This window comes from Bradyrhizobium genosp. A (assembly GCF_049949275.1).
Lineage (GTDB): Bacteria > Pseudomonadota > Alphaproteobacteria > Rhizobiales > Xanthobacteraceae > Bradyrhizobium.
This window is the reverse complement of sequence record NZ_CP188196.1, coordinates 1-57,262: the sequence shown is the minus strand read 5'-3', so window position 1 is coordinate 57,262 and position 57,262 is coordinate 1. Positions and strand designations below refer to the sequence as shown.

Below are 57,262 nucleotides of genomic sequence, written 5' to 3'. Positions count from 1 at the left end.
ATCGAGATGCTGCACAAGAATTCCGGCCTCTCCGATCCGATGGGCGAGGCGTTCGACTACGCCAAGGAGTTCAAGACGCTCGACCTGAACGCGGTCATCAAGGACCTGACCGCTCTGATGACGGATTCGCAGGAATGGTGGCCGGCGGACTTCGGTCACTACGGCGGTCTCATGATCCGCATGGCCTGGCACAGCGCGGGCACCTACCGCATCACCGACGGCCGCGGTGGCGCCGGCGCCGGTCAGCAGCGTTTCGCTCCACTCAACAGCTGGCCCGACAACGCCAACCTCGACAAGGCGCGCCGGCTGCTCTGGCCGATCAAGCAGAAATACGGCCGCAAGATTTCCTGGGCCGATCTGATGGTGCTCGCCGGCAACGTCGCACTGGAGTCGATGGGCTTCAAGACCTTCGGCTTTGCCGGTGGTCGCGCCGACGTCTGGGAGCCGGAAGAGCTCTATTGGGGTCCCGAAGGCACGTGGCTGGGCGATGAGCGCTACAGCGGCGAACGCCAGCTCGCCGAGCCGCTCGGCGCGGTGCAGATGGGCCTCATCTATGTCAATCCGGAAGGCCCGAACGGCAAGCCGGATCCGGTCGCCGCGGCCAAGGACATCCGCGAGACCTTCTTCCGCATGGCGATGAACGACGAAGAGACCGTCGCGCTGATCGCGGGCGGTCATTCTTTTGGCAAGACCCATGGCGCCGGCGATCCGTCGCTGGTCGGACCGGAGCCGGAAGCGGGCGCGCCGGAAGATCAGGGCCTGGGCTGGAAGAGCAAGTACGGCACGGGCCTGGCGGGGGATTCGATCACCAGCGGTCTCGAGGTGACCTGGACGACGACGCCGACGAAGTGGAGCAACAATTTCTTCGAGAACCTGTTCAACTACGAATGGGAACTGACGAAGAGCCCGGGCGGTGCGAACCAGTGGACCGCCAAGGGCGCCGACGCGATCATTCCGGATCCGTTCGACAAGTCGAAGAAGCATCGGCCGACGATGCTGACGACCGACCTCTCGCTGCGCATGGATCCGGCCTATGAGAAGATCTCGCGGCGCTTCTACGAGCATCCCGATCAGTTCGCGGACGCGTTTGCCCGCGCCTGGTTCAAGCTCACCCACCGCGACATGGGTCCGATCGTGCGCTACCTCGGCCCGCTGGTGCCGAAGGAGACGTTGATCTGGCAGGATCCGATTCCGAAGGTCGACCACGAGCTGGTCAACGATCAGGACGCGGCTGCGCTGAAGACCAAGATCCTGGCTTCGGGTCTCTCGGTGTCGGAGCTGGTCTCGACCGCCTGGGCGTCGGCCTCGACGTTCCGCGGCTCGGACAAGCGCGGCGGCGCCAACGGCGCGCGCATCCGTCTTGCCCCGCAGAAGGACTGGGAGGTGAACCAGCCGGCCCAGCTCTCCAAGGTGCTCGGCAAGCTCGAAGCGATCCAGAAGGACTTCAACGCGTCGGCAGGCGCCAAGAGGGTCTCGCTCGCCGATTTGATCGTGCTCGGCGGTTCTGCCGCGGTCGAGAAGGCCGCGAAGGATTCCGGCGTCGACGTCAAGGTCGCGTTCACGCCGGGCCGCATGGATGCTTCGCAGGAGCAGACCGATGCTGCCTCTTTCGCACCGCTGGAGCCGCGGGCCGATGGTTTCCGCAACTACGTCGGCAAGCGGCAGCAGTTCCTGCAGCAGGAGGAAGCCCTCGTCGATCGCGCGCAGCTTCTGAAGCTTACGGGGCCCGAGATGACGGTGCTCGTCGGTGGCCTGCGTGTGCTCGGTGCCAATGCGAACGGTTCGAAGCACGGCGTCTTCACCGCCAAGGTGGGCACTCTGAGCAACGACTTCTTCGTCAACCTGCTCGACATGAGCACGCAGTGGGCGCCGGCTGCTGACGGCTCCTACGAGGGCCGTGACCGCAAGACCAATGCGGTGAAGTGGACCGGCACACGCGCCGATCTGATCTTCGGCTCGCACTCGCAGCTCCGCGCCTTCGCCGAGGTCTATGCCTTGTCGGACGCGAAGGAGAAGTTCGTCAAGGACTTCGCCAGGGCCTGGACCAAGGTGATGAACCTCGACCGGTTCGACCTCGCGGCCTGAGGTCTTGCTTCACCTCTCCCGCTCGCGGGAGAGGTCGAAGGCGCGGGTGAGGGCTCTCGCCTCGTTGGGAGTCTCTCTGAGGAAGCACCCTCTCCCCAGCCCTCTCCCGCAAGCGGGAGAGGGAGCGCAGCTCTCCCGGAGCCAACACACAAACAAAAAGGGCGGCCGCGAGGCCGCCCTTCGTGTTTCTGATGTGGTGCGGAGCGATTACTCGCCGGCCGCTTCGCGCGGAGCCTTCTCGCCCTCGCCGCCCTTGCCTTCGAGGTCTTCGCCGGTGGTCTGGTCGACAACCTTCATCGAGAGGCGGGTCTTGCCGCGATCGTCGAAGCCGAGCAGCTTGACCTTGACCTTGTCGCCTTCCTTGACGACGTCGGAGGTCTTCTGCACGCGCGCCGAAGCGAGCTGGCTGATGTGGACGAGACCGTCCTTGGAGCCGAAGAAGTTCACGAAGGCGCCGAACTCCATCACCTTGACGACGGTACCGTCATAGATCTGGCCGACTTCCGGATCGGAAGCGATCGACTTGATCCACTTGATCGCGGCCTTCATCGCCTCGCCGTCCGAGGAGGCGACCTTCACGGTGCCGTCGTCCTCGATGTTGACCTTGGCGCCGGTCTTCTCGACGATCTCGCGGATCACCTTGCCGCCGGTGCCGATCACTTCGCGGATCTTGTCGGTGGCGATCTTGAAGGTCTCGATGCGCGGCGCGTATTCGCCGAGCTCGGCGCGGGCGTTGGTGAGCGCCTTGGCCATTTCGCCGAGGATGTGGATACGACCATCCTTGGCCTGGGCCAGCGCCACCTTCATGATTTCTTCGGTGATGCCCTCGATCTTGATGTCCATCTGGAGCGAGGTGATGCCCGCTTCCGTACCGGCGACCTTGAAGTCCATGTCGCCGAGATGGTCTTCGTCACCGAGGATGTCCGAGAGAACCGCGAAGCGCTTGTCTTCGAGGATCAGGCCCATCGCGATGCCCGCGGTCGGCCGCTTCAACGGCACGCCGGCATCCATCAGCGCGAGTGAAGCACCGCAGACCGAAGCCATCGAGGACGAACCGTTCGATTCGGTGATCTCCGACACCACGCGCGTGGTGTAGGGGAACTCGTGATGCGGCGGCAGCACCGGGTGGATCGCGCGCCAGGCAAGCTTGCCGTGGCCGATCTCGCGGCGCTTGGTGCCGCCGAGGCGACCGGTCTCACCGACCGAGTAGGGAGGGAAGTTGTAGTGCAGCAGGAACGTCTCTTTGTACGTTCCCGACAGCGCGTCGATATACTGCTCGTCCTCGCCGGTGCCGAGCGTGGTCACGACGATCGCCTGGGTCTCGCCGCGGGTGAACAGCGCCGAACCGTGAGCGCGTGGCAGCACGCCGACTTCGGCGACGATGTTGCGAACGGTCTTCGAGTCACGGCCGTCGATGCGCTTGCCGGTGTCGAGGATGTTCCAGCGAACGATCTTGGCCTCGAGCTCCTTGAACACGCCGCCGATGCGCAGCTTGTCGTATTTCGGCTCCTGCCCTTCGGGGAAGTAGTGGGCAATCACCTTTTCCTTGACCTTGCCGACCGCGGCGTAGCGATCCTGCTTGACCGGAATGGCGTAGGCGGCGCGCAGCTCCTGCTCGACCAGGCCGAGCATTTCCTTCTCAAGCGCGGAATTGTCGATGACGGTGACTTCGCGCGGCTCCTTGGCGGCCTTCTCGGCGAGCTCAATGATCGCGTTGATGACCGGCTGGAAGTGGCGGTGACCGAACATCACGGCGCCGAGCATGATGTCTTCGTTCAGTTCCTTGGCTTCCGATTCTACCATCAGCACGGCGTCGGCGGTGCCGGCGACGACGAGGTCGAGCTGGGTGTCGACCATCTCGTCAAGCGTTGGGTTGAGGATGAACTCGTCATTGGCGAAGCCGACGCGGGCAGCACCGATCGGGCCCTTGAAGGGCGCGCCGGACAGGGTCAGCGCGGCCGAGGAGGCCACCAGCGCGACGATGTCGGGATCGTTCTCCATGTCGTGCGACAGCACGGTGGCGATCACCTGGGTCTCGTTGCGCCAGCCGTCGACGAACAGCGGACGGATCGGACGGTCGATCAGGCGGGAGACCAGCGTCTCCTTCTCGGTCGGACGGCCCTCGCGCTTGAAATAGCCGCCAGGAATGCGGCCGGCTGCATAGGTCTTTTCCTGGTAGTCGACGGTCAGCGGCAGGAAGTCGACGCCTTCACGCGGCGCCTTCGCCGCGACGACGGTGGCGAGCACCACGGTCTCGCCATAGGTGGCGATGACGGCGCCGTCGGCCTGGCGTGCGATCTTGCCGGTTTCGAGCTTGAGAGGGCGTCCGCCCCAGTCGATCTCGACTGAATGCTTATTGAACATAGAGGTCTTCTTTCATGGGTTCTCGAAAGAAGGGACGGCTCGAAAAACAAAAACCATGTCAAGATTGCAGGACGCTGATCGGAGCGAGCGATCAGCGTCCTGCGATCCTGCCATGGTTTTTGGATGTCGGATGGCGTCCATCCTTTCGGGTCATACGGGCACCTTGCCCGTTGCGCCCAGCCGCCGGATTGCTGCTGGACTGTCAGTCGGCACGAGCGCGAACACCGAATCGCGGTCTTCGCTCAGCATGCCTCGGATGCGAAGCATCATTGGCTTGCACCCGACGTGCGCGTGAGCCTCGATCAAAAACCTTAAAATAAGCGCTTTCGCTCGAAATCACGCGCAAAAACGCGCGCCGGTGGCGCGCGCAAGAACTCTTAACGACGAATGTTGTGCTTCTCGAGCAGCGCCTTGTACCGCGCCTCGTCCCGCTTCTTCAGGTAGTCGAGGAGCGAACGGCGGGTCGAGACCAGCTTCAAGAGGCCGCGACGCGAATGGTTGTCCTTCACGTGGGTCTTGAAATGGCTGGTGAGGTTGTTGATGCGTTCCGACAGGATCGCGACCTGAACCTCCGGCGAGCCGGTGTCGCCGACCTTGTTTGCATTCGTCTTGATGACTTCCGCTTTGCGTTCTGCGGCAATCGACATCGTCAATTTCTCTCGTTGCGACCGGTTGAGGCAGTCAGGCCGGTCAGGTTGAACACACGCTTGGGGATGATTTCGCCATTGCCAACTTCGGCAAGCGCCAAAAGACGGCCTGCCACCGTGACATAGACTGTGCCGCTACCAGTGGGCGCATCCCGTCCGCGCAACAAAACGGCTTGGCCCCGGTGGAGCCTTGCCGCATCAGCCCGAGTGACGGCCAGTGCCGGGATGTCGTCCAGCGCGGTCTCAACGGGCATCAGCGCGTCGGCGAGGCTTCCCTCGCCGGACGCGGCTCTATCGCACAAAGCCTCCAGCTGATCCAGCGGAATCATGTCGTTTTCGCCAAATGGGCCGACCAGGGTCCGCCGCAGCGCGCAGATATGGCCGAAAGTGCCGAGAATCCGGCCCATATCGCGGGCGATCGCCCGGACATAGGTGCCCTTGCCGCACTCGGCTTCGAACACGGTCCGGTCGTTATCTGGTTGATCCACAAGGTTTAAATGGTGAATCTCGACCGGGCGGGGCGCCAGTTCCACGATCTCGCCGTCGCGGGCAAGGTCATAGGCCCGCTCGCCCTGGACCTTGATCGCCGAATAGCGCGGCGGGACCTGCTCGATCACCCCGGTGAAACGGGGCAGCAGGGCCAGAATGGCGTCCCGGGTCGGGCGCTGGTCCGAGGTCGCGGTCGCCTGGCCCTCGATGTCGTCGGTGTCGCGCTCCTCGCCCCAGCACACGGTGAAGCGGTAGCGCTTGCGGCCGTCCATGACGAAGGGAACGGTCTTGGTGGCTTCGCCGAGCGCGATCGGCAGGCCGCCCGAGGCGAGCGGGTCGAGCGTGCCGGCGTGGCCCGCGCGCTTGGCGTTGAACAGGCGCTTGAGCACGGCGACCGCCTGTGTCGAGGTCATCCCGATCGGCTTGTCGAGCACGACCCAGCCGTGCACGTCGCGCCGGTCGCGGCGTGGCTGATGACCCTTCTGCTTGTTGGCACGCGGATCGTTGTTGACGCGACGCGCCTCCTGATGCGGCTGAGCATCACCGCCGACGTCTGCAAAACTATTTTTCTGCATGTCGCGCATATCGGGCTCGTCGCTGCCGATCGTGCCGTGAGCCGGGTCCATCATCATTGTTCTTCTTCCCGATCCGAGTCCGGATCCTGTTCCAGGTCCTTCTGCACCGCGGGTGTTCGCAAAAGCTTCTCGATCCGTTCCGCTTCGTCGAATCGTTCGTCGACGCGGAAGCGAAGATCAGGTGCAAATTTCAGGTTAACGCGCCGCGCGACTTCGCCGCGCAGGAATTTCTTGTTGCGCTCGAGCGCAGCGATGACGAGCTCGGTGTCGCGGCCACCGAGTGGCATCACGTAGACTGTCGCGAGCTTCAGGTCGGGCGACATCCGCACCTCCGGCACGGTGATGATGTGACCTTCGAGGTCCGCATCATGCACGCTGCCTTGCGCCAGAATATCGGCTATCGCGTGGCGAACCTGCTCGCCGACGCGCAGCTGACGCTGCGAGCCGCCGGGCGCGGAACTCTTTTTCTGATGATGGCGCGGCATAGTCGGAAATCACCTCGTCATGCCCGCGTTTGGGACACGAGCATTGTCATTTGTCCTGTCGGAGCGAATGAGGCGTGGATGGCCGGAAAAAATCCGGCCATCGCACTCCCCGCAATTTCAGTTCAAAAAGATCCGGGCGCTTCGGTAAGATTTGGACTTACAGGGAGCGCTGAATCGTCTCCACGCGATAACACTCGATCACGTCACCGGCACGCATGTCGTGATAGTTCTCGAAGGCCATGCCGCATTCCTGACCGGACTGGACTTCCTTCACTTCGTCCTTGAAGCGCTTCAGCGTCGACAGCTTGCCTTCGTGCACGACGACGTTGTCGCGGATCAGGCGCACATTGGCGCCGCGTTCCACGGTGCCGTCGGTGACGCGGCAGCCGGCGACCTTGCCGACCTTGGAGATGTTGAAGATCTCCAGGATCGAAGCATTACCCAGCATGGTCTCGCGCAAGGTCGGCGCGAGCAGACCGCTCATCGCCTTCTTCACGTCGTCCACGAGGTCGTAGATGATGTTGTAGTAGCGGATCTCGATGCCGTTGCGCTTGGCGGCCGCAGCCGCCTCCTTGTTCGCTCGAACCGAGAAGCCGATGATCGCGGCGTTGAAACCTTCCGCGAGCGTCACGTCCGATTCCGAAATGCCGCCGACGCCTGCATGCAGGATGCGGGCGGCGACTTCGTCGGTGCCGAGCTTCTCCAGCGAGCCGAGGATCGCTTCCAGCGAGCCCTGCACGTCGGCCTTGATGATCAGCGGGAATTCCTTGCGGCCCGCCGTCTTCAACTGCGACATCATCTGCTCGAGCGAGCCGCGCATGCCGGAGATCGAGGCCGCCGCGTTCTCGCGCTTCTGGTGCGCGCGGTAGCTGGTGACCTGACGGGCGCGGGCTTCGTTCTCGACCACCGCGAGACGATCGCCGGCTTCCGGCGGACCGTTGAAGCCGAGCACTTCGACCGGCACCGAGGGACCGGCTTCCTGAACCGTCTCGCCCTGATCCGAGATCAGCGCGCGGACGCGGCCCATTTCGGCGCCGGCGACGATGATGTCGCCGACACGGAGCGTGCCGCGCTGGACCAGCACGGTCGCGACCGGACCGCGGCCGCGATCGAGCTTGGCTTCGATCACGGTGCCTTCGGCCGGACGCTCCGAATTGGTCTTCAGATCGAGGATCTCGGCCTGCAGCGCGATCATCTCGAGCAGCTTGTCGAGATTGGTCTTGTTCTTGGCGGACACTTCGACGTCGACGACGTCGCCGCCGAAGGATTCCACCTGCACCTCGTGCTGGAGCAGCTCGGTGCGCACGCGCTCGGGCTTGGCATCGGGCTTATCGATCTTGTTGATGGCAACAATGATCGGCACGCGTGCCGCCTTGGCGTGGTTGATGGCTTCGATCGTCTGCGGCATGACGCCGTCATCGGCCGCAACCACCAGCACGACGATGTCGGTGACCTTGGCGCCGCGGGCGCGCATCGCGGTGAACGCGGCGTGGCCGGGCGTGTCGATGAAGGTGATCGTCTTGCCGCTCTCGGGCGACACCACCTGGTAGGCGCCGATATGCTGGGTGATGCCGCCGGCTTCGCCGGAGACAACATTGGCATGGCGGAGCGCGTCGAGCAGCGAGGTCTTGCCGTGGTCGACGTGACCCATCACGGTCACGACCGGCGAACGCGTCTCGGTGTCGTTGGAATCGTCGACGGCGTCGAACAGGCCCTCTTCAACGTCGGACGCGGCGACGCGCTTGACGGTGTGACCGAGCTCTTCGGCGATCAGTTGCGCGGTGTCGGCGTCGATCACGTCGGTGATCTTGTGCATCGCGCCCTGCTTCATCAGCATGCGGATGACATCGACCGCGCGTTCGGCCATGCGGTTGGCGAGTTCCTGGATGGTGATCGCTTCCGGAATGATCACCTCGCGGATGAGCTTTTCCTTCGGCTCGTTGGCGGCGTGGCCCTTCAGGCGCTGGGTGCGGCGACGGAACGAGGCGATCGAGCGCTCGCGAACCTCGTCGGCATTGAGCGCGGTGACGACCGTCAGGCGGCCGCGCTCCTTCTGCGGGCCGGGCTTGTGGGTCGGCTTGGGGGCGACCACTGGACGCGCGGCGCCGCCGGGACCACGGCGGATCTGGCGCGGACCATCATCCTCGTCGGGACCGGCCGCAACGCCGGGGGCGCGTGCCGGCGGGCCGGCCGGCCGCGCCGTGGTGGTCGCCGGGCGAGCGGTCGTCGCCGCAGGACGCGTCGTGGTCGTCGCGGGGCGCGGAGCGCTGGTTGCTGGGGCGGCTGCCGCGGGACGCGCGGCTGATGCCGACTGCTCGCCTTCGCCAAAGCGTTTCTTGGCTTCAGTCTCGGCCTTGCGCTTGGCCTCGTCCTCGTGACGGTGGCGCTCTTCCTCGGCCTTGCGGCGGGACTCGGCGGCTTCGCGCTCGGTGCGTTCGGCGGCCTCGCGAACGGAGCGGCGCTGGGCCTCTTCCTCGGCGTGGCGACGCTCTTCGACTTCGCGCACCTTGGCATCGGCCAGCGCGCTGGCGCGGGCGGAACGTTCGTCCTCGGTCAGCGTACGCAGCACCACACCGGAGCCGGCGTTACGCTGCGGCGCCGGGCGTGAAGGGGCGGGCGCAGGTGCAGCCGGCGCCGGCTTTGCAACAACCGTGGGGGCCTGCGGCTCAGGGCTGCCGTCGATACGGCGCTTGCCGCGCTTCTCGACCACGACCTGCTTGCTGCGGCCATGGCTGAAGCTCTGGCGCACAGTGCCCGTTTCGACGCGCGGCTTGAGCGATAGCGTCTTGCTCGGAACGCTCAGCTTCTTGTCGTCAGGGGTCTTGGTATCAACCATTCAGCAGTCCTAATCCTGATTTGTCAGTGTTGTGCGTTGCCGCACCGTCCAATCGGGTCGTCATTGTCTCTCAGAAATCCTGGCCGGGCTTTTCGGCAGTCTTGTCAGCGTCCGCCATCCGGTATCGGACCAGCATCTGGCTACGTGACAGGAATGACTTGCTCGCCGGGCCCGCGAGCAGGGCAGCATGTATCACATTTGACCGGGTAAGTGCCAAATCCAATTCTATCGATTTCAGTGCGGCGACGACGGGAATCGGCGGCTGGACACCGCGATTTCCGTCATTTTGCCGCGCCAGCATGTCCAATTTGCGGATTCCGTCCGCGGCCCCGTCGCTGGCATGGATCAGGACCTCGACCGTGCCTTCCCGCAGGGCGCTCTCGACCTTGCCGAAACCGGCGACGATCTGCCTCGCCTTGGCGGCGATCCCAATGGCTTCGGTCACGCTCCGAACCAGGAGCGCCTCGATGTCGGCGGGAAGCGTCGGGGGAATGCGCAGGTCGCGCTTGAAGGCTTTGGTAAATTGGTGACGACGGACGGCTTCCGCAACCACCTGTCGCGACGCCGTGACCCACATGCCCCGTCCGGGCAGCTTGCGCTTCAGATCGGGAACTATGTCGCCTTGCGGCGATACGACGAAGCGGATCAGCTCGTCGATCGGCCGGACCTCGCGGCTGACCGTGCACATACGCATGGTCGCGGACCTTTCGGTCCGCGGTCCATGGTCGAGTTCGGGGTCAGTATCGGTGAGCATCCGGGCGACATTCTCCTTTGCCCTTAAGCCGGCTGATCTTCGGCCGCCTCAGCCTCTTCGGCCGGCTTGGCGAGGTCAGCCTCGGTGATCCAGCCGGCCTTGACGCGGGCCTGCATGATCATGGCTTCCGCATCGTCGCGGGAGACGCCGAGACCGTCGAGCGCGCCGGCGAATTTGGTCTGCTCGCCGCCTTCCTTGCGCTCGGTCCAGCCGACCAGATCGTCGGTGGCGCAGCCGGCGAGGTCCTCGACCGACTTGATGTCGTTCTCGCCGAACTTCACCAGCATCTTCGAGGTGACGCCGGGCACGTCCTTCACGGCGTCCTCGACGCCGAGTTCCTTGCGGCGGGCCTCGATCTCGGCTTCCTGCTGATCGAGATATTCGCGGGCGCGGTTCTGGAGTTCCTGTGCGGTCTCTTCGTCGAAACCTTCGATCCCGGCGAGCTCCTTGAGGTCCACCATCGCGAGTTCCTCGACCGAGGTGAAGCCTTCGGACGCGAGCAGCTGGCCGACCACCTCGTCGACATTGAGCGATTCCATGAAGACACGGGTGGAGTTCTCGAAGTCGGCCTGGCGGCGCTCCGATTCCTCCTGCTCGGTCAGGATGTCGATGTCCCAGCCGGTGAGCTGCGAGGCAAGGCGGACGTTCTGGCCGCGACGGCCGATCGCCAGCGAGAGCTGGTTGTTGGTGTCGGGCACCACGACCTCGATGCGCTCGCGGTCTTCGTCGATGACGACCTTGGAGACTTCCGCCGGCGCCAGCGCGTTGACCACGAAGGTCGCGATGTCGGGCGACCAGGGAATGATGTCGATCTTCTCGCCCTGCAGTTCGTTCACGACGGCCTGCACGCGTGAGCCGCGCATACCGACGCAGGCGCCGACCGGATCGACCGAGGAATCGCGGGAAATCACGCCGATTTTCGCGCGCGAGCCCGGATCGCGGGCGACCGCCTTGATCTCGACGATACCGTCGTAGATTTCTGGCACTTCCTGCGCGAACAGTTTTGCCATGAACTGCGGATGGGTGCGGGACAGGAATATCTGCGGACCGCGGGTCTCGCGGCGGACGTCGAAGATATAGGCGCGGACGCGGTCGCCGTTGCGGAACACTTCGCGCGGCAACATCTCGTCGCGGCGGATGATGGCTTCACCGCGGCCGAGATCGACGATGACGCTGCCATATTCGACGCGCTTGACGACGCCGTTGACGATGTCGCCGATGCGGTCCTTGAATTCCTGATATTGCCGGTCGCGCTCGGCCTCGCGCACCTTCTGCACGATCACCTGCTTGGCCGACTGCGCGGCGATGCGGCCGTATTCCAGCGGCGGCAGGGTGTCGGCGATGGTGTCGCCGACCTGGGCGCCGGGGTTGGCGCGCTGCGCGTCGACCAGCGAGATCTGGTTGGAATGGTTTTCGACCTTGTCGACCACCAGCATGTGGCGCGACAGCCGCAGCTCGCCCTTCTTCGGGTCGATCTCGGCATGAACGTCAGTCTCGCTGCCGTAACGGGCCCGCGCCGCCTTGGCGATGGCATCTTCCATCGCCGCGATGACGATGCCGCGGTCGATCGATTTCTCGCGGGCGACGGCGTCGGCGATCTGGAGCAATTCAAGTCGATTGGCGCTGACTGCCATGGCTAGTCTCCTTCGTCAGGCTCGATCTCGCCGCGTCGCGCGCGTTCGGCGGCAAGGCGATGTTTCTTCGTATTGGTCGGGGCCGGCTTCTTTTTCGGCTTGGTGTTCTTGGTGGTCTTCGCACTGATCTCCGCGTGCGGTGCCGGCGGCGGCGCGATGCCGAGATCGCGGCGCATCTGGCGCTCCTCGGCCTTGCCGCGGCGCATCGATTCCGCGATCAGCTCATCGGTCAGCACCAGTCGTGCCTCGCCGATATCTTCCATCGTCAGGAGCACGTCAGCAGCGTCGTTCGGCTTGGCGTCGTCGCGATGCAGATGCACGCGATCGCCTTCGACGGCACCGAGTGTGCCACGGAACCGCTTGCGGCCCTCATGGGCGACGGCCATGTCAATCTTCACCAGATACCCGGAATAGCGCTCGAAATCGGAGCGGCGCACCAGCGGGCGGTCAATCCCCGGCGAGGAGATTTCCAGCCGGTAGGCGCGATCGATGGGGTCGGCGACGTCGAGCACGGGCGACAGGGCCCGCGAGATCGCCTCGCAATCCTCGAGCTGCATCGAGCCGTCCGGCCGCTCGGCCATGATCTGCACGGTGCAGCCGGCTTCCCCGGAAATGCGGATCCGCACCAGGCGGTAACCCATGCCCTCGAGCACTGGCGCCGCGACCGCAGACACCCGTGCTGCCGCGCCCGGCTCGACCACGAGCCTCGGCTCGGCCAGCAACTCGGCATCGGTGGAACCAGTGTTCGGTTCGGTCATAGCAGGGGTCAAGGCGCTCGATGGTTAAGGCTTGGTTAAAACGTCAAAGCCCGTTTCGGAACTTTCCCGACAGATCGTCGGGCGCATCTTCCGCCAAGCCGCGTTCAGGTAATAAAAAAGAGCGGGTCCTTTCGGGCCCACTCTCACTACGCGGATTGTATGAGAAGATGAATTGGCGCTGATATAGCGCTTTCTACCCGCCCGGACAAGGCCCATCGCAGCCGGATGCGGGCTTTTTGCGCCACGGCCGGCAGCGCCGGAGCAACGCTTCCTTCATGAAGCGGGCCTAAATTTCGCGGTTGTGGGGCGGCTTGAGCCTATGGCGCGCCCACGGCGTGCCAGATTCGAGTTGCGTTTCATGACCGTTGCCACGTCGCTCATTCCCGGACTGGACGATATCGTCAAACGCGGTGATCCCCGGCGTCGTGGCGAGATCGCGAGCGCCATCGCCGCGCTGTTCTTTCAGGACGCCGCAAGACTCAGTCCCGAGCTCGTCGATCTCTTCGACAATCTCCTGATCGATCTCGTCCCGCATGCGGAGCTTGCCTCCCGCGTCGATCTCGCCGAGCGCTTCTCGCGGCTGGGCAATGCACCGCCTCATCTGGTCGGCCAACTCGCGCGCGAAAACGAAATCCTGGTGGCGGGCCCGGTGCTGCGCCGATCGCCCGTGCTCGATGAAGCTGCGCTCGTCGAGATCGCCCGGCTGAAGGGCCAGGGCCATCTGCTGGCGATGACGGAACGGCCGACCCTGTCGACCGAGATCACCGACGTGCTGGTCGAGCGCGGCGATCGCGACGTGGTGCGTCGTGCCGCCGGCAATGCCGGTGCGGCCTTCTCGCCGGGTGGCTATTCGGAGCTGATCAAGCGCGCGAGCCAGGATGGCGTGCTGACCCTCAAGATCGGCCAGCGCGAAGATCTCTCCGGCGAGCACCTCAAAGAACTCCTGGACGGCACGCTCGATGTCATTCGCCGTCGCCTGTCCAGCGTGGTAAATCCGACGCGCCAGGTCGAGATCAAGCGCGCCATGGCTTCGATCGAGGAAGCCGCGCTGCCGCCCGGCCCGCGGCGCGATTTCTCCGCCGCGCAACGTACGGTGCTTGGCCTGCATCGCGGCGGCCATCTCGGCGAAAGCGCGCTGCTTGGTTTTGCCAAGGCGCACAAATACGAGGAATCGGTCGCCACGCTCTCGGCGATGGCCGGCGTCAGGCTTTCGATGCTCGATCGCCTGATCGCGGGCGACCGCTACGACCCGATTCTGATCCTCGGACGGGTCCTGAATCTCGGTTGGCCCACGGTGCGCGCGCTGATCCTGATGTGGTACGGGCCGCATCGCATGCCGGCCGATGCCGATCTCGAGCAAGCGCGCGTGAACTTCACGCGCCTGATGCCGACGACGGCAGAACGCGTCGTGAAATTCTGGCGCAACCGGCAGACGATCTAGAGTCGTTTGAATCGCAGGTATGCCGCCTTGCGCCCTTCGCGCGCGGCTTTTCGTCCATAGCGCGTCATGGTGTAGCCGGCCCAGGGCTGACGAAAATCATCGGCGCGTTCCGCAAGCCACTGAAAATCCGGCGCGCGCGCAAGATGCGACAGCGTCCAGGCGCAGTAATCGTCGATATCGCAGACGAAGCGGAATTCACCGCCCGGCTTCAGCACGCGCGCCATTGCGACGATCGTCCGGTCCTGAACGAAGCGCCGCTTCCAGTGCCGCCGCTTCGGCCAGGGATCGGGATGGATCAGATCGATCCGCGACAGCGACGCGTCCGGCAGCCAGGCCAGCAGTTCGGCGGCATCGCCGGCGAACAGGCGGATGTTGGCGATATTCGCGGCCTCGATCTGCGCGAGGATCTTTGCCATGCCGTTGACATAGGGCTCGCAGCCGATGAAGCCGGTCGTCGTGAAGTTCTGTGCTTCCGCCGCGAGATGCTCGCCGCCGCCGAAGCCGATCTCGAGCCGTACGTCTTCGGCTGCGGGATCGAAGATCTCAGCGGCGCTCGCCGGCCTCTCCGTCGTGATGTCGAGCGAAATATGTGGCAGCAGATGATCGACCAGTTCGGCCTGGTGCTGTCGTAGCTTGTGACCCTTGCGCCGTCCGAAGAAGGCGCGCTCGCCGTCCGCGCGATCGGGATCTGATTTGCGCTCGCTCATCGCAGCGTCTGGTACAGGCGATGGAGCAGCCGCGCGCGCGGTTCGAGCGATGAGACGTAGAGCTGCTCATAATGGGTGTGCGCGCCCTTGCCGTCGACGCCGAGCCCGTCGAGCGTACCGGTATACGGCGCGGTGAAATTGCCGTCCGAGCCGCCGCCGGTGTGGGTATCGATCAGCTCGAAGCCGATCTCCGCGGCCAGCGTCTTCGCATGCTCGTACAGCGAGGCGCCCGCACTGCCCTTCTCATAGGGCGGACGGTTGAGCTCGCCGGTGACGGTGACGGTCACGCCGTCGGTCTTCGATGTCAGCCCAAGAATCTTGCCGACGAACTCTTCCGCATCGTTGATACCAGGCACGCGCAAATCGACTTCGGCATAGGCCTCTTCCGGCGTGACGTTGGGCCGCGTGCCGCCGCGCACCACGCCGACATTGACGGTGACGCCGCGCTTCAGATCGTTCATCCCTTCCAGCGTCTGGATGACGTTGGCGAGTTCGCGCACGGCGCTGCGGCCGTCTTCGGGCCGCGAGCCGGCATGTGCGGGCACGCCCTTGATGTAAATCTTGAATCGCCCGACGCCCTTGCGTCCGGTGACGATCTTGCCGCCGTCGCGCGCGGGTTCCGTCACCAGCACGTATTTGGCCTTGCGTCCTTCCGCCTCGATGAGCGTGCGCGAGGTCGGGCTGCCGATCTCCTCGTCGGAGGTGAACATGTGGGTGATGCCGAGCGGCGGGCGCTCGGGTGCAGCGCAAAGCTCGCGGAAGGCGTGATAGGCGATGTAGGCGCCGCCCTTCATGTCGTAGATGCCAGGACCGAACGCGCTGTTGCCTTCGACCTTGAACGGCAGGCGCGCGATGAAGCCCATGGGATGAACGGTATCGAGATGGCTGAGCACCAGGATACCGGGTCGGTCCTGGCCCCAGGTCGAACGCACCACGAGATGATCGCCGCAGCCATCGACCCCGGCGACGCGTTCGAGCGTGACGGGTAGATCGCGATAATGGTCGGCAACCATCGAGGTCAGCTTGTTGACCTGCTCGGGCACTTCCGTCGGCGTCTCGATCTCCACCCAGCGGCGGATACCATCGAGGATAGTTTTGGAATCGAACGAATTGGATCTCGCCATGGACGTATCTGTGCCTTCGAATCGCATCATCTCGGCGGAGGCAACGCGCAGCGCACCCGCAAATGACGACATAGGCCAGATTTGGCGCAGTCTCAAATCGGAATGAAGTGGCGCGTCAGCGCTTGTCCGGGCCTTCGCGAGCGGCGATCTGCTCGACGAGATCGACGATCGAACGGCGCAGCTTCGAATCGGCGATTCGGGTGAACGCCCTGGTCAGCGCCAGCCCTTCCGATGTCGCGAGGAAGTCGGAGACATAAGAGGGCGATGCACCTTCCGCGAAGCCGTCGGGGCCGGCCATACCACTCGGTCCGCCCTCGAACAGGAACGACACCGGCACCTGCAGAATCTCCGCAATCTGCTGGATTCGGCTGGCGCCGACGCGGTTCGTGCCCTTCTCGTACTTCTGAATCTGCTGGAAAGTCAGGCCCAAAGCTTCACCGAGCTTCTCCTGACTCATGCCCAACATGATGCGGCGCATGCGCACGCGACTGCCGACATATTTGTCAACAGGGTTGGGCGCTTTCGACATTTCCTCAGCCCTCCAAACACCACCGTCGGCGCAATAGAAAGTATTGCCTCCGGTGACAGCGACGTCAAAACTTCACCCTGATTGGGGAAACATTGCGGAGAAATTTAGCAATGCACCGCTGTCTTGTGCAGCCGGAGCAGAATGGGGAGCCCGCGTGCAGTCTGTCAACCGTGGGACTACGGTTGTCAAAGGTTTCCGGCGGCCTCGCCGGAAACCGCTAGCAACGGCGCGATCAGGGGTGCCGTTTGGCAGCACGTCGTCGCACCGCCAAAATCACAGCCAGCGCGACGAGCATGGCTGCGGGGATGTCGCCGACTCTCGCATAGATGGTGGGCGGGATTGCGGTGGGCAGGCTTGCATCCAAAATGCCTTCGATTCCGAGACCGAGGCTGGCCACCGTGCGTCCCACCGGATCGATCACCGCCGAGATGCCGGTGTTGGCGGAGCGGACCAGCGGCAGTCCGAGCTCGATCGCGCGCATCCGCGCCTGCTCCAGATGCTGGTACGGACCGGTCGAGATGCCGAACCAGCCGTCATTGGTGAGGTTCACCATCCATCCCGGGCGCTCATCGCGCGTCCCGACTTCGCCGGGGAAGATCGCCTCGTAGCAGATCAGCGGCAGCGCAGGCGGTGCCGCCGGTATCGGCAGCACGTGGCGCACCGTGCCGGGAATGAAGCCGCCTCGCATCCGCGTCAGTTGTTCGAAGCCCAGCTTCTCCATCAAATTCTGGTAGGGAAGAAATTCGCCGAACGGGACGAGGTGCAGCTTGTCGTAGACCGCGAGCACGCTGCCGTCGTGATCGATCACGTAGATCGAATTGTAGGCCCGCGTGATCGGCGTGCCCGGCGGCAGATCGGGCGCGCGGACGGATCCGGTGATCAGCACCGTGCCCTTGGGCAGCAGGTCGGCGATTTGCGCCATCGCGTCGGCTTCGCGGGTCAGGAAGAACGGAAAGGCGGATTCCGGCCAGATCAAAATTGTGGCGGCGCTCACGCCGGTCGATTGCGGTCCGGAGGCGCGGTCCGACAGCGCGAGATATTTCTTCATCACCTCCGCCTTGGCGGAGTAGTTGAATTTTTGGTCCTGCTGGAGGTTCGGCTGCATCAGGCGCAGCTTGGCGCCCGCAACCATCGTGGTCGGATGCAGCGCCAGGCGGATGGCGCCGAAGATGCCCATGACGACCAGCAGCGCAACGGCTCCGGCCGGCACGCGCCATGCCAGGCTGCGGTCGCGCGTGCGGTCGATCAGCACCGCAGGCGCCGCGAAGGTCGCAACCGTGAGGAACGTCATGCCCCACTGGCCGATCAGCGAGGCCGTCTGCGCCAGTGCGAGCGGCTCCGACAGCGCATAGCCGAAGGCGTTCCAGGGAAAGCCGGTCAGCACGTGCCCGCGCAACCACTCGCTGACCGTGAGGCTCGCGGCGAGCGCGAGAATGCGGGTGGCATCCTTGGTCCAGAGCAGGCGGGCCAGCGCGAAACCGATCGCGGTGAAAATGGAGAGATAGGCCGGCAGGCCCAGCACGGCGAACGGCGTCAGCCAGGCGAACACATCCGCGTCGACGAAGAAGGCGATGCCGATCCAGTAGAGGCCGGGGACGAAATAGCCGAGCCCGAACCAGTAGCCGGTCAGCGCCGCGGCGGGGACGCCGCCATATCGTCCGGCGCCGGCGCCGTCGATCAGCCAGACCATCACGGGGAAGGTGATGAAAAGCACCGGCCAGGCATTGAACGGCGCCAGTGCCAGCACCGACAGCGCACCGCACGCCATCGCGAGCAGCGCGCGCTTCCATCCCCAGGTCAGGATGATGCCAAGCGCAATTTGCCGAAGCCGCTGGAACGCGCTCACTGCGGGCCGGTCCCGTCGGCAGGCGGCGGGGTCGGCGTGTCGCCGGCCGGCGGCTGGCCGCTTTCGGGTGCAGTCTCGCGGCGGCGGCTCTCGCGCTGGGTACGCGGCGCCGGGCGCTCCTTCCGCGTCGAGATCCGCAGCCGCTTGACGCGGCGCGGATCGGCATCGAGCACCTCGACCTCGTAATTGCCGGGGCCCGAGATCACCTCGCCGCGCACCGGCAGGCGCCCGACGAAGCTGACGAGATAGCCGCCCAGCGTCTCCACTTCCTCGCCGGCCTCGCCGGTGACGAAATCCTCGCCGATCACGGTGCGGACGTCGTCGAGGCTGGCGCGCGCATCGGCGATGAAAGCGTTGTCGGGCAGGCGCACGATCGACGGCGGCTCGTCGCTGTCATGCTCGTCGTCGATCTCGCCGACGATCTGCTCGACGATATCCTCGAGCGAAACCAGCCCGTCGCTGCCGCCATATTCGTCGACGACCAGCGCCAGGTGAATGCGCGTGGCCTGCATCTGCGCAAGCAGGTCGATCGCCCGCATCGACGGCGGCACATAGAGCAGCTTACGGATGATGCGCGCGTCCTGCAGCGGCAGCGCGAGGTCGACGGTGCGCAAATCGAGCCCGGCCGGCAGCGGCTTCTTGCGCTTGGTCTTGGTGGCCTCCGACACACGCGCACGCGCGGTCATGAAGGCGAGCAGGTCGCGGATGTGGACGATGCCGACGGGATCGTCGAGCGTCTCGTTATAGACCACGAGGCGCGAATGGCCGGCGCTCTCGAACCGGTCCATCAATTCGCCGAGCGGGATGTCGCGCTTCACCGCGATGATGTCGGCACGATGCACCATGACATCGGCAATGCGGCGCTCATGCAGGCCGAGGATGTTGCGCAGCATGGTGCGCTCGACCGCGGAGAAGCCGGTGTCGTCGGGCGTCGTCGCATTGAGCACGACCTGGAGATCGTCGCGCACCGATCCCGCCTTCCAGCCGAACAGCGTGCGGATGGCGCGCAGCAGCCAGCCGTCCGCCGTCGGGCGCATGACCTCACCGGGCGTGACCACGGCCGGCAGATTGGCCGTGTTACGCGGATTGTCGTGAATAGGCTCCGAATCCGGCATCTCAGTGCGTCCCCGCGCGGTCTGCATAGGGATCGGGGATGCCGAGGTGAGCCAGGATCTCGGTTTCGAGCGCTTCCATCTCTTCCGCGTCGTTGTCGTTCTCGTGATCGTAGCCGATCAAATGCAGGAAACCATGCACGGCGAGATGGCTCAAATGATGATCGAACGGCTTGTGTTCCTCGTCCGCCTCGCGCCGCATTGTCTCGTAGGCGATCGCGATGTCGCCGAGCATGCGCGGCGCATCGCCCGGCTTCCATTCGCCCTCCGGCTGGAGCGCGGGAAACGACAGCACGTTGGTCGGTTTGTCCATGCCGCGCCAGTTGCTGTTCAGCGTGCGGATGCCGGCATCATCGGTCAGCATGACGGCCACTTCTGCGTCCGCGACATCCTCGTCGACAGATTCGGCGGCGGCCGCAACGGCGCGCTGGATCACGGTTTCGGCGTCAGGCTCGCTCTGCCAGCAATCGGCGACGACGAGAACCTCGGTCATGGGAAGGTTGGGATGTGACATGGCTTTGTTCGGAACGATAAGGCGCTGGATCCGCGCCCGTGTGGTCCCGCTGTTGTCTCGTCAGGATTTGTTGCCGGCGGGCGGCCGCTGCGGCGACCCTTCATAGGCGGCGACGATTCTTGCCACGAGCTCGTGGCGGATCACGTCCTCGGCTTTGAATTGAACTTGCGCAATGCCTTCGACGCCGCTCAGCAATTTGGTCGCTTCCGCAAGCCCCGAGGTCTGGCCGTTCGGCAAATCGATCTGCGAGGGATCGCCGGTGACGATCATGCGGCTGTTCTCGCCGAGACGGGTCAGAAACATCTTCATCTGCATCGATGTCGTGTTCTGCGCCTCGTCCAGGATAATCGCGGCGTTGGTCAGCGTGCGGCCGCGCATGAAGGCGAGCGGCGCGATCTCGATCTCGCCGGTCTGCAGCGCGCGTTCGACGATGCGTGCGTCCATCAGATCGTAGAGCGCGTCGTAGATCGGGCGCAGATACGGATCGACCTTCTCGCGGAGGTCGCCGGGCAGGAAGCCGAGCCGCTCGCCGGCTTCGACTGCCGGGCGTGACAGGATGATCTTGTCGACCTCCTTGCGCTCGAACAATTGCGCGGCATGCGCGACCGCGAGCCAGGTCTTGCCGGTGCCGGCGGGGCCGATGCCGAACACGAGCTCATGGCGCTTCAGCGCCCGGATGTAAGAGTCTTGCGCGGCCGTGCGCGCGCGCACCGGGCGCTTGCGCAGGTTGATGCTGTCGAAGGCCGACTTCGCCGATTTGGCATCGAACTCGAACAGGGATCCTTGCGCGATCACCGCGCGGATCGCGCCTTCGACCTCGCCCTGGTCGACATCCTGCCCCTTCACGGCGTGGGCGTAGAGCGTCTCCAGCACGCGGCGCGCCGCGTCGCAGCCGTCGCGGGTGCCGCCGATGGTGATGTGGTTGCCCTTGGAGTCCACCACGACGCCGAGCCGCCGCTCGATCTGCGCCAGGTTCTGGCCGTAGGGGCCGACCAGCGCGGATGCGGCGCGGTTGTCGTCGAAGTCGATGACGACCTGGGTCTCGGGCGGAACTTGCATATCGCGGTCAAATTTGCGGCTGGGAGCGATAGAAGACGAATCCGATGCGCTTTTTGGCAAGGGTTCAGGCTCCAGTGGCGATGGATGATAAAGCGGGCCCGCGCGCAATTCGTGGCGCGGCGAGCTCGCCGAGGAAGCTGTAGCGCTCGAGGCTGTCGATTCTGACAGGCAGGATTTGTCCGATGATGTCGGGCGAGGCCATCACATGTGCAGGCTGAAGGAAGGCGGTGCGGCCGACGATCTGGCCGTCCTTGCGCGCCGGACGTTCGAACAGCACGTCGACCGTTGAGCCAATCGCAGCCTTGTTGAAGGCCGATTGCTGGCTGTCGATCAGTTCCTGGAGCCGCTCCAATCGCTGGTCCATCTCGGCGGGGGACACCGTCTCCTGCATATCCGCGGCCGGCGTTCCCGGCCGGGCGGAGTATTTGAACGAATATGCGGCAGCGTAGCCGATTTGCGTGACAAGCGCGAGTGTGGCGAGAAAATCTTGCTCGCTTTCCCCGGGGAAGCCGACGATAAAATCTGATGAAAAAGCAATGTCTTGCCGCGCGGACCGGAAACGGTCGATGACATCGAGATAATCATCGGCGGTATGTTTCCGGTTCATGGCGGCCAGGATTCGGTCCGAACCCGACTGCACCGGCAGGTGCACGAACGGCATCAGCGAATCGAGATCGCGATGGGCTGCGATCAAACTGTCATCGACGTCGCGGGGATGGCTGGTCGAATAGCGCAGCCGCGCGATGCCGGGAATCCCGGCCAGTCGCTCCAGCAATTGGCCGAGCCCCCAGCTTTTTCCGTCCGGCCCGTCGCCGTGATAGGCGTTGACGTTCTGCCCGATCAGCGTGAGCTCGCGCACGCCATTGTCGGCAAGCCGCTTCACGTCGTCGATGATCTTGGCGACGGGGCGCGAGACTTCCGCGCCGCGCGTGTAGGGTACCACGCAGAAGGTGCAGAACTTGTCGCAGCCTTCCTGCACAGTGACGAAAGCGGAAATGCCGCGCGCGCGGATCGCGTCGGGCTTGGGCTGGGCCAGGAAGCCGAACTTGTCCGCGGCGGGAAATTCGGTCTCGATCGCGCGGCCTTCATTGCCGGCGCGCTTCAACAGCTCGGGCAGATGATGATAGCTCTGCGGGCCCACCACGACGTCGACCGTGGGGGCGCGACGCACGATCTCCTCGCCTTCGGCCTGCGCGACGCAGCCTGCCACCGCAATCTGCATGGCGCGGCCCTCGCGTGCGGCCTCGTCCTTGGCGACGCGCAGGCGGCCGAGCTCGGAATAGACCTTTTCGGAGGCCTTCTCGCGGATGTGGCAGGTGTTGAGGATGACGAGGTCGGCGTCCTCGGCGTCGGCCGTCTCCACGAATCCTTCCGGAGCCAGCGTGTCCACCATGCGCTGGGCATCGTAGACGTTCATCTGACAGCCATATGATTTAATGTGCAGCTTGCGCGGCGGCTTCATGGAACCCGGAATTGAGGTGGAGGACGGCCCTCAGATATAGGCTGGGGGGCCGAAAATCCAGCGATTGGAGGCACCAAACGGCTATTCCGGGACGCGACGCAGTCGCGAGACGCGGAATCGAGGGGTTTGGACGCCAGATTCAGCCCGCCAGGGCGTCCGCTGCGACCAGCCGGACCAGCTCAGGTAATTGATGCATGTCCGAGAAGGTCAGGTCGGAACCGGCCTGGCGCAGGATTTCGGCATGGCCGGCCCCGCAATGGCTGCCACCGTAAAAGCCGAACACGTTCATCCGGGCCGCCCGCGCGCCGGCGATGCCGGCAAGGCTGTCCTCGATCACGACACAGCGCTCGGGCGGGACGCCCATTTGCTTCGCAGCAAACAGGAACAGGTCCGGCGCGGGCTTGCCGTTTGTTACCTGCGAGGACGAGAAGATGTTCGGCGCGAGGCGTTCATAGAGGTCCGTGCTTCCGAGACTCACCCGCATGCGCGGATGCGAACCGCTCGAGGCGACGCAGACACGTTGCGTCACGACGTCGAGCACGTCGTGGATGCCGCGGATCGCTTCGAGGTCGGCTTCGAATGCGCGAAACAGCTCGTCCTGGAGATCGCCGTGATAGGCCTCGGGCAGCTTGCGGCCGAGCTCGGTTTCGATCTCGAAATTGGCCTGTTTTGTCGAGCGGCCAAGGAAGCGCTCGGACACCTGCTCCGATGTGATCGGATAGCCGTGCCGGGTCAGCACGTCAGCATGCGCGCGACAGGAGATCACCTCGCTGTCCACGAGCACGCCGTCGCAATCGAAGATGATGAGGTCGATGGACACTAAGACGTCGGCTTGTCGTCGTCGAGCGGGACGCAATAGAGCTCGAGCCGGTGGTCGACCAGCTTGTAGCCGAGCTTGCGGGCGATCTCTGCCTGGAGCTTCTCGATCTCTTCGGAGGTGAACTCGATCACCTTGCCGTCGCGCAGATTGATGAGGTGGTCGTGATGGCTGTCGCGCATCGTCTCATAGCGCGCGCGGCCCTCGCGGAAATCGTGGCGTTCGATGATGCCGGCATCCTCGAACAGTTTTACGGTGCGATAGACGGTCGAGATCGAGATCTTGTCGTCGACCGCGACACAGCGCCGGTACAATTCCTCGACGTCGGGGTGATCGACTGCTTCGGCAAGCACGCGGGCAATGACGCGGCGCTGCTCGGTCATGCGCATGCCGGTGGCGGCACAGCGGGCTTCGATGCCGGTCGCCTTGGATGCGGAAGAAGGTTTAAGTCCAGTCATATTGTGTCCGCCTGACGGGCGCTTTCTGCCATCAATATTACGACAAGTCACGCCGCATCAGAAGTGCGTTCAATTGTTCCCCGTTGGCCTGCTTATAGTAGCGTTCGCGGCGCCCGGCCACCACGAATCCGCCTCTCTCATAGAGCCGTCGCGCCGGTTGGTTGTTCTCCTCGACCTCCAGAAATATCGTGCGCACGCCACGCCCTGCGAGGTGACCGAGATGGGTCATCAGCAGCGTGCGGGAGAGACCGCGACCGCGGTGAGACCGGTCGACCGCGACCGAGAGGATTTCGGCTTCGTCCGCGCCGATCCGCGATACCGCAAAGCCGATCGTCTTGCGACCGAGCCGCAAGCGGTGGACGAGCGTGTTGCGCTCGCTGAGCATGGTCTCGAATTCGCTTTCGTCCCAACCGTGCGCGAAGGAGGCGCCGTGGAGCTGGGCCAGCCGCGCCGCGTCGCGCGACGACGCTGGCTCGACGGACGCGGTGCCGCCGCGCCACCATTCCGAAAACCATCGCATCATGACGTTGCGGCTTGAGCTGCGAGCAGCGGCTGCGCCGCCGGCTTTGCATCGGGCGCCTTCAGATAGAACGGCCGCGCCGGATTGGTGTCGGGATTTGCCGCGGCGCCGAGCCAGGCGACCCAGCTGATGTCGGGCGCGGGCTGCGCGTCGACCGAAACAGGTTGCGGCGCATCCTTCGGCCAGCGCTCGGCGAGAATTTTCGCGGCATTGCCGACCAGATGCGGCGCGCCGAATTGCGAGGCCGCGATCGCCGCGTCGATGGCAACGATGGCCGGCCGCACCAGCAAACTGCCGTCGCCGGCGACGATCTGGAAATAGACGTGGTCGTGCCGCGCATCGATCGCCGAGATCACCGGCGCCGGTCCGCTCTGGCCGACGATGGCGGCCGCATAGGCCGACAAGGTCGTCAGTCCGACGGCCGGCCGCTTGGCCGCGAGCGCAAGACCGCGGGCCGCCGAAATGCCGACGCGCAAGCCGGTGAAGCTGCCGGGGCCGACCGTGACCGCGATGCGGTCGAGCGCCGTGAAAGCGAGATCGGCCGACTGCATCACGCGCGCGATCATCGGCATCAGCGCCTCGGCATGGCCGCGCTTCATGAGCAGTTGCTCCTGCGCGAGGAGCTCACCGGCGTCGGTGTCGAGCACGGCAGCCGCGCACGCTTCCAGTGCAGTATCGATGGCCAGGATCAACATGAAAAAGCGAATGGCGAGTGGCGAATAGCAAACAGTCTAGCCGATCGGAATGCCATTCGCCATTCGCTACCCGCCATTCGCTGCCCCCTGCTATCGCTGCCCTTCGTAGGGTGGGCAAAGCGAAGCGTGCCCACCACCGCTATTCGGCTTGGATGGTGGGCACGGCGCAAGAGCGCCTTTGCCCACCCTACGGCACCTGGCCTACATCGGCCGGACTTCGACCACGTCCGGCACGAAGTGCTTGAGCAGGTTCTGGATGCCGTGCTGGAGCGTGGCGGTCGATGACGGGCAGCCGGAGCAGGCGCCCTTCATGTTGAGATAGACGATACCGTCCTTGAAACCGCGGAAGGTGATGTCGCCGCCGTCATTGGCGACCGCCGGCCGCACACGCGTCTCGATCAGGTCCTTGATCATATCGACCGTCTCGGCATCGGCTTCGTCGAAGAACTCGTCTTCGTCATCAAGATCGGCATCGGCTGGCGCCGCGCCATCGGCAAGCAGCGGCGCGCCGGACATGTAGTGCTCCATGATGGCACCTAAGATCGCGGGCTTGAGCTGCTGCCATTCACCGTTCGCCTTGGTCACGGTGATGAAATCCGATCCATAGAACACGCCGGTGACGCCGGGCACCTCGAACAGCTTTTCCGCGAGCGGGGAACGCAGAGCGGATTCGCGGCTCGAAAATTCCATCGGACTGCCGTCGACGACGACGCGGCCAGGAATGAATTTCAGCGTGGCGGGATTGGGGGTGGCTTCGGTTTGAATGAACATGGTTTTCTCCAGACGTCGCCGGTTCAAGGCCGGTGCGTGCTCCATCCAGTAGCAGATGGCGACGGGGAACGCACCGTCAAGAGGACGTCGAGTATTAGTCTAAGATTTTCAGTGGCTTGGGCTTCGCTTACCCTCCAGGGAGGGTCGGTGGGAGCTACGACAGCGAATCCACGCTTCCGTCGCTCAGCGCGCCGGAAATGATCGTCACCGGCACCGGGAACGTGCCGAGCGCATGCGTGAGCAGCGCCACCCACGGTCCGGGCCCTTCCGCGCCCGGGTTGGCGGCGAGCACGAGCATGGCGATATCAGGATCCTCGTCGATCACGGCGCGCAGTTGTTCCATCGCGGCGCCCTCGCGGATGACCCGCTCCGGCGTGATCGCGGCGATGCCGTTGGCGCGGCCGGCGGCGCGGTCGAGCGCGGCTTCCGCCGCTTCATGCGCCTCGGCGCGCATGATGTCGGCGACACCCAGCCATTGCTGATTCTGGTCCTCGATTTCGATGATGCGCAGCATCACCACGCCGCCGCCGGCGCGGATCGCCCAGCGGCTGGCGTAGTAGACCGCGCGATCCCATTCGGCGGTGTCGTCAACGATGACAAGACATTTGGGCTTGTGACCCGGCTCGAAGCAAAGTCGCTTGCTGGTCATGCCTATCCCGGAATGTGCACGGCCGGCATGTTGCCACACCCGCTCGCGCTTGGGGAGGGGCGAAGCGGCCGGCGCCGTGGCGCAGGCCCAGACTTCAGCGCCGGCGGATGAAGCCGACGATGTCCTTGGAGAGGTTCATGGTCTCCTCGGCGAGGGCACGGGCCCGATCGGAGCCATCGTTCAGGATGGTGTCGATATGGCCGGGGTCGGCGACCAGGCGCTTCATTTCGCCGGCGATCGGCGCGAGCTTGGTGACGCACAGCTCCGCCAGCGCGTTCTTGAAGCTGGAGAACTGGCCGCCGCCGAACTCGCCGAGCACGCTGGCCTTGGAGCGGCCGGAGAGCGCGGCGAAAATGCCGACGAGATTGTCGGCCTCGGGACGCGCTTCCAGGCCCTTCTCTTCGCTCGGCAAAGGCTCCGGATCGGTCTTCGCCTTGCGGATCTTCTGCGCGATGGTGTCGGCGTCGTCGGTCAGATTGATGCGCGAATTGTCCGACGCATCCGACTTCGACATCTTCTTGGTGCCGTCGCGCAAGCTCATCACGCGCGTCGCCGGACCCGTGATCAAGGGTTCCGGCAACGGGAAGAACAGGCCGTCATTGGTGCCGTGGCTGCGGATCGAGTCGCCGAAATCGTTGTTGAACTTCTGCGCGATGTCGCGCGAGAGCTCGAGATGCTGCTTCTGGTCCTCGCCGACCGGAACGTGGGTGGCGCGGTAAAGCAGAATGTCGGCGGCCATCAGCACGGGATAGTCGAACAGCCCGACCGAGGCGTTCTCGCGGTCCTTGCCGGCCTTCTCCTTGAACTGGGTCATGCGGCCGAGCCAGCCCATGCGCGCGACGCAGTTGAAGATCCAGGCGAGCTCGGAGTGGCCGGAGACCTGGCTCTGGTTGAACACGATGTGCTTCTTGGGATCGATGCCGCTGGCGATGAATGCCGCGGTCACCTCGCGGGTGTTGCGCGCGAGCTCGGCCGGGCCGCCCCAGACGTCCACGCCTTGCGTGATCGCGTGCATGTCGACGACGCAATAGATGCAGTTGTGGGTTTCCTGCATCTTCACGAAGTTGACGATCGCGCCGAGGTAGTTGCCGAGGTGCAGATTGCCCGTCGGCTGGACGCCCGAAAAAACCCGTTCAACGAATGGCATGGCGAGTGTTCCCAAAGGTATTCGGGCCGTCGTTTCCAACAGCGGCGCTGCCCCGTCAAGGGTAATTCGCTAGGCGGGCCGCTTCAGGGCGTTAACCGCCTCGCGCAACGCGACGACGCCGAGAACCTGCAGGAGCAGGCCATAGACGGCGATCCCTGCCCCGATCTGCAGGCCCAGCACAATGAAGCGGATGAGGCCGAGGGCCTCCACCGGCATCAGCCCCGTCGTCAGCCAGAGCAGGGCGCCCATGGCGGCGGCCGCAAGCACGATCCGCGGCAGCCGCTTGCGGGCGGCGGCGTCGACCGAGAAGCCGAATTCACTGGTGCCCCTGCGAAGTAACGAGACGGCGCTGCTCCAGGCGCCGGCGGCGATGCTCGCGGCGATCCCGCTTGCACCGAAGAAGTGTCCTAGCAGCACGGCGAGCAAGACCGCGACCGCAAAACCTTTGGCGGTCGCGAGCAACGGCGTCATCGTGTCGCTGCGGGCAAAGAAGGCCGGCGACAGCGCCTTGATCAGCACATGCGCGGGCAGGCCGAGCGCCAGCCACCTCAGTGCATGCGCGGTGGCCGCGCTGTCCTCAGCACCAAAGGCGCCGTGCTCGAACAACAGCCGCACGATCGGCTCAGCCAGTACGGCAAGGCCGAGCGTCGCGGGCAGCGCGAGCCCGGTCGCAAGCTCCAGCGCACGCGATTCCGCATGGGCCACCGCGTCGCGGTTACAGCTGGCCACGGCGCGCGTCAGCTCCGGCACCAGCACCGTGCCCATGGCGACGCCGACAATGCCGAGCGGCAGCTCGATCAGGCGGTTGGCGAAATAGAGCCAGGACACCGCGGACGGCGTCGCCGAGGCAATGATCGCGCCGGCCACCATCAGCCATTGCGGCCCGGAGCTTGCGATCATGCCGGGGATCGCCTTGGCGAAGAAGCCGCGCATCTCCTTGTCGAAACTTGCGCGCAACGGTGTTGCGAGATGCGCGCTTCGCTGCGACAGCAGCATCAGGAGCTGCAGCAGGCCGGCAATGCCGACCGTCGCCGCCAGCATCCACGCGGCGAGGGACGCATCGGCATGCCACAGCAGCAGCGCGGCGATTGTCAAAATCAGCGCGATATTGAACAGCAGCGGCGAGAACGCTGTGAGCGCAAATCGTCCCTGCGCATTCAGTAGTCCCATCAGCACCGTGACCGGGCCGGCAAAGGCGAGATAAGGCAGCATCAGCCGCGCGTTCTGCACGGCGAGATCGAGCGTATTGCTGCCGACGAAGCCCGGTGTGATGATCATGATGATCAGCGGCATTGCGATGGCAATGCCGATCGAGATCACGATCAGGGCCGCGCTGACTGTGCCGAGTACGCGTCCCGCAAACGCGGAGGCGGCCTCTTCGCCATCGCGGTCACGGACGCGCAGCCAGGCCGGGATCAGCGCCGCATTCAGCGCTCCTTCGCTGAGCAGGCGCCGCACCACATTGACAAGCTGGAAGGCGGCCAGAAACGCATCCGCCACGGCGCCGGTGCCGAGCAGCGCCGCGATCAGGGAATCGCGGACAAAGCCCAGCAGCCGCGAGGCCAGTGTTCCCGTCGAGACGGTCAGGAAGGAGCGGATCATCGGTTGTTATAATACCGTTGCTTGCCCGTAGCGGCCCGGTCGTGATAGGCCGCGAGCCAGATTTCAGGCCGACAGGAAGCGGATTTCCTCAGGGTTCGCAATCCGACAAACAGGATCAAGGTGAATGGCTGACGTGAAATATGACGTTCTCGGCATCGGCAACGCGCTGTTCGATGTGCTGGTCCGGACCGATGAGGCTTTTCTCGCCAAGCACGGCATGACCAAGGGCAGCATGTCCCTGATCGACGAGGCCCGCGCCGCCGCGATCTATGCCGACATGGGCCCGGCGACGGAAGTCTCGGGCGGCTCGGCCGCCAACACCATCGTCGGCATCGGCAACCTGGGCGCGCGCGCCGCTTATGTCGGCAAGGTCAAGGACGACCAGATCGGCAAGCTCTACGTCCACGACATCCGCGCCGCCGGTGTCGCCTTCAACACGCCGCCTGCGAAGGACGGCCCGGCCACCGGCTGCTCCTACATCCTGGTCACAGGCGACGGCGAGCGCACCATGAACACCTATCTCGGCGCCGCGCAGGATCTGTCGCCCGGCGACATCGATCCGGCCGAGATCGCGGCCGCAAAAATCGTCTATCTCGAAGGCTATCTCTGGGATCCGCCGGGCGCCAAGGAAGCCTTCCTCAGGGCTTCCAAGATTGCTCACGAGGCCGGCCGCAAGGTAGCGCTGACGCTGTCGGATTCCTTCTGCGTCGGCCGCTACCGCGACGAATTTCTGGGACTGATGCGCAACGGCACCGCCGACATCGTGTTCGCCAACGAGTCCGAGCTGCACTCGCTGTACGAGACCTCTGACTTCGACACCGCACTCAAGCAGCTGCGCAACGACGTCAAGCTCGGCGTGGTCACCCGCAGCGAGAAGGGCTGCGTGGCGGTGACACCGACTGACGCGGTCTCCGCTCCAGCCTCGCCGATCACGCAGCTGGTCGACACCACCGGCGCCGGCGATCTGTTCGCGGCCGGCTTCCTGTACGGCCTCTCGCGCGATCTGTCGCACAAGCAGTGCGGCGAGCTCGGTGCGCTCGCGGCCGCCGAAGTGATCCAGCACATCGGCGCGCGCCCGCAAGTGTCGCTGAAGGAATTGGCGCAACAGCGCGGGTTGACGGTTTAGGGCGCACTCTCTCCCCGTTGGCTCCATCCTGGCTGCGGATCCAAAGTGAGATGGGGGAAGCCGTGCCGAACTGGATTCCCCGCTTTGGCGGGGAATGACAGTTTTCGTGTGGTGATAGCGTGCTAGCTCACGCCGCCTTCTGCCCGCTTCCTGCATCGAGCCCGGCATAGACGCCGCGCTCGAAGCCCGCGAACGCCTGCAGGCACTTGGCGTCGACGAACGGCAACACCTGCATCAGGATGACGCCGGCAACATCGCGTGCCGGGTCGATCCAGAAATAGGTGTTGGCAAGACCGGCCCAGGCGAGGCTGCCGGGGCTGCGGCCTTCCGGCGTCTTGGCGGTGTTGATCAGGAAGGAGAGTCCCCACTTCTTCACGATGTCGGGGAAGAGATCGACGTCGTTGGTGTACATGGGTGCCACCGTTGTCATCTTGCCGATGGTGAGATCGCCGATGTGGTTCTGGCCCATCAGCGCGACCGTCTCGGGCTTCAGCACCTGGTTGCCGTTGCCCCGGCCCTTGTTGAGGATCATCTGGGTGAACTTGATGTAGTCGCCGGCCGTGCCGTAAAGGCCGCCGCCGCCCATGTGAAATTCCGGGTTCTGTTCGATCTCGAACGGGATCGGTGCCAGCGATCCATCCTCGCAGCGTGCATGCGTCGCGACCAGCCGCTGGCGCATGTCGTCGGTGATCTTGAAGGCGGTGTCGTTCATGCCGAGCGGAGCGAACATGTGATCGCGCAGATAGGCATCGAGGCGCTTGCCGCTCGCCGCTTCCACCGCCTTGCCGACGAAGTCGATGTTGATGCCATATTCCCAGCGCGTGCCGGGGTCGGACATGATCGGCGTCTTCAGCGCGACGTTCTGACAGGAGAAAATGTTCGGGGTTCCGGTCTTCTCCAGATATTGCGCGCAATCGCCGTTCCATACGTTGTAGGCAAAACCGGCAGTGTGGGTCATGAGGTGGCGCAGCGTGATCGCGCCCTTCGCCGGTCGCAATTTTGGTTCGCCCTTGGCGTCAAAGCCTTCCAGCACCTGCGGCTCGGCGAGATCGGGCAGCAGCGATCCGATCGGCGCATCGAGCGAAAGCTTGCCTTGCTCGACCAGCTGCATCGCGCCGGCACTCGTCACCGCCTTCGTCATCGAGGCGATCCAGAACACGCTGTCGATAGTCATCGCGTCGGGCTTCGACAGATCGCGCTTGCCGAACGCGCCCTGATACAGCACCTCGTTACCGCTTGCGGCGATCGCAACGACGCCGGGAATCTCCTTGGCGTCGCTTGTCTTGCGCAGAGTCTCGTCGATCTGAGCTTTGCTTTGCATACGCGTTTCCTCCGGTTTGATTATTGTTGGAAGCGATTGGATTGTCCTCCCGCATCCGCTGCGCGGCAAGCGTGGCCCTGCACATCTTTCGGTCGCGATGTCGTGATTTGACGGTCCCGGCCCGGCGCGGGACTGCTGATCAGCAACACGTCTTCACAATCTGCGGTGGATGGCCGCGCTTCGCCGTGACCATGGATGGGCTCAGGCGATATGTTTCGAGTGTTTGAAGCACTTGAAACATTTTGTGCGTTGCGGCGTTCAGCTTCCGGCTCGATCGGCGGCTGACGTTAAGACTTGATGCAAATTTGGCGGCCGCCCACTGGCCGCGAGGGGACCCAAGATGATTTCGACCTGGAGCGAATGGAAGCGCTATCCCCGTCCCGGACGGGGCGACAATCTGGAAGCGCCGATCTCGCCCGGCATTTACGAGGTCCGCATCGCCGGCACCGGCGCACTTTATTCCTTCGGCGCAGTCGACAATCTGGCGCAAGCGCTGGCGCAGCTGCCGGTCGGCTCGAAATCCTGGTTCGGCCGCCGCGATGCCTCCGACGCGCCCGATCTTGAATACCGGACCTGCGCGACGTCCTCGAAGGCCGATGCCAAGGCGGCCGCCGAGCGTATGATCGGCCGGCGTGAAACCTATCTGAGCGGCGCGGCGTAACCCCTCCAGTCTTCACTTCATCAGCTTCTGCTTCCGCATTCACAGGTGTCACACCTCTCCCCGCTGGGGAGAGGTGAAGAACTGGTCGCTCCCAATTTAACTCCCAGCAGATGTGCGTTGCGGGACGGTGCATTGCGCGCTTGATGTCCCTATATTCCGGGCGAACCTGAAAGCCCCCAGGGAGTAACGCCATGACCCCGACCGCCGCCGCACGCGCCCAGCACGCCACCGCCACCCTGCGTGACCGGTTGAAGGACCCTTCGCTCCTGAAGGAGGCCTGCTACATCGACGGCGCCTGGGTTGGCACGCCGGTCTTTGCCGTGAACAATCCCGCGACCGGTGTCGAGATCGCAAAAGTCCCGCAGCTCGGTGCCGACGACACCACCAAGGCAGTCGAAGCCGCCCAGCACGCGTTTCCGGCGTGGGCCAAGCACACTGCCAAGCAGCGCTCCAACATTCTGCGCAAATGGTTCGAGCTGATCACCGCCAACCGCGAGGATCTCGCGCTGATCCTCACCTCCGAGCAGGGCAAGCCGCTGTCGGAAGCGCTCGGCGAGGTCGACATCGGCGCCGCCTATATCGAGTTCTTCGCCGAGGAAGCCCGCCGCGTCTATGGCGAGACCATCCCGACGCAGCGGCCCGATGCGCGGCTGCTCGCGATCAAGCAGCCGATCGGCGTCTGCGGCGCGATCACGCCGTGGAATTTTCCGAACTCGATGATCACGCGCAAGGTCTCGCCGGCGCTGGCCGCGGGCTGCACCGTGGTGCTGAAGCCCGCCAACGAGACGCCGCTGTCGGCGCTGGCACTGGCCGTGCTCGCCGAGAAGGCCGGCATCCCCAAGGGCGTGCTCAACATCATCACCGGTGATGCGCCGCCGATCGGCAAGGTGCTGTGCGAGCATCCGGCCGTGCGCTTCGTCGGCTTCACCGGTTCGACCGCGGTCGGCAAGATTCTCTACCAGCAGGCTTCCGTCGGCGTGAAGCGGCTCGGTCTCGAGCTTGGCGGCAATGCGCCGTTCGTGGTGTTCGACGACGCCGACATCGATGCGGCGGTTGAAGGTGCGATCGTCTCGAAATACCGTAATATGGGCCAGACCTGCGTCTGCGCCAACCGCCTCTACGCCCAGGACAAGATCTACGACGAGTTCGTGAAGAAGCTGACGGCGAAGGTCGCGGCGATGAAGATCGGCGACGGCACGGAAGCCGGCGTCACCCAGGGCCCGCTGATCAACATGAAGGCGGTCGACAAGGTCGAGCGCCACATCGCGGACGCCGTCCAGCGCGGCGCCAAGGTCGTGACCGGCGGCAAGCGCAGCGAGCTCGGCCGTTCCTTCTTCGAGCCGACCGTGCTGGCCGACGTCAAGCCGGACTCGCTGGTGTCGCAGGAGGAGACTTTTGGCCCGCTCGCGGCGGTGATCCGCTTCAAGGACGAGGCCGACGTGATCGCGATGTGCAACGCCTCGCCGTTCGGTCTCGCCTCGTACTTCTACTCCCGCGATCTCGGCCGCGTCTGGCGCGTCGCCGAAGCGCTGGAGTCCGGCATGGTCGGCGTCAACACCGGCCTGATCACGACGGAAGTCGCGCCCTTCGGCGGCGTCAAGGAAAGCGGCTTGGGGCGCGAAGGCTCGCGTCACGGCATGGAAGAATATGTCGAGATCAAATACGTGATGATGGCGGGGGTGTGAGGGCTAGCTGTCCCCACGGCGTCATGGCCGGGCTTGACCCGGCCATCCACGTGTTGCCCCGCCGCACAAAGAACGTGGATGCCAGGGACAAGCCCGGGCACGACGACGTTAATCATCGCCTCAGCACCGCGATCGTCCGGTTCGCAAACGTCAGCCGCTCCGCCATGACCGACACGAAATAGGTCAGCAGCTTGTGGCTGAGTGCGGGGTCTTCTTCCCTGATCGCGTCGAACTGATGCGTGTTCAGCACATAGAGCACGCTGTCGATCTCGGCCTGGATGGTGGCGCTGCGCGGCGTCTGTGACACCAGGCCCATCTCGCCGATCGTGGTGTAACGGCCGAGGCTGCGCACGCGCGTGGTGCGGTCGTCGTCGGCGGGGATCATGATGCCGACGCGGCCGTCGAGGATGAAGTGCATGGAATCGGCGGGATCGCCGGCCTGCACGATGACCTCGCCGGCTTCGACCTCAATGCGCTGGCAGCGGTGGATCAGCTCGTCGGCGTCGTCCTCGCTGTCGAGAATGCTTGCGAACCAGTCGCGCAGGCTGGCTTCTTCCTGCGCCAGCTCCTGATGCTGCGAGATCAGCTCGTTCTCGCACCATTCCAGCGCGTGATCGAGCTCGGGAATGATGGTGACGCCTTCGCCGACGAAGTCGCCGGCGCGCAGCACCTTCTCGGCCGCCGCCGACAGATGCACCAGGATCAGCTCGACGCCGAGATCGGCCGCGCTGCGTTTGATCTGGGCGAAACTGTAGGCCGCCGAGGAATCGACGCCGGTGACGAGCTTGAAGTCGAACAGCAGATAGCGGCACTCCGGGCGCTCGTGGAGCAGTTGCTTGACGTGCTGGTAGAGCCGGTTGGCGGAGCCGAAGAACAGATAGCTCTGGAGGTTGAGGCCTTGGATCTTGCCGCCATGGGCCAGCAGCACCTCCTGGTCGTCGCGCGAGCGGTCGAGCGAGGAACGATATTCGGAGCCGTCAAAACTGTACTTGATCGATTCCACCCGTGCCGCGCTGAACGCAAAGGTCGCGCAGCCGATGATGACGCCGATCAGGATGCCCGGCACGAAACCCCAGGCCACGATGATGGCGATGATGGCGACCAGCGACAGATATTCGAGCTTCGAAAGCCGCTTGCGCGACTCGATGATCCATTTGTGCAACTGGTCGGCGCCGAGATAGAGCAAGAGCCCGCCGAGCACGAATTTCGGAATGAAGCTGAGCAGCTCGGGCGCGATCGCCAGCATCAGCAGCGACAGTGCCGAGGCGGTGAGACCGGACAGCCGTCCGCGGCCGCCGCTGGAGAAATTGAGGACCGAGCGGCTGATCGAGCTGCAGCCGGTGTAGCCGCCGAGCATGCCGGTCAGGATGTTGGCCGCGCCTGTGACGTTCAGCTCGCGCTCCAGATTGGCCTCGCGGTGCAAGGCGACCTCGATGCCGGTGGTGTTGAACAGCGTGCTCGATGCGGTGACGAATATGACTGCGACGAGATTGCCGAGCAGGTCCGGCACGGCAAACCAGGGATATTGGGCGAGCTCGTCGGTGTGCCACGGCAGCATGAACGCGGCCTGCGGCGGCGGCTGAAACGTCCAGCCCAGGCTATGGGCCTCATCGAGAGAGACGCCCGAGAGCCAGAACGCCAGATGCGCCGTGATCACGCCGCCGACCAGGATGATCGGCAGGGCGAACGGGTTCCGCGAGCGATGCCAGGTCAGGTACAGCACCAGCGCCATGGCGCAGGCGGCGCCGAGCTCCAGCAGCGTGGTGGCGTTGGCGAAGCGCGGCAGCGTCGTGAGCTGCACCGGGGTGTTGGTGATAACGCGGACTGCACCCAAGGCGATGAGAAGTCCGGTGGCGCCGAGGAAGCCGCCGACCACGGGATAGGGCACATAGCGGATGGCGCGGCCCATCCGCGTCAGGCCCAGCCCGCACAGCACGACCCCGGTAAGCACGGTCGACAGGCCGAGCGTAATCATGACCGGCGAGAGCAGCGGTGTCGACAAATTGGCCGCTTCGATGTGCTCGACCAGCGAGGCCGCCAGAATTCCCGTCACGGCCGCGGTCGAGCTGTCAGGCGCGGCAATCGCGAAGGGCAGCGAGCTGCCGAGCCCGATGCCGGCGGCAAGCACCGCAGAGCTGATGAAGGTCGCAGCGATGCCGTAGGACAGATAGGGCGAGAGCGGGCCGGTGAAGATCAGCAGAGAATAGGACAGCCCGAACGTCAGGGTGAGGATGCTCGCAGCACCTCCCCCCAACATATCGTTCAGCGCACGCTTGACGGACGGATTGACCGTGGTGACCGGATCGAAGCCAATTGCAGGATCTGTCACGCCGTGACACTCGCTCATGAAAATTCCTGTCCGCAGAGGTAGCCGACTGCGAGCCTAGCGCAACAGAATTCTTGCAAATATGAAGTATCCGACAGTTTTGCTGCGGTCGGCATGTGAACGGCCAATCATATGGTTGACGGAAAAGCCGAAATAGGCGCCGCAGCCTCTCCGTATTCCGTCGCCGTCTCTGGAATACTGGATCGCCCGGTCTTCGCCGGGCGATGACAGCTGGGCTGTGGCAAACAGCTTCCTCTCCCTCGTCATTGCGAGCGCAGCGAAGCAATCCAGACTGTCTCCGCGGAGGGGCTCTGGATTGCTTCGCTACGCTCGCAATGACGGAGCGAGGCGAAGCAGCGCGGCTAAATCTTCAGCTCTGTTCCCGTCACCCGCCGATACGCTTCCAGATACCGCTTGCTCGTCGCATCCACCACGCTTGCCGGCAGTGGCGGGGGCGGGGCGTCGCCGTTCCAGCGGCCGGCGCGGCGCTCGACGTCGAGATAGTCGCGCAGCGGCTGCTTGTCGAAACTCGCCTGCGGCTGGCCGGGCTTGTAGGCATCGACGGCCCAGAACCGCGAGCTATCAGGCGTCATGACTTCGTCGATCAGGATGATGCGGCCGTCCTTGTCGCGGCCGAACTCGAACTTGGTGTCGGCGATGATGATGCCCTGCTCGCGCGCCAGCTCTTCGCCGAGCGTGTAGATCGCACGCGTCATGCTCTCGAGCGTGGTGGCGACCTCGTCGCCAACGACCTCGCGCATCTTGGCGATGGTGATGTTCTCGTCGTGGCCGGTCTCGGCCTTGGTCGCCGGGCTGAAGATCGAAGGCTCGAGCTTCTCGCTCTCGATGAGGCCAGCCTTCAGCTTTTCGCCCGCAAGCGTGCCGGAGCCAGCATATTCCTTCCAGGCTGAGCCCGAGAGATAGCCGCGGATCACGCATTCGATCGGGAACACGGTGGTGCGGCGCGACAGCATGGCGCGGCCGAGGATCTCGGCGCGATGTGGTTTCAGCGCCGGCACGGCCGTGATGATCTCGTCGGTGTCGGCGCTGATCATGTGATGCGGCACCACGCCTTCGAGCTTGTTGAACCAGAACGCGCTGATCTGGGTCAGCACCGCGCCCTTCATCGGGATGGTCTCGGCCATCACGACGTCGAAGGCGCTGATGCGGTCGGTGGTGAGCAGCAGCAGGCGGTCGTCGTCGACGGCGTAGATATCGCGCACCTTGCCGCGCCCGATCTTGGCCAGGGGCAGGTCGCTGGAGAGCATGGCGGTCATCGGCAGAGCTTTCAGGCGAGAAATCCGGCCGCGCCAGACAGCGCGACCGGAAACCGGATTAGCCTATTCCGGCAGAGGAATGAACTCATGTTCCTGCGGAACCGCGGCGAAGCGGCCGGTTTTCCAGTCCTGCTTGGCCTGCTCGATCCGCTCCTTGCTGGAGGAGACGAAATTCCACCAGATGTGGCGTGGGCCCTCCAATGCGTCGCCGCCGAGAAACATCATCCGCGTGGCCTTGAGCGCCTTGACGGTGATGCGGTCGCCGGGGCGGAAGATCAGCAGCCGCGGACCCTCGTAACGCTCATTCGCGATCTCGACCTCGCCGTCGACGACGTAGATCGCGCGCTCCTCATGGTCGGGGTCGAGCGGCACGGTCGCGCCGGCGACCGCCGTGACCTCGGTGTAGAACCAGGGCGAGACCATTTGCACCGGCGAGGTGATGCCGAAGGCCGATCCGGCGATCACCCGCGCGGTGAAATCGCGTTCGGAGATCATCGGAAGATCGCCCGCGGCATAATGCTGGAACGAGGGATCGATCTCTTCGGAGCCAGCCGGCAGCGCGATCCAGCTTTGCAGGCCCAGCATTTTCTGGCCGGAGGCGCGCTGCGCATCGGGCGTGCGCTCGGAGTGCGCGATGCCGCGGCCCGCCGTCATCAAGTTCATCGCGCCGGGTGCGATCTCCTGCACGTTGCCTGCGCTGTCGCGATGCATGATGGACCCGTCGAACAGATAGGTGACGGTGGCAAGCCCGATATGCGGATGCGGCCGCACGTCCATGCCCTTGCCGGAGACGAACTGCACCGGGCCGAAATGATCGAAGAAGATGAACGGCCCGACCATCTGTCGCTTGCCATGCGGCAGCGCGCGCCGTACCGCGAATCCGTCACCGAGGTCGCGGGTGCGCGGCACGATGACGAGATCGAGCGCGTCGCAGGACATGGGATCGCCGAGCACGGGATCGTTGGAGGGCTGCCAGCTCATGGTGGACTCCTTCTGAATTTCTTAGGCCGATCGTAGCAGGAATTCCGATTGCCGTCGCGGCCAAGGGAGGACCCGACGTCGCGGGTGGGGCGCTGCTAACCCGGTGCGCAGACGGTCCTTGAAAAAATGTGCCTGACGAACGATGTTCGGCTGATTGCAACCGCGACCGATCGCATCGCCCGATGACATTTGCTGCAACGGAACTTGCCCTTCGTGCCGCGACCGTGGCCCTGCTGCTGATGCTGGCGGCCTCGCTGTTGCGCGACTTCCGCCATAGCGTGGCGGGACGCCTCACCATTGCGCTGGCGCTGGGGACGATCGCGCACGCCGTCACCTCGGAGATCGGCTCGACCGCGCCGGTCTCGATATGGCATGCGCCGCTGATCGCACTGTCGACCGGCGATGCCGTGGTGCTGTGGCTGTTCACGCGCGCGTTGCTCGACGATTCATTCGTGCCGCGCTGGTGGCACGCGCTGATCTGGGCGGCGGTCTCGGCCTACAGTTTTGTCAGTTGCCTGTGGATCGCGCCGGCGGTCCACGGCCGGCCGGCTATTATCGCGGTCAATCTGCTAGCGCTTTGCTTTATCGTGCTGGCGATAGCCCAGACCGTTACCTCCTGGTCGGCCGATCTGGTCGAGCGCCGGCGTAACGTGCGGGTTTTCATCGTCAGCGCAGCCTTGCTCTATGGCGGCGTCAATGTGCTGCTGCAGATATCGATATGGGGCAGGGATAACGCCGCGATCGCCAATGTCGCGAACGCGGCCGTTCTCGCCGGTCTCGTCGCCGCGATCTGCTATGCGATGATGCAGGTCAATGCCGCGGATTTGTTTCCGGCGCCCGCCGAAGCCGCGGCAAACCGTCCCGCCCCGGCCGCCGTTGCCGGAGATTCCAGCGCGGATCAGAAACTGGTCGATGCGCTGATGCGGCTGATGGCGGATGAGCGCATCTATCGCCACGACAACATCAGCATCGGCACGCTCGCTTCAAAGCTTGGAATTCCGGAATACCGGCTGCGGCGGCTGATCAACCAGCGGCTCGGCTACCGCAATTTTAATGTCTTTCTCAACAACCACCGGATCGAGGAAGCCAAAGCGGCGTTGGCCGATCCGTCGCAGGCCGAAGTTCCCGTGATCACCATCGCGATGGATGCCGGCTTCCAGTCGCTCGGCCCGTTTAACCGCGCCTTCAAGGCGGTCACTGGCGTGACGCCGACGGAATATCGGCGGCTCAAGGCTGATGCGGCCTAGATTCTCATGCCATTGAAGTCACAGGATAATTCCAGAATCGGCTAGCCCCGATCAGTTTCGACGAGGCCGATTTGCAAATCCGGCGAGCGCGCATCGCCCGCATCCGGCTTCCTCTCGGCACACGCCCCGAAGCCGGAGAAAGCCCGTGACCCGCCGCCGCAAGATCATCCTCCTCACCACCACTATCGCATGTGCCGGTCTCGCGCTCGGCGCAGCCCGCGCCCGCGATGTCCCGAAAGTTGCGACCGGCTTTGTCGCCGACACGCTCTGCGCGGAGACGTTCGTCTCCGGCCTCGATCCCAGCCGCGACCTCGCTGAGACCACCGATGCGATGCCGGGCGTGAGCCTCCTGACCTGGGCGATGGATTTTCAGGTCGATCGTGCCCGCAAGGATGTCACGGTGACGCTGTTCGGCATTGGCCGCAGCCATGCCGTCTATCGCGAGGGGCTCGGCTGTACCCTCGAGCACGGCCAGGGGATCGCCGCCGTCGCGTTGCCGCCCGACGACAAGCAGCCAGCGTTGCTCCCCGAGATCGCGGGCTCGGGACTCGTGCCGCCGCAAAGCGAGGGACTGTCCGCCGCGCTCGACCGTGCCTTCACCGAGCCCGCGCAGCCGCCCTATCGGCGCACCCGCGCGATTGTCGTCATGAAGGCCGGCCGCATCATCGCCGAGCGCTATGCCGATGGTGTCGGGCCGGAGACGCAGCTGCTCGGCTTCTCCATGACGAAGTCGGTGATGTCGGCGCTGACAGGCATTCTCGTGCGCCAGGGCAAACTCAAGCTCGACGGGCCCGCGCCCATTGCCGCCTGGCAAAATCCTGATGATCCGCATCATGCCGTCACCGTCGATCAGTTGCTGCGTCACACCGCAGGCATCGCGCTCGGAAGCTCGTTGCAGGCCTCGCTCGGTTCGGCGCTCGAGCCGGTCAACGTCATGAAATTCGCCGAGGATGACATGGCCGCCTATGCCGAAAGCGTGCCGCTCGCGACCGCGCCGGGCACGGTCTGGAATTATCACGACGGCAACACCATCATCCTCGCGGATCTGATCCGCAACGCCGCCGGCGGCGAGCCCGCCGATGCGCTTGCTTTCGCGCGCCGCGAGTTGTTCGGGCCGCTCGGCATGCGTCACGTCACGCTCCAGCTCGACGGCGCCGGCACGATCGAGGGCGCCAGCAATATGCTCGCATCCGCGCGCGACTGGGCGCGCTTCGGCCAGCTCTATCTCAATGACGGCGTCGCCGGCGGCAAGCGCATCCTGCCGGAAGGCTGGGTGAATTATTCGGCGACAGCGACGCCAAATGCCTGGGTCGGCATCGGCGCCGGCTTCTGGACCAATCAGGGTGACAGCTTTGGCGCAAAATTTCGCGTCGACCACGGCTGGCCGCGCGATGCCTTCTTCGCCAAGGGCACGATCGGCCAGTACACGATCGTGATCCCGTCGGAACGGCTGGTGATTGTGCGCCTCGGCCGCTCACCAAACGCGCCGCCGCAAGCCGATGGCGTATTCGATCTTGTCCGAGATGTCGTTGCGACAACGCGCGAGAAGGGAAAGCTGGCGGGAGCGAATTAGGCGGCGCTCTTCCCTTCTCCCCTTGTGGGAGAAGGTGGCGCGAAGCGCCGGATGAGGGGTATTTCTCGGCAAACTCAACTGCGTAAAGCGCGCGCGGAAAGAGACCCCTCACCCGTCTCGCCGCTACGCGGCGATGTCCAGCGGATGGATAGGTAACACAATAGACCGGATGGATGGGTGACACTCGTTCATGATTTGGTCGGCTGCGGCGCTGTGCTAGCACAGCGCCGCAGCTTGCGTGTTTGCTGGTCGATGATGCCGATCGGCACGTCGAAGAAGCGCACTTGCCAGTATCCGTCCTCGGTTTCCTCGACGACAACTGCTTCACCGTCAAGAGCGCTGCAGATGTGGATGAGGTCGCCACGCCATTTGATCTCGCCGTTGGAGCGGACCTGACGCACCGCGGCTTCGGCTGGATAATCGGGCTCTGGAAGCCGCCTTGGCATCTCACGGGGCGAGGGCTGATAGACGGTTGCAGGAGGGCGCTGGCCAAGCGACTCGTGTGGCCGTTCTTCGTTGTAGTCGCGCACAAAAGCCGCAAAGCGACGGGCCTGCGCGGCCCGGGTTGGCGGCGGTGGCCGCATGGCTTCCAGAAGCGTGAGGTGAAAACGCTCGTGTCGGCCGTTCTGCTGCGGATGGCCAGGATCAATCCGTTCATGCCGGATGCCGAGCTTGATCCACCATACCGACAGCGCCGTCAGGCCCGTGGTCCCGGTCGAGGCGAACGGCGAGCCATTGTCGGAGCAGATGATCTGCGGCAAGCCGTACTCGCGAAACGCCCGCTCCAGCAGCGGTTGGCATTCGGAATATTGCGTGCTGCCCGTCGCAGCCAAACTAATCAAATAGCGGCTGAAGCCATCGGTCGCCGTGAAAGGTTCAACCCGAGATCCGTCGCCCAGTCGGATCCAGCCCTTGTGATCGAGGGCCCATACATGGTTGGCATGCTGAGGCACCGTCAGTTGCCCCATGCGCGGCGGCGCACGTCGCCGAACCCGACGGCTGCTAACCAGTCCCGCCCGTTTGAGGATCTCGCCCGCCGTCGAGGCCGACGGCCAATCGACATCCCCTTGGCAAGCCTCAAGCTTGCTCACAATCTTGCGCGGCCCCCAGCTCGGCCGCTCGAGCCGCAGCCCCACAATCGCATCAACGATGTGCTGCGGCGTCGCGCGCCCATGCACCTGCGCGGCGTGCGAGCGATCCGCAAGCCCTCCAGGCCCTTCCAACCGGTAGCGCTCCAACCATTTGTAGCCGGTCTTGCGACTGATCTCGTAGCGGTCGCAAAGCTCCGTCATCGTCCACAATCCGCTTCGCTGATCCGCGATGAAGCTAACCCGTTGGTCCATTGCGCAGCTCTCTCGCCAAGGCATCGGCTGATCCTCCCAGCCGACAGAGAACTGTCACCCATCCATCCGGTCTACTGTGTTACCTATCTATCCGGTCTGGACACGAGCCACCCTCTCCCACAAGGGGAGAGGGAAGAAGTCTACTGCCGCCCCAGCTGTGTCGCCTTCGCCACGCGATCGAACCGCTCTAGCGTCATGATCGCATCGGCGAACTTGTCGGCCCGTGCATTCAGCACCGGCCGCGCCAGCGTCAGAAACTTCTGCTGCATCGCCTGCGCGTCCGGAAACGATGTCGGCTCTCCGGAGGGGTCGAAAAACAGCCGCTCGTGCACGCCATCATCCGTGGTGATGCTGACGCGCGCACCAAAGGGGTGGGTGCGGCCGACCTCGAGCCGGTCGTCCTGGACCACGTCGAACTTGTCGGCAAGGGCGTCGATCGCAGCGTCGCCCAGGCGGTTGTAATCGTCCCAGCCGAATGAGCCCTGGTCGAGCGCGAGCGCGCCCGTGAAGAACATCGAGAACTGGCCGCCGACGATCGACGTCGGATGCCGCTTGGTGGCGGCATCGCCGGTCAGCGTGATGCCGTTGCGGTGCAGGCCGATCTCGACGCGCCTGACCTGGTCGGGCGTCAGATTGTGCTCGCGGCGCATCGCGATCAGCGCGTCGATCGCGGCATGGGTGTAGCGGCAGCTCGGATACGGCTTCACGCCGATCTTCATGGTCTCGTAGACCTCCCCGAGCCCGGCCACCGCCTTGTCGGGATGCGCGTCGTCGGTGTAGCCGGCGAGCAGGCCGTGCTTGCCTTCGACCGATTCCGTCGCGCCGACGAAATCGTTGCGCGCCAGCGTCGCGGCGATCACGCCGTTCATTGCGGCAGCGCCGACCTGGTAGCGCTTGTTCCAGGCGCCGTTCATCAGAAATTGCAGCGAGCCCGCGGCCTGGCTGCCGGCGACGCCGAAGGCGGCGATGATCTGCGTCTCGGACAGGCCGAACAGTTTTGCCGCTGCCGCCGCTGCGCCATAGGTGCCGGCGGTCGCGGTCGGATGGAAGCCGCGCGCATAATGCGAGGTCGGATCGAGCGCATTGCCGAGCCGGCAGCAGACCTCATAGCCGGCGACGATCGCCGTCAGCACGTCGCGCCCGGAGGCCCCGACCATCTCGCCGACGGCAAACGCGGCCGGAACCACCGGCGCGCTCGGATGCAGCGAGGAATCGGCATGGGTGTCGTCGAAATCGAGGGAATGGCCGAGCGCCCCGTTGAGCAGGGCGGCCACGGCCGGTGTCCAGGTTTTGGCATCGCCGAATACGGTGGATTCGCCCTTGGTGTCGAGCGACAGCGCTTCGAGCATCTTCAGGATCGACGGGGTCGATTCCGCCTCGCTCCGCGCCCGGATGGCGCTGCCGAGGAAATCCAGCGTCAGCACCTTGGCCCGATCCAGCACCTCCGCCGGAATATCGGCGAATTTCAGGTTGGCGACATAGGCGGCAAGCGTTGCGGTTTCGTGAGCCATCGTGTTTCCTCGTTTTGGCCGGCAAGTTAGGCGGGCTGATTTTGCCTTTCAAGCGGCCCTGGGACCGCGGGCATCAGCTATGCTTTTGGCTGGTTACGAGGTCAGGACATTCGACGATGGCAGGCGCAAAGGAGCTGTTCGACCGCATCCGGTCGCGGCGGACGCAATTGGGGCTGGCGGTCCGGGTCACGGTGGCGGCGACGGCGGCCTATGCGATCGCGACCGCGCTGCATCTCCTGCTGCCGCTCTGGGCGGTCCTGACCTCGCTGATCGTGACCCAGATGAGCGTCGGCCGCTCGCTGAAGGCGACGCGCGACTACATGCTCGGCACGATCGGGGGCGCCATCTATGGCGGCGCCATCGCGATCACCATCCCCTATTCCAGCGAAGCCGGCCTGTTGGGGCTGCTGGTGCTGGCGGTCGCGCCGCTGGCCTTCATCGCGTCGATCTATCCGACCCTGAGCGCCGCCACCGTGACCGCCGTGATCGTGCTGCTGGTCCCGACCATGCATCATGCCGATCCGCTGGCCTCGGCGATCGACCGCGTCAGCGAGGTGTCGGTCGGCGCCATCACCGGGCTCTTGGTCTCGTTCCTGGTGCTGCCGTCGCGCGCGGTGCGGCAGATCCGCCCCAGCGCCGCAAAGCTGCTCGAGCTGATCGCGGAGGCCTTTACCGAACTGCTGGCGGGCCTCACCCGCGGCCGCGACAACGACGCGCTGCACCGGATCCAGGACGGCATCGGCACTGCCATGGTGGGCATGAATGCGATCGGTGCGGAGGCCGAGCGCGAGCGTTCGGCGCGGCTGTCGAGCGGTCCCGATACCGGCCCGCTGCTGCGCACGATTCTGCGGCTGCGCCACGATGTCGTGATGATCGGCCGCGCCACCGTGGTGCCGCTGCCGGTCGAGGTGCAGGTCAGGCTCGCCGCCCCGCTGGCGGAAGTCAGCGCGGCGATCCTGCGCTTCCTCAAATCCGCGGCCGAAGCCTTGCGTGAGGGCGGCGGCGCGCCGCCGATCCATCCCGTGCACGTCGCGCTCCAGCATTATTCCGAGGCGGTCGCGGCCGTGCGCCAGGACGGACTGATCCGCGGCCATGCGGGCGACACCGCGGAGCGCTTCTTCGCGCTCGGCTTCTCGCTGGAGCAGATGCATCAGAATCTCTGCGACCTCGACCGTGTCGTCGGCGAATGGTCGGAGGCCGCGGCCGATGGGCCGGTGAAGGTCGCGGAGTGAGCTATCTTTTCGTCAGGCCCTTGCTTTGCAGGCGCCAAACCAGCAGATCGATGCGGTCCTGGCCGAAGAACGGCTCGTTCTCGAACACGAAGGTCGGCACGCCCCAATGGCCCGACGCGGCGTGATCCTTCTCGTTCTCGACAATCACCTGCTCGTAGCGATCCGGGTCGGCACTGATTGCGGCATCCATCGCGGCGAGATCGAAGCCGGCCTTCTCGGCGGCGCGCGCGAGATGATCGCCCTCGTTCCAGCCCGCGACCGAGCCGTCCCACAGCACGCGCGCGATCGCGTCGGTGAACGCGAGCGAGCGGCCTTGGAGCTGCGCCATGGCGCCTAGCCGAGTCAGGCGGTGGATGTAGGGCTGCTCGGCCGCGACATCGAGTGTCGTCATGTCCTGCACAATTGGATCGGGTCGCGGAAAGCGAAACGGAATGCCCGCGTGCTCGGCGACGCGGCGGCTATCCCGCACGATGTAGCGTGCGAATTGCGGACTGGCCTTCTTGAAGAAGCCGGGCACGCGGACCGCGATCGGATAGACCGGCCGCAGGTTCACCGCGAGATCATACTCTTCGACCAGCTTCAGCGTCCTCGGCAGCGCCAGATAGCTGTAGGGGCTGCGAAAGGAAAAGAACAGGTCGACTGACAGCGTCATCGCACCGGCTCCGCGATCTCTCCCATCATGCTGCGGGCGACGAGCTTGTGGAACGGTACGATCAGCGTGAGATAGGCGCGCCCGAGCAGATTATTGGTCCGCACCAACGTGGTCAATGTCACCCGCCGGTCCGCCGCGTCGCCGGCGACGTCAACCACGACGCGGAAATCGAGATGGTGGTCATCAAAACCGGCGATCAGCCGCTCCGGTGTTTCGCTCAGCACTGGAAACAGGCCGATCATCCCGTGCGGAGCTGGAGCGCCTTCGCCCGATGTCTTCAGTCCGAAGGGTTTCACCAGGATGTTGCGCAAGCGCGTCAGCGCATCGATCCAGCGCGGCCCGTGCAGCATCATTCGGGTGCAGGCCTCCCGGGCACTCAATTGCCTCGTGCCGAGCTCCACACGAAACGCGTCGATGAACTGCGCGCCTGATAACACCGTGCCGGCATCGACATCGGGGGTGACTTCGCGAACGGATCCGGTCATCCCGCGATCTTGCGCGTCAGCATTCGGAAACGCAAGATCAAGAGGCCGGCATAGACGAACGATCCGATCGACAGTCCGATCCAGACGCCGACCGCGCCGAGGCCGCCGTGGAAAGCCAGCGCCCAGGCAATGGGGAAGCCGACGCACCAATAGCCGATCGCCGCGAACACCAGCGTCATCCTTGTGTCATTGATGCCGCGCAGCGCACCGCCCGTGATGGTCTGCAGCGCATCGGCGATGAAGAAGGTTGCGCCGACCAGCAAAAGTGTTGCGGTCAGCTCGACGGTCGGCGCGCTGGCCTCGCTGCGGCCGAAGAACAGCCGCCCCAGCTCATAGCGGCCGAGGATGATGGCAACCGTCAGCGCCGAGACGAACGCGACGCCGAGCAAGGTCGCCACGAGGCCCGCGCGTCGGACGCCGGCCGGTTCGTTACGGCCAAACGCATGGCCGACCCGCACCGTCGCGGCCATGCCGATGCCGAGCGGGACCATGAACAGCACGGCCGTGACCTGGAGCGCGATCTGGTGCGCGGCCAGCGCGGTGGTCGAGATCAGCCCCATCAAGAGTGCTGCCGAAGAGAACAGGCCGTATTCCAGCAGGAGCGAGAACGAGATCGGCGCGCCGATTGCGATCAGCTGCCGCATCAAGGGCCAGTCGATCCGCCACAAATGGGCCAGCGGATGATAATCGGCGAACGGCTTGCGCCACGCCGCGATGGCAAGCGCGGCGACGAAGGTGCCGAGATTGACGAGCGTCGTCGCCAGTCCGGCGCCGAACAGGCCGAGCTCCGGCAGGCCGAACAGGCCATGGATCAGGCAATAGACCAGCACGAAATTCGCGGGGATCGCCGCGAGCGTGATCCACAGCGGCGCCTGCGGCCGGTTCACCGCGCTCATCATGCTGCGCAGCGCGATGAAGCCGAGCGCCGGCGCGATGCCCCAGGCGAGGCCATTCAGGTAGCGTTGCGCGAGGCTGGCCGAATGCGGCGCCTGTCCGAGCGCAATCAGGATGTGCTCGCCATAGAGCGGCGAAGCCATCATCGGCAGCGAGATCAGCAGCGCGACCCAGAGGCCGACGCGCAAGGAAAGCCGGATGCGTCTGACGTCGCCGGCGCCAAACGCCTGGGCTGCCAGCGGCGACACCGCGGCCATCAATCCAAGCCCGAAGGTGAAACTGACGAAATAGACGGTGTGCGCAAGTGCCGCAGCGGCGACCGCGTCCTCGCCGAGCCTCCCGATCAGAACGAGATCGCTCGTGATCATCGCGATCTGCCCGAGCTGCGTCAGCATCATAGGCACGGCCAGCCGCAGCGTCTCGACGAACTCTTGCGCGAGGTGGCCTTGCACGCCGGCTTGCGGCTGCGGATGAGGTTGCGCGGTGTCGAGCATGGCTATCCGATAACATCGCAGAGCGACGAAAACATGGCTCGGGCCTTTTACCCTCTCCCCCTGTGGGCTACGATATGCACACATCTCGGCAGGCATCGATTACCAATGAGAAAACCGTGAGTCTTTTCAACGTTGGCGCTTGTGCGCTGTGTCCCGCGATCTGAACATCGATGGTCATCTAAGTTATTGATCCAGAGTCGGTTTCTGAGATGTGTGAATCAAGTAGCCCTGTGGGAGAGGGTGGCTCGCCGCGTAGCGGCGAGACGGGTGCGGGGTTCTCTCCGCGAGTCCCACTCTTATTGAGTTCGCGGAAACAACCCCTCATCCGGCGCGCTACGCGCGCCACCTTCTCCCACAAGGGGAGAAGGGAAGGAAACAGATCACCCCGTCCGTTCCGGCACGCGCCGGATCTTCGCACCCAATGCGTTCAGCCGTTCGTCGATGCGCTCATAGCCGCGCTCGATCTGGTCGGCGTTGTTGATGGTGGAGGTGCCCTCGGCGCAGACGGCGGCGAGCAGCATCGCCATGCCGGCGCGGATGTCGGGCGAGATCATCGATGCGCCGCGCAGACGGCTGGGGCCGGCGATGATGGCGCGATGCGGATCGCACAGCACGATGCGCGCGCCCATCCCGATCAGCTTGTCGACGAAGAACATCCGCGACTCGAACATCTTCTCGAACATCAGGATCACGCCTTCGCACTGCGTGGCGGTGACGATCGCGATCGACATCAGATCCGCCGGGAAGGCCGGCCAGGGCTGGTCCTCCAGCTTCGGCACGTGGCCGCCAAAGTCATCCTGGATCTTCAGCGTCTGGTTCGACGGCACGATGAGATCGTCGCCCTCGATCCGGCAGACGATGCCGAGCCGCTCAAAACCCATGCGGATCGAGCGCAGGTGTTCGACGCCGGCGCGCACGATGCGCAAGGGCGAGCGCGTCACGGCGGCGAGACCGATCAGCGAGCCGACCTCGATATGGTCGGGCTGGATCGAATAGGTCGTTTCCCCCAGCGTCGCCGGTCCATGCACGATCATGGTGTTGGTACCGATGCCCTCGATCTTCGCACCGAGCGCGACCAGGAAATTGGCGAGGTCCTGCACATGCGGCTCGGAGGCGGCGTTGCGCAAATAGGTGGGGCCGTCCGCCGCGACTGCGGCAACCAGCGCATTCTCGGTCGCGGTGACGCTCGGCTCGTCCAGGAACACGTCGGCGCCGGTGAGCTTTGGCGCGCGGAATTCGAGACGGTCAGTTGCGGTGACCTTGGCCCCTAGCTGCTCCAGCGCGAGCACATGGGTGTCGAGCCGGCGCCGGCCGATGACGTCGCCGCCGGGCGGCGGCAGCATCACCTCGCCGCAGCGCGCGAGCAGGGGCCCCGCGAGCAGGATCGAGGCACGGATGCGAACGCAGAGCTCGGGATCGAGATCGGCGGCGCGGATGCTCTTGGCGTGGATGCGAAGCGTGTTGCGGGCGGTCCATTCCGCGGACGCGCCGACCGAACGGATCAGCTCGACCAGCGTCTCGGTGTCGCGGATCCGCGGCACGTTCTCCAGCGTCACCGGATGCTCGGTGAGCAGTGCTGCCGCGATGATCGGCAGCGCCGAATTCTTGTTGCCGGCCGGCTCGATCGAGCCCGAGAGCCGGTGACCGCCCTCGACGATGTATTGGATGGGGGCCACGGGGTTCTCGCTATCCTGTTGCGGTGGGGCGGGCGGGCTGCTTTGGAGGCGGAAACTATAGGGAATTGAGCGGGGTAGCAATTCTGCACATGCTGCAGCATGGAGGCGCTGAAGCTTCTACAGCGTCATGGCCGGGCTTGTCCGGCCATCCACGCCTTGCACGGGGCGCAAAAAACGTGGATGCCCGGGACAAGCCGGGCATGACGACCTGTTGTCAGTCCTCAGATATCGATCGTCGCGCTGAGCGAATGTTCCTGGATGAAGTCGCGGCGCGGCTCGACCACGTCGCCCATCAGCTTGGTGAAGATGTCGTCGGCCTCGTCGACCTCCTTGACCTTCACCTGGAGGAGCGAGCGTACGTCGCTGTCGAGCGTGGTCTCCCAGAGCTGCCCCGGGTTCATCTCGCCCAGACCTTTGTAGCGCTGCAGCGTGATGCCCTTGCGGCCGGCGTCGGTGACGGCCTCGAACAGGTCGACCGGGCCGTGGACGGGGTGCTCGACATCCTTCCGACGCAGCTTGCCCGGACGCTCGTAGACATCCTGCAGCTTGGTTCTGTACTCGTGAAGCTTGCGTGCCTCGGCCGAACCGAGGAACGCATCATCGATGACAGCAGCTTCCTTGACGCCGCGCACCGTGCGCTCGAACATGAAGCCTTGCCCCTCGACGAATTGCCCGACCCATCCGCGTTCGACTTCTTCGGCTTGCCTGTCCAACCGCTTGGCCATGTATTCTGCTGCAGCGTGGGCATTCGTAGGATCGGAATAGATCTCCTTACCGAACAAGCCGATGACGGCGCCCTGCTCGATGACCTTGCGGTTATAGCGGCTGTGCAGATTGCGCAGGATGCTGCGGACGAGGCGGGCATCGTCGACCAGTGCGCGCAGGTCGCGGCCGGAACGATCGCCGCCGGTGCCGGGGATGTACACGCAGTCGTCCAGCCCGGCGTCGATCAGATAATCTTCCAGCGCCCGCTCATCCTTCAGGTACTGCTCGGACTTGCCGCGTGAGACCTTATAGAGCGGCGGCTGGGCGATGTAGAGATATCCGCCGTCGATGATGTCGCGCATCTGCCGGTAGAAGAAGGTCAGCAGCAGCGTGCGGATGTGGGCGCCGTCGACGTCGGCGTCCGTCATCACGATGATCTTGTGATAGCGCAGCTTCTCGATCGAGAACTCGTCGCTGATGCCGGTGCCGAGCGCGGTGATCAGTGTGCCGATCTGCTCGCTTCCCAGCATCTTGTCAGGGCGGACGCGCTCCACGTTGAGGATCTTGCCGCGCAGCGGCAGCACCGCCTGGAATTCGCGGTTGCGGCCCTGCTTGGCGCTGCCGCCTGCCGAGTCACCCTCGACGATGAAGAGTTCGGACTTGGCCGGATCCTTTTCCTGGCAGTCGGCGAGCTTGCCGGGCAGCGAGGAGACCGACAGCGGGCTCTTGCGCGTCAGCTCGCGCGCTTTTCGCGCGGCTTCGCGGGCGGCCGCGGCCTGGATCACCTTGCCGACGATCATCTTGGCTTCCGAGGGGTGCTCCTCGAACCAGGCCTGGAGCGCCTCGTTGAGAACGTTCTCGACCACAGGACGCACTTCCGAGGACACCAGCTTGTCCTTGGTCTGCGACGAGAATTTCGGATCGGGCACCTTCACCGACAGCACGGCCGTCAAGCCTTCACGGCAGTCATCGCCGGTCAGCGCGATCTTTTCCTTCTTGGCATTGGCCTCGGCATAGCCGTTGACCTGGCGCGTCAGCGCGCCGCGGAAGCCTGCGAGATGGGTGCCGCCGTCACGCTGCGGGATGTTGTTGGTGAAGCACAGCACGTTCTCGTGGTAGCTGTCGTTCCACCAAAGTGCTGCCTCGACACCGATGCCGTTGGCTTCCGCGCGCACCATGATCGGCGCCGGCACGATCGCCTTCTTGTTGCGGTCGAGATATTTGACGAATTCCTCGACGCCGCCGGAATAGTGCATCTCCTCGCGCTTCTCGACTGCGTGACGCATGTCGGAGAGAGCGATGTTGACGCCGGAATTGAGGAAGGCGAGCTCGCGCAGCCGGTGCTCCAGCGTGGCGAAATCATATTCGATGTTCTTGAAGGTCTCGGGCGAGGCCTGGAACGTCACCTCGGTGCCGCGCCGGCCCGGCGCATCGCCGACGACCACAAGCGGTGCCACCGCATCGCCATGGGCGAATTCGATGTAATGCTCCTTGTTGTCGCGCCAGATGCGCAAGCCGAGCTTGCTCGACAGCGCGTTGACGACGGAGACCCCGACGCCGTGCAGGCCGCCGGAAACCTTGTAGGAGTTCTGGTCGAATTTTCCGCCGGCGTGCAGCTGGGTCATGATGACCTCGGCCGCCGAAATGCCTTCGCCCTTGTGGATGTCGACCGGAATGCCGCGGCCGTCGTCGCGCACGGTGACGGAATTGTCGGCATTGAGCACGACATCGACGCGCGTGGCGTGGCCCGCCAGCGCCTCGTCGATCGCGTTGTCGACGACCTCGTACACCATGTGGTGCAGGCCCGAGCCGTCATCGGTGTCGCCGATATACATGCCCGGACGCTTGCGGACGGCATCGAGCCCCTTGAGCACGCGGATCGATTCCGCCCCGTAATCGCTCGGATTTGAGGGCTCGTTTTCGGCAGGTGTCTGCCGAGCAGGTTCTGTCATGAGAGGCCTTCGAGATGTCGCCCGAATCAGCCGCGCAAAAGGCGCTGATTGGATGCTATTTGTGCCATGAAAGAGGGGGCGCGCCTAGCGCAAAGTGTCTTCCGGCAACCCTTTGAGTAGATAGGGTTTTTCAACGAGTTTTCAAGGCGCGCGAAGGCCGATTTGGGGGCTCGCGAAAAGGCCGGTTCGAGGGGGCGTTTTCAGCCTCCAAAGGCAGGATTTTGCGGGGGTGGAGCAGGGCGTTCCGGGGGCGCCCGGGCTGTTTCGGACGCGTCTGTGAGGCGAGCGGGGTTTTGACGCCCGAGAGCAGGCAGCTTGCCGAAAGTGCGAGGCCGCACACGAACAGCCGCCATCGTGCCGGAACTTTCGTCCCGTGCCTTACCGTCGTCTTGGTCTCTCTCCAAGGATGTCGCGCATTTCGATCGCGCGATTACAACGGCTGCGACACCGCCGGCGCGGCCTCATTGAGCTAGTCGCGACCTGAACAATGCAGGTTCAACAAAGCCAGCTATCGCCGGGCGGAAACGCGTCCGCTTTCGACGTCAAAGACCTCGCCGCCGGCGCCGATCTCGGCAAATGCGGCCGGGTCCGCGCCGGTCAGCCAGACCTGCGCGCCGAGCTTGCGCAGCTCGTCGAACAGCGCGGCGCGGCGGTTCGGATCGAGATGGGCAATGACCTCGTCGAGCAAGAGCAGCGGCACGATGCCGGCCATCTCGGCGACGAGCGCTGCATGCGCCAGCACCAGCCCGATCAGCAGCGCCTTCTGCTCGCCGGTCGAGGCGTCGCGCGCGGGCATGCTCTTCGGCGCGTAGATCACCTGGAGATCGGTGAGATGCGGGCCGTCGATGGTGCGGCCGGCGATGGCGTCGCGCGGGCGGTTGTCACGCAGGATCTGGCGGTAGCGATCCTCGACCGACGTCGCGGTCTCGGTCAGCAGCGCGTTCTCCATCCAGCCGTCGAGCGCAATTTGAGCGGAAGGAAATGCGGATTGCTGTGCGCGCGCGTTGAGCATGCCGGTCAGGCGTGCTGCGGTCTGCCCGCGCGTCGCAGCGACCGCGACCGCGAGCTCGGCGGTCTCGCGCTCGATCGCGTCACACCAATGGTCGTCGTAATTGCGCGTCTCGAGCAGGCGGTTGCGCGACCGCAGCGAACGTTCGAGCGCGTTGATGCGGCTGGAATGCTGGCTGTCGATCGCCAGCACCAGGCGGTCGAAGAAGCGCCGCCGCTCGGAAGCAGCGCCCATGAACAGCCCGTCCATCGCCGGTGTCAGCCACACCATGCGGATATGGTCGCCGAAGGCGGCCGCCGAATTCACGGGCTCGCGGTCAATGCGGCAGCGCCGGCTCACCGCGGCATCGGCGCGCGGCGGTTCGATGCCGGTGCCGAGCGTGGCGAGCCCCAGCGCGCCCTCGACCTGCGCGGACACGGCCCACGAGCCGTCGCCCTGGTTGTCGGCGACGTCCTCCAGCGTGGCGCGCCTTAAGCCACGCCCCGGCGACAGGAACGAGATCGCCTCGATGCAATTGGTCTTGCCCGCCCCGTTCGGCCCGACCAGCGCCACCATGTCAGCCGCCGTCTCGAGCCCCGCCGCCCGATAATTGCGAAAATGCGTCAGCGTCAGGCGATGAATGCGGGAGGGGGTCATGGTTCTTCGCTATGGGCGCATTTCTTCCCCTCTCCCCTTGTGGGAGAGGGTGGCGCCTCACGAAGTGAGGCGACGGGTGAGGGGTATCTTACCGCCCGGCAAGCTTTGCAAGGATATCCTCCAGCACAGAAGTGGGTTGCTTCAGCACGTCGTTGTTCCAATAACGCGCTATCGAGAAACCTTCCGCGGAGAGTGCGGCATCCCGAGCTGCATCACGTTGCGATTCCGCATGCTGACTTCCGTCGATCTCGATCACAAGGTGTTTGTCGAAACAGACGAAGTCGAGAATGTAGGTGTTGAACGGAACCTGCCGGCGAAACTTGAAGGTGGAGAGCCGACGGTCCCTCAGCAAGCGCCACATGGCCGCCTCTGCGTCCGTCGGCTCGTGGCGCAAGTTCTTCGCAAACTGGCGGAGACGTTTGGGGACTGGCCGATGGAACGGCTCTTGCGGCACTAACCCCTCACCCAACCGAGTGTGTGTCTGCCAGCGGAGTAGCCCTCTCCCACAAGGGGAGAGGGCGCAGCAACGCGCAGCCCGCCAAATTTCCGAAGCAGTGTGCGCTGGCGCGAAGCCACGCCCCTCACACCCGCATCGGCATCAGCACATACAGCGCGCTCTTGTCGTCGCGGTCCTGCACCAGGGTTGGCGAGCCGGGGTCGGCGAGCTTCAGCGTGGCGACGTCGCCCTCAATCTGGGCGGCGATGTCGAGCAAATAGCGGGAGTTGAAGCCGATATCGAGCGCATCGGAGGCGTACTCGACCTCGATCTCTTCGGTGGCGCTGCCGGAATCCGGATTGGTCACCGACAGCACCAGCTTGCCCGGCGACAGCGACAACTTGACCGCGCGGCCGCGCTCGCTCGAGATCGTCGAGACGCGGTCGACCGCGTTCTCAAAATCCTTCTTGTCGACCACGAGCTCCTTGTCGTTGCCTTGCGGAATGACGCGGCCGTAGTCGGGGAAGGTGCCGTCGATCAGTTTCGAGGTCAGCACCACATTGCCGATCGTGAAGCGGATTTTTGCCTGTGACAGCTCGATCGTGACCTCGGCCTCGTTGTCCTCGATCAGGCGCTGCACCTCGCCGACGGTCTTGCGCGGCACGATCACGCCCGGCATGCCCTCGGCGCCCTTGGGCTGGACCAGGTCGAGCTGGGCGAGGCGGTGGCCGTCGGTGGCGACGCCGCGCAGGGTCGCGGCCTTCGCCGTGCCGGCGGCGTGCAGATAGATGCCGTTGAGATAATAGCGCGTCTCTTCGGTCGAGATCGCGAACTGGGTGCGGTCGATCAGCCGCTTGACGTCCTTGGCGGCGAGGTTGAACGAATGCGACAGGTCGCCGGTGGCGAGATCCGGGAAATCGTTCTCCGGCAGGGTCTGCAGCGTGAAGCGCGAGCGGCCGGCGCGGATCGCCAGCACGGCGCGGTCGCCGTCGGCTTCCAGCACGATCTGCGATCCGTCAGGCAGCTTGCGCACGATGTCGTAGAACATGTGCGCCGGCACGGTGGTGGAGCCGGCCGTGGCGGTTTCCGCCGCCAACGTCTCCGTCACCTCGAGATCGAGGTCGGTCGCCTTCAGCGACAATTTCGCGTTCTCGGCGCGGACCAGCACGTTGCCCAGGATCGGAATCGTGTTGCGGCGCTCGACCACGCGGTGGACATGGCCCAGCGATTTCAGGAGTTGCGCGCGTTCGACCGTAACCTTCATTGCACTACTCGCCCGATCCCCAAGAGAACACATCGTTGAGAGAGCCGGGCGGCGGGACGCGCGCCACGGCACCGAAGACCCCGAAAGACCGGATCATCCAGCCGATATGACCAAAGCCGTCAGGGTCGCGCAAGGTGGCGCGGAAAGCTATCCGTTTCAAGGGATTGGGGCTGGTTCCCCACGATTTACCGGCAGAAATAAAGGCCGCTCGCCCGGGCAAACGAAGACCGCCGCCCGAGGCATGGCCGGGCGGCGGGAGGTGGGAGAGGGAATGCCTAGGCGTTTATTCCTGAAGCTGGCGCTTAAGCGACTCGACCTCCTCGGACAGCGCATTGTCCTTGGAAACCAGGGCCTCGATCTTGCGCACGGCGTGCAGCACCGTGGTGTGGTCGCGGCCACCGAAGCGGCGGCCGATCTCGGGGAGCGAGCGCAGGGTCAGCGTCTTGGCGAGGTACATCGCCACCTGGCGCGGACGCACCACATTGGCGGTCCGGCGCGAGGACAGGAGGTCGGAGCGGCTGACATTATACTGCCGCGCCACCACGCGCTGGATGTCCTCGATCTTGATCCGCTTCGGCTCCTGCGGCCGGATCAGGTCGCGCACCTCGTGCTCCGCCATCTCCAGCGTCACCGGCCGGTTGTTGAGCTTGGAATGCGCCAGCAGACGGTTGATCGCGCCTTCGAGGTCGCGGCCGTTATGGGTGATGGCGCGGGCCAGATAGGTCAGCACCTCCTCCGGCACCTCGAACGTCGCATGATGGGCGCGGGCTGCCGCGACGCGCGACTTGAGAATGCCGTGGCGCAGCTCTTCGCCGAGCGAGCCCATCTCGACCACGAGGCCGCCGGCCAGCCGCGAGCGGACGCGGTCATCCAGGCTTTCCAGATCGGACGGCGGACGGTCGGCCGCGATCACGACCTGACGACCGGCATCGATCAGCGCATTCAGCGTGTGACAGAACTCGGCCTGCGTCGACTTGCCCTGCAGGAACTGGAGATCGTCGATGACGAGCACGTCGATGCCGCGCAGCGCTTCCTTGAAGGCGAGCGCCGTCTGCGTCTTCAGCGCCGCGACGAAGCCGTACATGAATTTTTCCGCGGTGAGATAGAGCACCTTGCGCTCGTTGCCGGAATTGCCGGCCCAGGTCACCGCCTGGAGCAGATGCGTTTTGCCGAGGCCGACGCCGGCATGGATGTAGAGCGGGTTGAACATCACGGGATCGCCGCGGCGACCTTCGGCGACCTGACGCGCGGCGGCATGCGCCAGCGTGTTGGAGCGGCCGACGACGAAGCTCGCAAAGGTCAGGCGCGGATCGAGCGGCGAGCCGCCAAGCGCATCATGATTGGCCGAGACCGGCGCGGTCGCGGTCGAGCGCAGCTCGGGCGCTGGCGCGCGGCGCGTCTCGACCTGTGCCGGGATTTCCTTCGCCTGCACCACAGGGCGCACCGCGGAGCGAACGGTGAGGTCGATGCGATGCACCTCCGGCATCTCGGCCTGCCAGCACGACAGCACGCGCTCGGCATAATGGGCCTGGATCCAGCTCTTCAGGAAGCGGGTCGGCACCGAGAGACGCACGCTCTCTTCCTGCACGCCTTCGAGATCCATGCGCGCAAACCAGCTCGTATAGACGTCTTCGCCAACGTTCGAGCGCAGCCGACTCTTCACGCGCGACCAGCGATCCTGTTCCGATGTCGTCAT

47 protein-coding genes (1 of these 47 cut by a window edge) are annotated in these 57,262 nt (G+C 64.9%); 8 read left to right on the top strand and 39 right to left on the bottom strand.

Features of this window, described 5'->3' with window-relative positions:
• Positions 1 to 2,085 carry the 3' portion of a catalase/peroxidase HPI gene (gene katG, locus ACP2YP_RS00235; RefSeq protein WP_426421667.1) on the top strand. Its footprint begins 81 nt before the window's first position, so only the last 2,085 of its 2,166 coding nucleotides appear in the window; its start codon lies beyond the left edge, outside the window; the stop codon is at positions 2,083 to 2,085.
• Between the two features lie 207 nt (positions 2,086 to 2,292).
• Here katG and pnp read toward each other — a convergent pair whose 3' ends face one another.
• From pnp to rimP, 8 genes are all read right to left on the bottom strand, one after another.
• Entirely contained in the window at positions 2,293 to 4,449 is a 2,157-nt protein-coding gene (gene pnp, locus ACP2YP_RS00230) for a polyribonucleotide nucleotidyltransferase (protein WP_426421666.1), read from the bottom strand.
• A 377-nt stretch (positions 4,450 to 4,826) separates the two neighbouring features.
• Positions 4,827 to 5,096 carry a 30S ribosomal protein S15 gene (rpsO, locus tag ACP2YP_RS00225; protein ID WP_426421665.1) on the bottom strand — a complete coding sequence of 90 codons (270 nt, stop codon included), beginning with the start codon at positions 5,094 to 5,096 and terminating at the stop codon, positions 4,827 to 4,829.
• Positions 5,097 to 5,098: 2 nt separating this feature from the next.
• Positions 5,099 to 6,217, bottom strand: a complete 1,119-nt coding sequence (gene truB / locus ACP2YP_RS00220; RefSeq protein ID WP_426421664.1) for a tRNA pseudouridine(55) synthase TruB — start codon at positions 6,215 to 6,217, stop codon at positions 5,099 to 5,101.
• Positions 6,214 to 6,645, bottom strand: coding sequence for a 30S ribosome-binding factor RbfA (rbfA, locus tag ACP2YP_RS00215; protein ID WP_426421663.1), 432 nt, complete (start codon positions 6,643 to 6,645; stop codon positions 6,214 to 6,216). Before rbfA ends, truB begins: the two co-directional genes overlap by 4 nt.
• Before the next feature lie 157 nt (positions 6,646 to 6,802).
• Complete coding sequence (infB, locus tag ACP2YP_RS00210; RefSeq protein WP_426421662.1) at positions 6,803 to 9,481, bottom strand: translation initiation factor IF-2; 2,679 nt, start codon at positions 9,479 to 9,481, stop codon at positions 6,803 to 6,805.
• 70 nt (positions 9,482 to 9,551) lie between these two features.
• On the bottom strand, positions 9,552 to 10,235 hold the full coding sequence (locus tag ACP2YP_RS00205; RefSeq protein WP_426421661.1) for an RNA-binding protein: 684 nt from the start codon (positions 10,233 to 10,235) through the stop codon (positions 9,552 to 9,554).
• A gap of 23 nt (positions 10,236 to 10,258) precedes the next feature.
• On the bottom strand, positions 10,259 to 11,869 hold the full coding sequence (gene nusA, locus ACP2YP_RS00200; RefSeq protein WP_426421660.1) for a transcription termination factor NusA: 1,611 nt from the start codon (positions 11,867 to 11,869) through the stop codon (positions 10,259 to 10,261).
• Positions 11,870 to 11,871: 2 nt separating this feature from the next.
• On the bottom strand, positions 11,872 to 12,627 hold the full coding sequence (rimP, locus tag ACP2YP_RS00195) for a ribosome maturation factor RimP (protein ID WP_426421659.1): 756 nt from the start codon (positions 12,625 to 12,627) through the stop codon (positions 11,872 to 11,874).
• 358 nt (positions 12,628 to 12,985) lie between these two features.
• On the opposite strand from rimP, the gene ACP2YP_RS00190 reads away from it, so the two are divergent.
• A complete protein-coding gene (locus ACP2YP_RS00190) occupies positions 12,986 to 14,068 on the top strand; it encodes a DUF2336 domain-containing protein (RefSeq protein ID WP_426421658.1) in 1,083 nt (360 codons plus the stop codon).
• Here ACP2YP_RS00190 and trmB read toward each other — a convergent pair.
• The 16 genes from trmB to murJ form a co-directional block, all read right to left on the bottom strand.
• The gene (trmB, locus tag ACP2YP_RS00185; protein WP_426421657.1) at positions 14,065 to 14,775 is read right to left on the bottom strand and encodes a tRNA (guanosine(46)-N7)-methyltransferase TrmB; all 711 of its coding nucleotides are present in this window, start codon (positions 14,773 to 14,775) and stop codon (positions 14,065 to 14,067) included. The genes ACP2YP_RS00190 and trmB overlap by 4 nt on opposite strands.
• Positions 14,772 to 15,929 (bottom strand): M20 family metallopeptidase, encoded by a 1,158-nt coding sequence (locus ACP2YP_RS00180; RefSeq protein ID WP_426426437.1) that lies wholly within the window; start codon positions 15,927 to 15,929, stop codon positions 14,772 to 14,774. Before ACP2YP_RS00180 ends, trmB begins: the two co-directional genes overlap by 4 nt.
• An 85-nt stretch (positions 15,930 to 16,014) precedes the next feature.
• Positions 16,015 to 16,428: a helix-turn-helix domain-containing protein gene (locus ACP2YP_RS00175; protein WP_426421656.1), complete on the bottom strand. Its 414-nt coding sequence runs from the start codon at positions 16,426 to 16,428 to the stop codon at positions 16,015 to 16,017.
• Positions 16,429 to 16,660: 232 nt separating this feature from the next.
• Positions 16,661 to 18,274, bottom strand: a complete 1,614-nt coding sequence (gene lnt, locus ACP2YP_RS00170) for an apolipoprotein N-acyltransferase (RefSeq protein ID WP_426421655.1) — start codon at positions 18,272 to 18,274, stop codon at positions 16,661 to 16,663.
• Positions 18,271 to 19,389 carry a hemolysin family protein gene (locus tag ACP2YP_RS00165; RefSeq protein ID WP_426421654.1) on the bottom strand — a complete coding sequence of 373 codons (1,119 nt, stop codon included), beginning with the start codon at positions 19,387 to 19,389 and terminating at the stop codon, positions 18,271 to 18,273. Before ACP2YP_RS00165 ends, lnt begins: the two co-directional genes overlap by 4 nt.
• A gap of 1 nt (position 19,390) precedes the next feature.
• On the bottom strand, positions 19,391 to 19,900 hold the full coding sequence (gene ybeY, locus ACP2YP_RS00160) for an rRNA maturation RNase YbeY (protein WP_426421653.1): 510 nt from the start codon (positions 19,898 to 19,900) through the stop codon (positions 19,391 to 19,393).
• 60 nt (positions 19,901 to 19,960) lie between these two features.
• Complete coding sequence (locus tag ACP2YP_RS00155) at positions 19,961 to 20,959, bottom strand: PhoH family protein (protein WP_426421652.1); 999 nt, start codon at positions 20,957 to 20,959, stop codon at positions 19,961 to 19,963.
• 64 nt (positions 20,960 to 21,023) lie between these two features.
• The gene (miaB, locus tag ACP2YP_RS00150) at positions 21,024 to 22,421 is read right to left on the bottom strand and encodes a tRNA (N6-isopentenyl adenosine(37)-C2)-methylthiotransferase MiaB (RefSeq protein WP_426421651.1); all 1,398 of its coding nucleotides are present in this window, start codon (positions 22,419 to 22,421) and stop codon (positions 21,024 to 21,026) included.
• Positions 22,422 to 22,560: 139 nt separating this feature from the next.
• A complete protein-coding gene (locus ACP2YP_RS00145) occupies positions 22,561 to 23,241 on the bottom strand; it encodes an HAD family hydrolase (protein ID WP_426421650.1) in 681 nt (226 codons plus the stop codon).
• Positions 23,241 to 23,696, bottom strand: coding sequence for a Fur family transcriptional regulator (locus tag ACP2YP_RS00140; protein WP_057746941.1), 456 nt, complete (start codon positions 23,694 to 23,696; stop codon positions 23,241 to 23,243). Before ACP2YP_RS00140 ends, ACP2YP_RS00145 begins: the two co-directional genes overlap by 1 nt.
• Positions 23,697 to 23,733: 37 nt before the next feature.
• Positions 23,734 to 24,219 carry a ribosomal protein S18-alanine N-acetyltransferase gene (gene rimI / locus ACP2YP_RS00135; RefSeq protein ID WP_426421649.1) on the bottom strand — a complete coding sequence of 162 codons (486 nt, stop codon included), beginning with the start codon at positions 24,217 to 24,219 and terminating at the stop codon, positions 23,734 to 23,736.
• Positions 24,216 to 24,911, bottom strand: coding sequence for a tRNA (adenosine(37)-N6)-threonylcarbamoyltransferase complex dimerization subunit type 1 TsaB (tsaB, locus tag ACP2YP_RS00130; RefSeq protein WP_426421648.1), 696 nt, complete (start codon positions 24,909 to 24,911; stop codon positions 24,216 to 24,218). The genes rimI and tsaB overlap by 4 nt, the downstream gene beginning before the upstream one ends.
• 201 nt (positions 24,912 to 25,112) lie before the next feature.
• A complete protein-coding gene (locus ACP2YP_RS00125) occupies positions 25,113 to 25,682 on the bottom strand; it encodes a NifU family protein (protein ID WP_426421647.1) in 570 nt (189 codons plus the stop codon).
• A 154-nt stretch (positions 25,683 to 25,836) separates the two neighbouring features.
• Complete coding sequence (locus ACP2YP_RS00120; protein ID WP_426421646.1) at positions 25,837 to 26,331, bottom strand: universal stress protein; 495 nt, start codon at positions 26,329 to 26,331, stop codon at positions 25,837 to 25,839.
• A gap of 94 nt (positions 26,332 to 26,425) precedes the next feature.
• Complete coding sequence (trpS, locus tag ACP2YP_RS00115; RefSeq protein WP_426421645.1) at positions 26,426 to 27,478, bottom strand: tryptophan--tRNA ligase; 1,053 nt, start codon at positions 27,476 to 27,478, stop codon at positions 26,426 to 26,428.
• Between the two features lie 69 nt (positions 27,479 to 27,547).
• Positions 27,548 to 29,080: a murein biosynthesis integral membrane protein MurJ gene (gene murJ, locus ACP2YP_RS00110; RefSeq protein WP_426421644.1), complete on the bottom strand. Its 1,533-nt coding sequence runs from the start codon at positions 29,078 to 29,080 to the stop codon at positions 27,548 to 27,550.
• Positions 29,081 to 29,204: 124 nt separating this feature from the next.
• On the opposite strand from murJ, the gene ACP2YP_RS00105 reads away from it, so the two are divergent.
• Positions 29,205 to 30,206 (top strand): adenosine kinase, encoded by a 1,002-nt coding sequence (locus tag ACP2YP_RS00105; RefSeq protein ID WP_426421643.1) that lies wholly within the window; start codon positions 29,205 to 29,207, stop codon positions 30,204 to 30,206.
• 127 nt (positions 30,207 to 30,333) lie between these two features.
• Here ACP2YP_RS00105 and ACP2YP_RS00100 read toward each other — a convergent pair whose 3' ends face one another.
• Positions 30,334 to 31,527: a serine hydrolase domain-containing protein gene (locus tag ACP2YP_RS00100; protein ID WP_426421642.1), complete on the bottom strand. Its 1,194-nt coding sequence runs from the start codon at positions 31,525 to 31,527 to the stop codon at positions 30,334 to 30,336.
• A gap of 340 nt (positions 31,528 to 31,867) precedes the next feature.
• Between ACP2YP_RS00100 and ACP2YP_RS00095 the strand changes: the two genes are divergently transcribed.
• Positions 31,868 to 32,188, top strand: a complete 321-nt coding sequence (locus ACP2YP_RS00095; RefSeq protein WP_426421641.1) for a hypothetical protein — start codon at positions 31,868 to 31,870, stop codon at positions 32,186 to 32,188.
• Between the two features lie 191 nt (positions 32,189 to 32,379).
• The gene (locus tag ACP2YP_RS00090) at positions 32,380 to 33,873 is read left to right on the top strand and encodes an NAD-dependent succinate-semialdehyde dehydrogenase (RefSeq protein ID WP_426421640.1); all 1,494 of its coding nucleotides are present in this window, start codon (positions 32,380 to 32,382) and stop codon (positions 33,871 to 33,873) included.
• A 112-nt stretch (positions 33,874 to 33,985) separates the two neighbouring features.
• Here ACP2YP_RS00090 and ACP2YP_RS00085 read toward each other — a convergent pair whose 3' ends face one another.
• From ACP2YP_RS00085 to ACP2YP_RS00075, 3 genes are all read right to left on the bottom strand, one after another.
• The gene (locus ACP2YP_RS00085; protein WP_426426436.1) at positions 33,986 to 36,202 is read right to left on the bottom strand and encodes an SLC26A/SulP transporter family protein; all 2,217 of its coding nucleotides are present in this window, start codon (positions 36,200 to 36,202) and stop codon (positions 33,986 to 33,988) included.
• 359 nt (positions 36,203 to 36,561) lie between these two features.
• Entirely contained in the window at positions 36,562 to 37,476 is a 915-nt protein-coding gene (locus tag ACP2YP_RS00080; protein ID WP_426421639.1) for a phosphoribosylaminoimidazolesuccinocarboxamide synthase, read from the bottom strand.
• A 63-nt stretch (positions 37,477 to 37,539) separates the two neighbouring features.
• A complete protein-coding gene (locus ACP2YP_RS00075) occupies positions 37,540 to 38,457 on the bottom strand; it encodes a pirin family protein (protein WP_426421638.1) in 918 nt (305 codons plus the stop codon).
• A gap of 182 nt (positions 38,458 to 38,639) precedes the next feature.
• Here ACP2YP_RS00075 and ACP2YP_RS00070 point away from each other — a divergent pair, with 182 nt between their 5' ends.
• Together ACP2YP_RS00070 and ACP2YP_RS00065 are read left to right on the top strand one after the other, a co-directional pair.
• Positions 38,640 to 39,704 (top strand): helix-turn-helix domain-containing protein, encoded by a 1,065-nt coding sequence (locus tag ACP2YP_RS00070; RefSeq protein WP_426421637.1) that lies wholly within the window; start codon positions 38,640 to 38,642, stop codon positions 39,702 to 39,704.
• A gap of 145 nt (positions 39,705 to 39,849) precedes the next feature.
• Positions 39,850 to 41,277 carry a serine hydrolase domain-containing protein gene (locus tag ACP2YP_RS00065; RefSeq protein WP_426421636.1) on the top strand — a complete coding sequence of 476 codons (1,428 nt, stop codon included), beginning with the start codon at positions 39,850 to 39,852 and terminating at the stop codon, positions 41,275 to 41,277.
• A gap of 188 nt (positions 41,278 to 41,465) precedes the next feature.
• On the opposite strand, the gene ACP2YP_RS00060 is transcribed toward ACP2YP_RS00065, so the two are convergent.
• Together ACP2YP_RS00060 and ACP2YP_RS00055 are read right to left on the bottom strand one after the other, a co-directional pair.
• The gene (locus tag ACP2YP_RS00060) at positions 41,466 to 42,620 is read right to left on the bottom strand and encodes an IS481 family transposase (RefSeq protein WP_426419917.1); all 1,155 of its coding nucleotides are present in this window, start codon (positions 42,618 to 42,620) and stop codon (positions 41,466 to 41,468) included.
• 140 nt (positions 42,621 to 42,760) lie between these two features.
• Complete coding sequence (locus ACP2YP_RS00055; RefSeq protein WP_426421635.1) at positions 42,761 to 44,131, bottom strand: MmgE/PrpD family protein; 1,371 nt, start codon at positions 44,129 to 44,131, stop codon at positions 42,761 to 42,763.
• Positions 44,132 to 44,247: 116 nt separating this feature from the next.
• Between ACP2YP_RS00055 and ACP2YP_RS00050 the strand changes: the two genes are divergently transcribed.
• The gene (locus tag ACP2YP_RS00050; protein ID WP_426421634.1) at positions 44,248 to 45,363 is read left to right on the top strand and encodes an FUSC family protein; all 1,116 of its coding nucleotides are present in this window, start codon (positions 44,248 to 44,250) and stop codon (positions 45,361 to 45,363) included.
• Position 45,364: 1 nt separating this feature from the next.
• On the opposite strand, the gene ACP2YP_RS00045 is transcribed toward ACP2YP_RS00050, so the two are convergent.
• From ACP2YP_RS00045 to dnaA, 9 genes are all read right to left on the bottom strand, one after another.
• Positions 45,365 to 46,015 (bottom strand): 2-hydroxychromene-2-carboxylate isomerase, encoded by a 651-nt coding sequence (locus ACP2YP_RS00045; protein ID WP_426421633.1) that lies wholly within the window; start codon positions 46,013 to 46,015, stop codon positions 45,365 to 45,367.
• Entirely contained in the window at positions 46,012 to 46,500 is a 489-nt protein-coding gene (locus ACP2YP_RS00040; protein WP_426421632.1) for a DUF2867 domain-containing protein, read from the bottom strand. Before ACP2YP_RS00040 ends, ACP2YP_RS00045 begins: the two co-directional genes overlap by 4 nt.
• Complete coding sequence (locus ACP2YP_RS00035) at positions 46,497 to 47,888, bottom strand: MATE family efflux transporter (protein WP_426421631.1); 1,392 nt, start codon at positions 47,886 to 47,888, stop codon at positions 46,497 to 46,499. Before ACP2YP_RS00035 ends, ACP2YP_RS00040 begins: the two co-directional genes overlap by 4 nt.
• 380 nt (positions 47,889 to 48,268) lie before the next feature.
• Positions 48,269 to 49,564 (bottom strand): UDP-N-acetylglucosamine 1-carboxyvinyltransferase, encoded by a 1,296-nt coding sequence (murA, locus tag ACP2YP_RS00030; RefSeq protein WP_426421630.1) that lies wholly within the window; start codon positions 49,562 to 49,564, stop codon positions 48,269 to 48,271.
• 221 nt (positions 49,565 to 49,785) lie between these two features.
• Positions 49,786 to 52,221: a DNA topoisomerase (ATP-hydrolyzing) subunit B gene (gene gyrB, locus ACP2YP_RS00025; protein ID WP_426421629.1), complete on the bottom strand. Its 2,436-nt coding sequence runs from the start codon at positions 52,219 to 52,221 to the stop codon at positions 49,786 to 49,788.
• 508 nt (positions 52,222 to 52,729) lie between these two features.
• Entirely contained in the window at positions 52,730 to 53,866 is a 1,137-nt protein-coding gene (gene recF, locus ACP2YP_RS00020; protein WP_426421628.1) for a DNA replication/repair protein RecF, read from the bottom strand.
• 88 nt (positions 53,867 to 53,954) lie between these two features.
• Complete coding sequence (locus ACP2YP_RS00015; protein ID WP_426421627.1) at positions 53,955 to 54,320, bottom strand: endonuclease domain-containing protein; 366 nt, start codon at positions 54,318 to 54,320, stop codon at positions 53,955 to 53,957.
• 127 nt (positions 54,321 to 54,447) lie between these two features.
• On the bottom strand, positions 54,448 to 55,566 hold the full coding sequence (gene dnaN / locus ACP2YP_RS00010) for a DNA polymerase III subunit beta (protein ID WP_426421626.1): 1,119 nt from the start codon (positions 55,564 to 55,566) through the stop codon (positions 54,448 to 54,450).
• Between the two features lie 283 nt (positions 55,567 to 55,849).
• Positions 55,850 to 57,262: a chromosomal replication initiator protein DnaA gene (gene dnaA / locus ACP2YP_RS00005; protein WP_426421625.1), complete on the bottom strand. Its 1,413-nt coding sequence runs from the start codon at positions 57,260 to 57,262 to the stop codon at positions 55,850 to 55,852.

Excerpts from the sequence above, each read along its gene's own strand:
- trmB (WP_426421657.1), bottom strand. The coding sequence starts at position 14,775 with ATGAGCGAGCGCAAATCAGATCCCGATCGCGCGGACGGCGAGCGCGCC.
- rimP (WP_426421659.1), bottom strand. The coding sequence starts at position 12,627 with ATGACCGAACCGAACACTGGTTCCACCGATGCCGAGTTGCTGGCCGAG.
- gyrB (WP_426421629.1), bottom strand. The coding sequence starts at position 52,221 with ATGACAGAACCTGCTCGGCAGACACCTGCCGAAAACGAGCCCTCAAAT.
- rbfA (WP_426421663.1), bottom strand. The coding sequence starts at position 6,645 with ATGCCGCGCCATCATCAGAAAAAGAGTTCCGCGCCCGGCGGCTCGCAG.
- nusA (WP_426421660.1), bottom strand. The coding sequence starts at position 11,869 with ATGGCAGTCAGCGCCAATCGACTTGAATTGCTCCAGATCGCCGACGCC.
- ACP2YP_RS00050 (WP_426421634.1), top strand. The coding sequence starts at position 44,248 with ATGGCAGGCGCAAAGGAGCTGTTCGACCGCATCCGGTCGCGGCGGACG.
- ACP2YP_RS00165 (WP_426421654.1), bottom strand. The coding sequence starts at position 19,389 with ATGCCGGATTCGGAGCCTATTCACGACAATCCGCGTAACACGGCCAAT.
- ACP2YP_RS00180 (WP_426426437.1), bottom strand. The coding sequence starts at position 15,929 with ATGATGCGATTCGAAGGCACAGATACGTCCATGGCGAGATCCAATTCG.
- dnaA (WP_426421625.1), bottom strand. The coding sequence starts at position 57,262 with ATGACGACATCGGAACAGGATCGCTGGTCGCGCGTGAAGAGTCGGCTG.
- trpS (WP_426421645.1), bottom strand. The coding sequence starts at position 27,478 with ATGCCATTCGTTGAACGGGTTTTTTCGGGCGTCCAGCCGACGGGCAAT.
- truB (WP_426421664.1), bottom strand. The coding sequence starts at position 6,217 with ATGATGATGGACCCGGCTCACGGCACGATCGGCAGCGACGAGCCCGAT.
- ACP2YP_RS00090 (WP_426421640.1), top strand. The coding sequence starts at position 32,380 with ATGACCCCGACCGCCGCCGCACGCGCCCAGCACGCCACCGCCACCCTG.
- ybeY (WP_426421653.1), bottom strand. The coding sequence starts at position 19,900 with ATGTCACATCCCAACCTTCCCATGACCGAGGTTCTCGTCGTCGCCGAT.
- pnp (WP_426421666.1), bottom strand. The coding sequence starts at position 4,449 with ATGTTCAATAAGCATTCAGTCGAGATCGACTGGGGCGGACGCCCTCTC.
- ACP2YP_RS00055 (WP_426421635.1), bottom strand. The coding sequence starts at position 44,131 with ATGGCTCACGAAACCGCAACGCTTGCCGCCTATGTCGCCAACCTGAAA.
- miaB (WP_426421651.1), bottom strand. The coding sequence starts at position 22,421 with ATGAAGCCGCCGCGCAAGCTGCACATTAAATCATATGGCTGTCAGATG.
- ACP2YP_RS00175 (WP_426421656.1), bottom strand. The coding sequence starts at position 16,428 with ATGTCGAAAGCGCCCAACCCTGTTGACAAATATGTCGGCAGTCGCGTG.
- ACP2YP_RS00120 (WP_426421646.1), bottom strand. The coding sequence starts at position 26,331 with ATGACCAGCAAGCGACTTTGCTTCGAGCCGGGTCACAAGCCCAAATGT.
- ACP2YP_RS00205 (WP_426421661.1), bottom strand. The coding sequence starts at position 10,235 with ATGCTCACCGATACTGACCCCGAACTCGACCATGGACCGCGGACCGAA.
- ACP2YP_RS00075 (WP_426421638.1), bottom strand. The coding sequence starts at position 38,457 with ATGAGCTGGCAGCCCTCCAACGATCCCGTGCTCGGCGATCCCATGTCC.
- ACP2YP_RS00070 (WP_426421637.1), top strand. The coding sequence starts at position 38,640 with ATGACATTTGCTGCAACGGAACTTGCCCTTCGTGCCGCGACCGTGGCC.
- ACP2YP_RS00155 (WP_426421652.1), bottom strand. The coding sequence starts at position 20,959 with ATGCAAGTTCCGCCCGAGACCCAGGTCGTCATCGACTTCGACGACAAC.
- ACP2YP_RS00125 (WP_426421647.1), bottom strand. The coding sequence starts at position 25,682 with ATGTTCATTCAAACCGAAGCCACCCCCAATCCCGCCACGCTGAAATTC.
- ACP2YP_RS00035 (WP_426421631.1), bottom strand. The coding sequence starts at position 47,888 with ATGCTCGACACCGCGCAACCTCATCCGCAGCCGCAAGCCGGCGTGCAA.
- ACP2YP_RS00080 (WP_426421639.1), bottom strand. The coding sequence starts at position 37,476 with ATGACCGCCATGCTCTCCAGCGACCTGCCCCTGGCCAAGATCGGGCGC.
- ACP2YP_RS00095 (WP_426421641.1), top strand. The coding sequence starts at position 31,868 with ATGATTTCGACCTGGAGCGAATGGAAGCGCTATCCCCGTCCCGGACGG.
- ACP2YP_RS00100 (WP_426421642.1), bottom strand. The coding sequence starts at position 31,527 with ATGCAAAGCAAAGCTCAGATCGACGAGACTCTGCGCAAGACAAGCGAC.
- tsaB (WP_426421648.1), bottom strand. The coding sequence starts at position 24,911 with ATGTTGATCCTGGCCATCGATACTGCACTGGAAGCGTGCGCGGCTGCC.
- ACP2YP_RS00060 (WP_426419917.1), bottom strand. The coding sequence starts at position 42,620 with ATGGACCAACGGGTTAGCTTCATCGCGGATCAGCGAAGCGGATTGTGG.
- ACP2YP_RS00105 (WP_426421643.1), top strand. The coding sequence starts at position 29,205 with ATGGCTGACGTGAAATATGACGTTCTCGGCATCGGCAACGCGCTGTTC.
- ACP2YP_RS00040 (WP_426421632.1), bottom strand. The coding sequence starts at position 46,500 with ATGACCGGATCCGTTCGCGAAGTCACCCCCGATGTCGATGCCGGCACG.
- recF (WP_426421628.1), bottom strand. The coding sequence starts at position 53,866 with ATGACCCCCTCCCGCATTCATCGCCTGACGCTGACGCATTTTCGCAAT.
- rpsO (WP_426421665.1), bottom strand. The coding sequence starts at position 5,096 with ATGTCGATTGCCGCAGAACGCAAAGCGGAAGTCATCAAGACGAATGCA.
- rimI (WP_426421649.1), bottom strand. The coding sequence starts at position 24,219 with ATGATGCGATGGTTTTCGGAATGGTGGCGCGGCGGCACCGCGTCCGTC.
- ACP2YP_RS00045 (WP_426421633.1), bottom strand. The coding sequence starts at position 46,015 with ATGACGCTGTCAGTCGACCTGTTCTTTTCCTTTCGCAGCCCCTACAGC.
- ACP2YP_RS00190 (WP_426421658.1), top strand. The coding sequence starts at position 12,986 with ATGACCGTTGCCACGTCGCTCATTCCCGGACTGGACGATATCGTCAAA.
- ACP2YP_RS00140 (WP_057746941.1), bottom strand. The coding sequence starts at position 23,696 with ATGACTGGACTTAAACCTTCTTCCGCATCCAAGGCGACCGGCATCGAA.
- infB (WP_426421662.1), bottom strand. The coding sequence starts at position 9,481 with ATGGTTGATACCAAGACCCCTGACGACAAGAAGCTGAGCGTTCCGAGC.
- dnaN (WP_426421626.1), bottom strand. The coding sequence starts at position 55,566 with ATGAAGGTTACGGTCGAACGCGCGCAACTCCTGAAATCGCTGGGCCAT.
- murJ (WP_426421644.1), bottom strand. The coding sequence starts at position 29,080 with ATGATCCGCTCCTTCCTGACCGTCTCGACGGGAACACTGGCCTCGCGG.